This is a genomic window from Streptomyces sp. CA-294286, from assembly GCF_050947155.1.
In the GTDB taxonomy this organism is placed as follows: domain Bacteria; phylum Actinomycetota; class Actinomycetes; order Streptomycetales; family Streptomycetaceae; genus Streptomyces.
The window spans coordinates 453,091-510,761 of record NZ_CP192004.1 but is presented as its reverse complement, the minus strand read 5'-3'; the positions used below and the strand labels follow the sequence as shown (position 1 = coordinate 510,761).

Genomic DNA, 57,671 nt, shown 5'->3' with positions numbered 1-57,671 from the left:
GTTGCTGTGCGGGTCGACCGAGCCGTCGCCCCAGAGATGGCCGTCCCGGGTACGGTTGCCGCCGGGCGGCGCGGGGGGCGGTGCGGGGGCGGTCGGCGCGCGGGTGCCCGCGGGCGGCGCGGTCCCGTTGGTCCCCGAGGTGCGGCCCGGTGTGCGCTCCGGGGTACGGGAGGGCTTCGCCGGAGTCGTCCGCACCGGGTCCGGGAGGGTGGGCGCACCGGTGGGCGCGGTCCCGTCGGCGTCGGTGCTGGTGGGCGTGGGGTCGGGGGTGGAGGCCGTACGCACCCGGGTGTCCTCGTGCAGGGCGCCGGCCACCCCGTACCCGCCGGCGATCAGTACGGCCGCCACGGCGGCGGTGGCCCCGGCGACGCGCGGCCAGGACATCGCACGGCGCGGGTCCCGGGCCGCTGCGGACCGTGCCGAAGAGGGCGTGCGGACGTCCTTGCGGGCCCGGACGGGCGGCTGCGCCGCCTGCGCCATGCCGCGCTCGACGCGGGCCAGGATGCGGGCGCGGTCGGGACGGTGGGAGGCGGCGGCCCGTTGCAGCTCCTCGCGCAGGCGGTGCTCGGCGCGCAGGCGGTGCTCGTCGCGCAGGCGGTGCTCGTCGCGCAGGCGGTGGTCGGCGCCCGGCTCCTCGGGCTCGGTGCCCGCGGGCCGGGCGTCCCGGGCGCGGAGTTCCTCCGGCTGGAGGTCCTCCTGGGGGTGGCCGTCGGCCGGGCGCCCCTCGTGCGGCGGCCGGATCTCGCGCGGTCGGCCTCGGCGCGGATGTCCCTTGCGCACTTCGTCCTCGTCCATGGCGGCTACTTCTTCCTTCCGGCCAGTGCCGCCACGGTCCGGTTGCCGTCGCTGCTGCCGAGCAGTTGCTCCAGTTGGGCCATTCCCTTGGAGGTCTGGCTCTTCACCGTACCGACGGACACACCGAGGGCGAGGGCGGTGTCCCGTTCGGAGAGGTCGAAGGCGTGGCGCAGGACGACGCAGGCGCGTTTACGGAAGGGCAGGCGGCGCAGGGCCTCCTGTACGTCGACGACGCCCGCGACGTCCGGGGCGTCGACGCTCTCGGGGCGCTGCGCCCAGAAGAGCGCGACCCTGCGCCGTTCGCGCACGGCGCTGCGGATGCGGCCCCGTACGAGATTGGCGAGGACGCCGCGCGCGTAGGCGGCCGGGTGGTCGGCGGCGCGCACCCTGTCCCAGCGGTGCCACACCGCGAGCAGCGCGTCGGCGGCGAGGTCGTCGGCGGCGTCCGGCTCGCCCGTCAACAGGTGGGCGAGACGGGCCAGTTCGGCGTAGTGGCGCTCGAAGAACTCGTGGAACTCCGTGGCGGCGTCACCGTCCGATGTCACCACGGGCTGCCTCTCTCTGCCACGTTCGCGCGTCACGGATGTGCGGTTGCGAAGGGCCTTGTGCGGCCCGGAAGCAGGGTACGCGAACGCGCCGGGTGGTCCGCTCACCCCCCGAACGCCGGGGTCGCCAGGCCCTGTCCGGCGTCCGGCACGACCAGAAGCGAGCCCGCGTACGGGTGTGCGTTCTCGCCCAGGCCGGTGCGGGCGGTGGTGATGTACAGGTCGCGCAGGCCGGGTCCGCCGAAGGCGCAGGCGGTGGGACGGGAGGTGGGCAGCGTGATCGTACGGTCCAGGGTGCCGTCGGGAGTGTAGCGGCGGACCTGGCCGCCGTCCCAGAGGGCCACCCAGACGCATCCGTCGGCGTCGACGGCGAGCCCGTCGGGGAAGCCCGCGCCGTCCTCGATCCGTACCAGTCCGCGGCGTTCCGCGGGGAGTTGGCCGTCCATGCGGCAGACGTCCACGCGGCGGGTGGGGCTGTCGATGTAGTAGACGAGGCGGCCGTCCGGGCTCCAGCCCGTTCCGTTGCTCACGGTCACAGAAGGGAAGATCTCCGTGACGGCGCGGGCACCTGCCGCGGTGGCCGTTTCGGGTGCGAGACGGACGAGTGTGCCGCCGCCCGGTGCCTCGTCGTAGCGCATGGTGCCGGCCCAGAGCGATCCGTCCGGGGCGACGGCCGCGTCGTTTCCGCGCCGCCCGGGTACCGGATCGTGCAGCAGCCAGCGGAAGCCGGCGCCCTCGGCGTCGTAACTGGCGACCCCGTCACGGAGGTTGACGACCAGACCGCCCCCCGCCCGGGGCTTCGCCGCCCCCACGTGCTGTTCGGTGGCCATGACGGTGCGCCGACCGGTGGCCGGGTCGTACGTGTGGACGCGGGAGCCGAGGATGTCCACCCAGATCAGCCGACCGGTGGCGTCGTCCCAGGTGGGGCCCTCGCCGAGCTGGGCCCGTTCCCGTACGGCAGGCTCGGCGGTCTTCGCGGGGCTCATCGCGGCATCCCCCGGTACCCGAGCCGCAGGGACAGGTCGGCGGCGCCCTTGGCCGCCAACTCGCCGAGTTCACGCTCGCGTTCCTCGGTCCACCGGATCATCGGCACCGACACCGACAACGCCGCGACGACCCGGCCCGAGCTGTCGCGCACCGGGGCGGCGACACAGCTGACGTCGGGGTTGGACTCGCGGTGCTCCACGGCCAGTCCGCGGGCGCGGACGTCCGCGAGGGCGGCGCTCAGGGCACCCGGTTCGGTGATGCTGTTGGGGGTCATCGCGGCGAGTTCGCGGCCGTCGATACGGGCGCGCAGTTCGCTCTCGGGGAGGGAGGCCAGCAGCATCTTGCCGACGGAGGTGCAGTGCGCGGGGAGCCTGCGGCCGGCGGCGGAGACCATGCGGACCGCGTGGGTGGAGTCGACCTTGGCGATGTAGATGACGTCGGCGCCCTCCAGGACGGCGACGTGCACGGTCTCGTCGCAGGTCTCGGCGACCTCGCGGGCGACGTTCTGGCCCTCGGCCGCCAGGTCGAGCTGCTCGGCGTAGCGGCTGCCCAACTGGTAGGTGCGGACGCCCAGCCGGTAACGGCCGGGCTGCTCGGGCACGGGCACCAGGTAGCTGCGGGCGGCGAGGGTGGTGACGAGTTCGTGCACGGTGGTGCGGGGCAGCCCGAGCTTGCGGGTGATGTCCGGTGCGGAGAGCGTTCCGTCGCCCTCCAGAAACAGTTCGAGTATGTCCAGTGCCCTGGTCACTGCGGGGACATGGCGTCCCATGGCGTCCACCCACCTTCTGCGCTCGTTGGTTCCGGTGTGTTCGAGATTCCGGCGGTCGACCGGTATGACGAACGAAGATTAGCCCCGCCGGGCCCGACCGGCAACGGTCGGGCCGGGACACGGGGACGCCCGGCGTCCGAGTGGGAGCGGAGCGGCGGGTCGACAGGGCGGCGGAGCGTGACCGTCGCGCCGGGCTCGAAAGCGGTCTCGGTCGTACCCATTGACACCCCCCGGGCGTGCTGACTACGGTCACGCCAACATTTCGAACGTGTGACGAAATATCGAACGAGCACAGAGAGCACAACCGTACAACTGAGGAGCAACTGCCGTGCGCATCACGGGAATTACCACCCACGTCGTCGGGACACCCTGGCGGAATCTCACCTATGTCCTCGTCCGGACCGATGAGGGGCTGACCGGGGTCGGCGAGACGCGCATGCTCGGCCACACCGACGCGCTGATCGGTTACCTGGGCGAGGCCGCGGCCCACCACATCGTCGGTTCCGACCCGTTCGACACCGAAGATCTCGTACGTCGTATGAAGTACGGCGACTACGGCCGGGCCGGCGAGATCGTCATGTCGGGCATCGCCTGCATCGAGATGGCCTGCTGGGACATCAAGGGCAAGGCGCTCGGCGTCCCGGTCTGGCAGCTGCTCGGCGGCAAGGTCACCGACAAGGTCAAGGCGTACGCCAACGGTTGGTACACCACCGAGCGGACACCGGAGGCGTACCACAAGGCGGCCCGCACCGTCATGGAGCGCGGCTACCGTGCTCTGAAGATCGACCCGTTCGGCACCGGCCACTTCGAGCTCGACGCCGAGCAGAGCCGTTACGCCGTCTCCCTGATCGAAGCGGTGCGCGACGCCATCGGTCCGGACGCCGAGCTGATGCTGGAGATGCACGGCCGCTTCAGCCCGTCCACGGCGGTCCGGCTCGCCAGGGAACTGGCCCCCTTCAAGCCCGCGTGGCTCGAAGAGCCGGTGCCGCCGGAGAACCTGAAGGCCCTGCAGAAGGTGGCCGACAAGGTCGACATGCCGGTCGCCACGGGCGAACGCATCCACGACCGCATCGAGTTCCGCGAGCTCTTCGAATCGCAGGCCGTCGACATCATCCAGCCGGACCTCGGTCACATCGGCGGCATCTCGGAGACCCGCAAGCTCGCCGCGACCGCCGAGACGCACTACATGCTCGTCGCCCCGCACAACGTCGGCGGCTCGGTCCTGACCGCCGCCTCCCTCCAGGTCGGCTTCTCCACGCCGAACTTCAAGATCCTGGAACACTTCAACGACTTCGCCGACGCGGAGATCAAGAAGGTCGTCAAGGGCGCCCCGCAGGTGGACCCGGAGACGGGCTGCTTCGAGATCTCGCACGCGCCGGGCCTCGGCGTGGAGCTGGACGTGGACGCCGCCGCCGAGTTCCCGCAGCAGCAGGCGCGGTTCGACCTGTGGGCCGAGGGCTGGGAGAAGAGGGCACCCAAGTGAGCCCTGACGCACGGCCCGGTCGTGCGCTCGTCGTCGACGGACCGGGCCGGCACCGGCTGACCGAGGCCGGCCCGGCCCGTCCGGGCCCCGGCGAGGCGCTGGTGGAGGTCGCCGCCGCGGGCATCTGCATGAGCGACCGCGAGGTGTACGAGGGCCGACGCGACCCTGGCTTCGTGCGCTACCCGGTGGTGCCGGGGCACGAGTGGTCAGGAACAGTCGTCGCGGTGGGCACGGCCGTGGACCCGTCCCTGGTCGGGCGCCGGACGGTGGCCGAGGGGTTCCGGGCGTGCGGGACGTGCGAACGGTGCCGGTGCGGCGAGACGAGTCTGTGCTCCGGCGGGTACGCGGAGACGGGGTTCACCGAGCCCGGCGCCTTCGCGGACCACGTCACCGTCCCCGCACGGCTGTTGCACCTGCTGGACGACGACGCGGACCTGCGCGCCGCAGCCCTCCTTGAGCCCGCTGCGGTGATCGCCGCCGCCGTGCGGGCGGGCCGGCCGCGGCCCGGAGAGCGGATCGCGGTGGTCGGCGCGGGCACCCTCGGGATGCTCGCCGTACAGCTCCTGAGGGCGTCCTCGCCGGCCGCGCTGACGGTGGTCGACCCACGGTCGGCGCGCGGCGAACAGGCGCGGCGCTTCGGCGCGACCGAGGCGGTGACTCCCGAGGAGGCGCAGACGGCGTACGGCAGCTACGACCTGGTGATCGAGACGGCGGGTGCGCCGACCACGGCGGCCTCGTCCTGTCTGCTGGCCAGGCGGGGCGGCCGGGTCGTGCTGACCGGCATGTTCACCCCGGGCGCGGTGGGCATCGACCCGGTGCACCTGTCGCTCAGCCAGTTGGAGGTGCGCAGTGTCTTCGGGGCTCCGTCATGGGCCTGGACGGACGCGGTGCGGGCGTTCGGTCTCGGACTGCTCGACCCGGCGCCGCTGATCACCCACGAGTTCCCGCTGGAACGGTTCGCCGACGCCATCGCCCTGGTCGGTGGCGGCGATCCGAAGACGGGGAAGGTGCTGCTGCGCCCCTAGAACTGTGCGGCGGTACGGAGTTGCGCGCGCCGCCTCCGTGCCGCTGCACGCATTCGTCCCGCCGCACGCCCTTCCACCCGACCACTGTCCGACATATCGAACATGAAATACGGAGCACCATGTCTCATACACCAGACACGCCGCGTGATGCATCGGATGCCGCACACCCTGCATCAGGCGCCCCTCGCCGCCCCGGTGCCGACGCACTCGCCCGGCTCGGTCACGCCTTCCCCGCCGTCGACCCCGCCGACGCCTCCGCGCACACCTTTCCCGACGGCGGCACCTGGCGCACCGAGATTCCCTCCGTCGAGGGACCCGAGGCGCTGGCCGTCGTCCTGAAGGAGACCGCGCACCTCGACCTCCCCGTGCACCGGATCAGCCAGGGCAGCGGCGTCTGGATGCTGACGGACGACGACATCACCGAGATGGTGGACGGCTGTGCCTCCCGGGACATCGAGCTGTGTCTGTTCACCGGGCCCCGCGGGACGTGGGACATCGGCGGCTCCACCCGTACCGACTCCGGCGGCGGCGGACTGCGCGCACGCGGGCACGACGCACTCGCCGGCTGCGTCGAGGACGCGGTGCGGGCCACCGAGTTGGGCGTGCGCTGCCTGCTCGTCGCGGACGAGGGCGTGCTCTGGACGCTGCACCGGATGCGGGTGGCGGGCCTGCTGCCGGCCGACACCACCTTCAAACTGTCCGCCCTCACCGGGCCGGTGAACCCCGCGTCGTACGCGGTGTACGAGCAGCTCGGCGCGGACTCCCTCAACGTTCCCTCCGACCTGACACTCGACCACCTCACCGAGATCCGCCGGGTCAGCGGCGCCCCCATGGACATGTACGTGGAGGCCCCGGACGACCTCGGCGGGTACATCCGGATGTACGAGGCGGCCGAGCTGATCCGGCGCGGCGCTCCGCTGTACCTGAAGTTCGGGCTGAGCCGCTCCCCCGGCATCTACCCTTACGGCGCGCAGCTGCGCGAGACCGCTCTCGCCACCGCCCGCGAGAGGGTACGGCGCGGACGCCTCGTACTGGACCTGCTCGCGCGGCACGGGGCCGATGGCGGAATGTCGCCGCTCGGTTCCCGCAACCCCGGTGAGCTGCGCCGTTTCCCCGTGTCGCCCGCCACACCCGTACCGGAAGGAGACTGACCCGATGCGCACCCGCATGCACGCGGCGACGTTCGCCGCCGCCCTGCTCCTCGTCTCGCTGACCGCCTGCGGTCAGGAGGCCAGGGGCGGCAGCCGCTACAAGGCCGACACCGGCAAGGGCGGCACGATCGGGCTCGCGATGCCGACCAAGGCGTCCGAGCGCTGGATCGCCGACGGCCAGAACATGGCCGAGCAGTTCGAGAAGGCCGGTTACCAGACCGACCTTCAGTACGGCGACGACAAGGTCGAGAATCAGATCGCCCAGATCGAGAACATGATCACCAAGGGCCGCAAGCTGCTGGTGATCGCCGCGATCGACGGCTCCGCCCTCACCGAGGTCCTTCAGCGCGCCCACGACGCGGGCATCCCGGTGATCAGTTACGACCGGCTGATCCTGGGCACGCCGTACGTCGACTACTACGCGTCCTTCGACAACGAGCGGGTCGGCGAGCTCGAAGGCAAGTACATCGTCGAGAAGCTGAAGCTCGGCGAGCCGTCCGCGGCAGCGGCCGAGCGCGAGTCGCACTCCATCGAGCTGTTCGCGGGTTCCCCCGACGACAACAACACCAAGTACTTCTGGAACGGCGCTCTCAAGGTTCTCCAGCCCTACCTGAAGACCGGTCAGCTCGTCGTCCGCAGCGGGCAGACGAAGATGAACCAGGCGACCACCCTGCGCTGGGACGGCGGCACCGCCCAGAAGCGGATGGACGACCTGATCAGCAAGAACTACGGCGAGCGGCGCGTCGACGCGGTGCTCTCCCCGTACGACGGCATCTCGATCGGCATCATCTCCGCACTGAAGAGCGCCGGTTACGGCACGCAGAGCCGGCCGCTTCCGGTCGTCACCGGCCAGGACGCGGAGCTGGCGTCGGTGAAGTCCATCATCGGCGGCGAGCAGACGCAGACCGTCTTCAAGGACACCCGCAAGCTGGCGGCTCAGGCGGTGGCGATGGGCGACGCCGTACTGAACGGCAGGAAGCCGGAGGTCAACAACACGACCGACTACGACAACGGCAAGAAGACCGTGCCGTCGTACCTGCTGAAACCGGTCAGCATCGACAAGTCGAACACACAACTCCTCGTCGACGAGGGGTACTTCACGGCGGGGCAGCTCAAGTGACGGGCCCCTCACCGGCAGCTGCCGTGCTGGAGATGCGGGGCATCACCAAGACGTTCCCCGGCGTGAAGGCGCTCTGCGAGGTCAACCTGACCGTGCGCGCGGGTGAGATCCACGCGATCTGCGGTGAGAACGGGGCTGGCAAGTCGACCCTGATGAAGGTGCTGAGCGGGGTGCACCCGCACGGCAGCTACGACGGCGAGATCCTCTTCGAGGGAGCACCGGTCGCGTTCAAGGACATCCGGGCGAGCGAGCGCCACGGCATCGTCATCATCCATCAGGAGCTGGCCCTCGTGCCGTACCTGTCCATCGCCGAGAACATCTTCCTCGGCAACGAACAGACGGGCCGCAAGCGGGGGTTCGTCGACTGGAACGACTCCCTGCGCAGGGCCGCGGCCCTCCTCAAGCGGGTCGGGCTGCGCGAGAAGCCGCAGACCCCGGTGGCCGACATCGGCGTGGGCAAGCAGCAGCTCGTGGAGATCGCGAAGGCGCTCGCCAAGGAGGTGAAGCTGCTCATCCTCGACGAGCCGACGGCCGCGCTCAACGACGAGGACAGCGCCAAGCTCCTCGACCTCATCGTGGAACTGCGCGAACAGGGCATCGCCTGCATCATCATCTCGCACAAGCTGAACGAGATCCGGCAGATCACGGACGCGGTCACGGTACTGCGCGACGGCCGCACCATCGAAACCCTGACAGTGCGTCAGACCCCGGCCGACGAAGCGGAACTGTCGGAGGACCAGATCATCCGGTCCATGGTCGGCCGCGACCTCGACCACCGCTTCCCCGAGCGCACCCCCTACCCGGGCGAGGACGCGGGCACGACGGCACTGGCCGTGCACGGCTGGACCGTCCGCCACCCCGTCGACCAGCAGCGCAAGGTGGTCGACAACGTTTCCCTCACCGTCCGCCGCGGCGAGATCGTCGGCATCGCGGGCCTGATGGGCGCGGGGCGCACCGAGCTGGCGATGTCGGTCTTCGGCCGCTCGTACGGCCGGTACGAGGCCGGGCGGGTGGAGGTCGGCGGCCGGGAGGTGAGCACGAGGACCGTACCGGCGGCGATCGGGGCGGGCCTCGCGTACGTCACGGAGGACCGCAAACAGTACGGCCTCAACCTCATCGACAACATCAACCGCAACATCTCCCTCGCCTCCCTGCCCGGGATGCGGCGGCGCGGCGTGGTCGACGAGCACCACGAGCGGCAGGTGGCGGAGCGGTACCGCACCTCCATGAACATCAAGACCCCCACGGTCTTCGAGGAGGTCGGACGCCTCTCCGGCGGCAACCAGCAGAAGGTCGTCCTCAGCCGGTGGATCCACGCCGACCCCGACGTCCTGATCCTCGACGAGCCGACGCGCGGTATCGACGTCGGCGCGAAGTTCGAGATCTACACGGTGATCGACAAGCTTGCCGCCGAGGGCAAGGCGGTCCTGTTCATCTCCTCCGAACTGCCCGAACTGCTCGGCATGTGCGACCGGATCTACACGATGGCGGAGGGCCGGCTGACCGGTGAGGTCGCCAGGGCGGACGCCACCCAGGAGGCGCTGATGCGCCACATGACGAAAACCCGTACCTGACGTCCCCCGCGTGCCCGACCACGTCCTGACCCGAAGCTGAGGCCCCGCCATGACCACCGCCACACCACCACTCCGCAAGGACGCGCCCGAAGAGCCCGCGGACACCCGCCCCTCGGCCGTCGCCGCGCTCGTGAGCAGCATGCGCGCGAACATGCGCCAGTACGGCATGCTCGTCGCCCTCCTGTTCATCGTCGTCCTCTTCCAGATCTGGACCGACGGCACCCTCCTGCTGCCCAACAACGTCTCCAACCTGATACAGCAGAACGGCTACATCCTCATCCTGGCGATCGGCATGATGATCGTCATCATCGCCGGGCACATCGACCTGTCGGTGGGCTCGCTGGTCGCCTTCGTCGGTGCGATGTCCGCCGTGATGATGGTCAAGCACGACATGCCGTGGGTCCTGGCCCTGGTCCTGTCGCTGCTCATCGGTGCGGTCGCCGGCGCCTGGCAGGGGTACTTCATCGCGTACCTCGGCATCCCGTCGTTCATCGTGACGCTGGCCGGGATGCTGCTCTTCCGCGGTCTGACGCAGATCGTGCTGGAGGGGCAGTCGCTGGCCCCGTTCCCCGAGGGCTTCCAGAACATCGCCAAGGGATTCATCCCCGAGATGGGCCCGTACACCCAGTACCACAACCCGACGTTGCTGCTCGGCGCGGTCGCGCTCGTCGTCCTGATCCTGCGCGAAGTGCGCGACCGGAAACGGCAGTTGGCCTACGACCTGGAGGCGGTACCGAAGGGCCTGTGGATCACCAAGTGCGTGGCGATCGCCGCCGCCGTGATCGCGTTCACGCTCACCCTGGCCAGCTTCCACGGCGTCCCCGTCGTCATGCTCATCATGTGCGCGCTGCTGATCGGCCTCGGTTACGTCATGCGCAACGCGGTCGTCGGCCGTCACGTCTACGCCCTCGGCGGCAACAAGGCGGCGGCGAAGCTGTCCGGCGTCAAGGACAAGCGCGTCATCTTCCTGGTCTTCGTCAACATGGGCGTCCTGGCGGCGCTCGCGGGCTGTGTGTACGCGGCGCGACTCAACGCGGGCACCCCCCAGGCCGGCCTCAACTTCGAACTCGAAGCGATCGCGGCCGCGTTCATCGGCGGAGCGTCCATGAGCGGCGGCGTCGGCACCGTGATGGGCGCCGTCATCGGTGGCCTCGTGCTGGGCGTACTCAACAACGGCATGTCGCTGGTCGGCATCGGCACCGACTACCAGCAGGTCATCAAGGGCCTGGTGCTGCTCGCCGCGGTCGGCTTCGACGTGTGGAACAAGCGCAAGGCCGGGCGCTGACCCCCTCGCGCGCCCACTCACCCCTCTCTCCGGAAGGGCACATGCACATGGACATGAGCACAAGCAGGAGAACGGTACTCGCCGCGGCGGCGGCAGCGGGCCTGACCACCGCCACCGCCGGCACCGCGTACGCGAAGCCCTACGCCCAGCAGAACAGGCATCCCGTGAAGCCCACCCGCGAATCCTTCGGCGCCCTCCCCGACGGCACCCGCGTCGACCGCTGGACCCTGGAGAACGGCGGCACCCGCCTCAAGGTCCTCTCCTACGGCGGCATCGTCCAGTCCCTCGAACTCCCGGACCGCCGCGGGAAACTCGCCAACGTCTCCCTCGGCTTCGACCACCTCGACGGCTACCTGACCGCCACCACCTTCTTCGGCGCGCTGATAGGCCGTTACGGCAACCGCATAGCCAACGGCCGCTTCACCCTCGACGGCCGCACCCACCAACTCTCCGTGAACGACGGCGAGAACAGCCTGCACGGCGGAGCGCAGGGCTTCGACAAGCGCATGTGGGACGTGCAGCCGTTCGCCGACTCCCGCGCCGTGGGCCTGCACCTTCACCGGGTCAGCCCGGACGGCGAGATGGGCTACCCGGGAACACTGCGCGTGAAGGTCACCTACACCCTCACCGAGCACGGCGACTGGCGCATCGACTACACGGCGACCACCGACAGGGCCACCGTCGTCAACCTCACCCATCACGCCTACTACAACCTCGCGGGTGAGGGCAGCGGGGACATCCTCGGTCACGAACTCACGCTGAAGGCCGCAAGGTTCACGCCCACCGACGCCGGGCTGATACCCACGGGCGAGCTGGCCCGAGTGGCCGGTACGCCCTTCGACTTCCGTACGGCGAAGACCATCGGCAAGGACATCCGCACCTCGCACCCCCAGCTCGTCACGGCGAAGGGCTTCGACCACAACTGGGTCCTGGACAAGGGCATCACCGCCCGCCCGGAGCACTTCGCCGCCCTGCGCGACCCCGGCTCCGGGCGCACGATGCGCCTTGCGACGACCGAGCCCGGCGTCCAGTTCTACTCGGGCAACTTCCTGGACGGCACGCTGACCGGGCCCTCCGGGCGCACCTACCGCCAGGGCGACGGCCTGTGCCTGGAGACCCAGCACTTCCCGGACTCCCCGAACCAGCCGAAGTTCCCGTCGACCGTGCTGCGCCCGGGACGCACGTACCGCTCGTCGACGGTGCACAGCTTCTCGGCACGCTGACCACCGTCACGCCCTGAGCCGGGCTGCGGGGCGGCCGTCCGTCCCGCGCGTCGCTCGTCGGACACCTCGCGCGTGATGGCGGGCGTACTCCGCCGGGTCGGGGGCACAGGCGGGGGGGTACGGAACGGCGCGGTCGCACGCGTCTCCGACGCCCGAAGACCGGGCCCCGCACCTGTCGTGGGGGCGGGAGCGGTGGCCCCCGGTGGCCGGGGGGCGGCTTGGTGGTCACAGATCACGAAGGCGCCCCCGGCCACGACGGCCGGCCCGACGGCGTGCGCGAAGTCGCTCGCCCGAAGCGGCCGTATCTCGTACGCGTCGCACATGGTGTACGACACATCGCGTACCGGATGCCGTGCACCAGATCTCGTGCACGACCGCAGGAAGGCCCGGCACCGTGTCGCGTGACGGTGCCGGGCCTCCTGCCTCTCCGGACCCTCAGCCGGAGAAGCCGATGTGCGCGAGCCTGAGCGGTCCGCGCATTTGCACCCGCAGGTCACGGACGCCCTCGGCGTCCACACGGGCACGAAGGGTGGTGTAGTCGTAGGGTCCTGCCGTCGGCGGGACGTCCACGGCGACGGGGACCGCCCCCGGGCCGGGCGCCCAGAGGGTGATGCTTCCGCTCCCGGCCACGGTGAGAGAGGCGTTCAGCACGGAGTGCCGGCCGAAGTCGCAGTCTCGGTAAAGGAGTTCGCCGGGCGCCGCGTCGTCTGCCGGGTCCGCGGGCGAGACGCAGTCGCCGCGCGTCTTCGTGCGGTCCAGGATGACGGTGGCGGCGCTCTCGTCGTAGTCCACGGCCTCGATGCCACGCTCCAGCACCGGACGCGGCCCCTCGTGCGTTCCTTCGATGCCCAGCGGCACGGACTGGCGCAGGTCGGTGCAGGACGCTCCGGCCAGGAACTCGTACACGCCCGGTGCACGTGTCCAGCGGTGGTGCGCCACGCTCCAGAATTCCAGGACGGACAGCGGGAGCTCGAACGTCAGGCGGCGTGAGTCACCGGGTGCCAGGCGCAGTCTGCGGTGTCCGGCCAGTTCGCGCAGGGGACGCACGGTGGCGGATGCGGCGGCCCGTACGTACAACTGGGCCACCTCGTCGGACTCCCTGGCTCCGGTGTTGGTGACCGTGAACGCCACCCGCAGCGGGCCACTCGCGTCCTGGCTTCGCTCGACGGTCATGTCCGAGTAGTCGAACATGGTGTACGACAGGCCGTGGCCGAACGGGTAGAGCGGCGCGCCGTCGAAGTAGAGGTAGGTCTGCCGGCTGCCGATGATGTCGTAGTCGTACAGGTCGGCGAGGTCGCCGTCGGAGGCGTACCAGGTCTGGGGCAGCCGTCCCGCCGGGGAGACGTCGCCGGCGAGGATGCGGGCGAGTGCCGTGCCCGCGGCCTGGCCGCCGTGCGCGGTCCACAGGATCGCGGGAAGCTCGGCGGCCGCTTCGGGCAGGGCGTACGGGTAGGAGGAGACGAGCACGAGAACGGTGCGCGGGTTGGCGGCGTGGGCCGCGCGCCAGATCCGGTGCTGGGAGTCGGGCAGGTGGAGGGTGCTGCGGTCCTCGGTCTCGCGGCCGTTGATGTGCGGGTCGTTGCCGAGGAGGACGACCACCGCGTCGGCGTCGGAGGCCGCACGGGCCACCTCTTCCGCGCCGTGGACGACGGTCTCCAGGGTGAAGACCGTGCCCGCGGCCGGTGCCGCGTCGGATCCGGTGGCCCGTCCACGGACGGAGCCGCAGTCCTGGCCACCGTCCGGCCCGACGGCTTCTTCACGGTCCGGGCCGGTGGCTTCTTCACCGTCCGGGCCGGTGGCCGTGGTCCCGTCCGGTTCACCGTTTCCGCCCGGAAGTTTTTCGTCCGCGGCGGCAACCTTGACGCCGTCGGCGGCGACAACGACGTGACCTCCCGTTCCGAGGTGCCGAAGGAGGTGTCCGTCCACGTGCCCCCCACCCACATCGTCCGTGCCGGCTCCCCGGCCCGTCCGGTGTACGAGACGGAATGTCTCCTGTACGACCCACCCGCCGGGCTGTTCCGCGGAGGCCCGCACAAAGCCGTCGTCGGCGACGGACAGATACCGGCCGTCCGCCGCGCGCAGGGTGAGCACGCCGTCACCCCAGTCGGAGAGGGTGAACACGGTGTTCGGGTCGTCGGCGTCGTCCGTCACGGTCAGCGGCGGCAGATCCGTACGGCCTGCCAGCAGGGCGGGGTCCAGGGAGCCCTCCGACCCGAGCGGTCCGGCCCCTCGCGTGCCGCCGCTGTCGGGCGCCCGCAGCAGCCCGTCGGCACACCGCAGCCGGACCCGGTCCGCACCTTCGGCGTAGGTCACCTGCTCCGCACCGAAGCGTTCCCGCAGTCCGTCGAGCGGGGTGCTCCGGTGCAGCAACGTCCCGCTGTACCAGTCGAGTTTGCACTCGTCGGCGAGCGGGCCCACGACGGCGAGCCGCAGCCGGGGCATGGTCGCCGGATCCAGAGGCAGCACACCGTCGTTCTTGAGGAGGACGGCCGCCTGCTCGGCGGCCTCCAGGGCGAGCGCCCGGTGGTCGTCGGTGTCGTACGCCCCGGCGCGGAAGGGGCCGTCCGCTCCCGCGCCGTTTCCCTCCCGTTCCGGGTCCGGGTCGAACTCGCCCAGTGCGAGGCGGACATGGAGGTGCCTTCGTACCGCCGCGTCGATGTCCTCCTGGTCGATCAGGCCGCGCCGCAGCGCGCCGTTCAGCCGGGCGAGGATCACCGTGGAGTCGGTCCCGTGGTCCGTAAAGCTGTCGACACCGGCACGCAGGGACGCGGCCGTCGCTTCCTCGTGCGTGTCGAAGTAGTGCTCGCAGTCGACGAGGTTGCTCGGTGCGCCCGCGTCGGAGCAGACGAGGAGGGGCTGGTCGGTCCAGGTGCGCAGGTGCTCGCGCAGGTACGGCGAGACGTGGTTGGGACGGCCGTTGACCAGGTTGTACGCGGGCATGACGCCGGCCACCGCGCCCGCTTCCACGGTGCCCCTGAAGGCGCGCAGGTCGTATTCGCGCAGGACGCGCGGGCTCACCGACGCGGACGACGTCGCCCTGTCCGTCTCGTGGTTGTGGGCCAGCCAGTGCTTGAGGACGGGAGCGGTGCGCCAGCGGTGCGGGTGGTCGCCGCGCAGGCCGCGGGTGTAGGCGGCGGCGATGGCGGTGGTGAGCGTGGGGTCCTCGGAGTAGCCCTCCTCGCCACGCCCCCACAGGGGGTTGCGCAGCAGGTTGACCGTGGGGGCCCAGACGTTCAGGCCGACCCGTTCGTCCTTGGCGTGCATGGCGCGGGTCTCGGCGGCGACGGCCCGGCCGACGCGGCGCACGAGGTCGGGGTTCCAGGTGGCGCCGAGACCGACGGCCTGCGGGAAGACGGTGGCGGGACCCATCCAGGCGACGCCGTGCAGGGCTTCCTGTCCGGTGCGGAACGCCGTGACGCCCTCATGTGCCACGGCCGGCGCGAACTGGTGGAGCAGCGCGACCCGTTCGTCGGCCGTCAGCCGCGCGAGGAGGTCTTCGACGCGCTCGGCGTCGGACAGCCGGGGATCACGGAAATCAGGTGTCACGAACGGTTCCCCCTGCGGACGTACGAGCGTCGGGACGTGCCTGGAATCGTGCGTCGGCGCCTAGGTCGGCACCACCCCCGGGCACGAATATTTCGAAGCGCTTCGATGCTGATCGTCCCCCAGGGGCACTGTCAAGTCATCGCACCGCACCAAGTGGATTCGACCGGGCATGCGTTGAGCGTTCTCATGGAATTGCCACCGTCAGGAATCTTGCACACGACCCTTGTGCGGCCGTATACCGTGACCTAGCCTCGCAGCAGATTCGAAGCGCTTCGACGCCCTGGTGCGGCCTTCTTGCGCCGCCGACCGCCGGGCGTCCTGGTGCGCCACGAAGGGTTGACGCAATGACGCCGAACGCCTCCCCCGCCCCGAGAGTCCCGAACGCCCCGACAGCACCGGTGGCCCCGGGTTCACCGAGGAGGAGGACCTTCCTCTCCTCCTCGGCTCTCGCCGCCGTCGCGGTCGCGGGCGGACTTCCGCTCCTCTCCGCCTGCAACAACGCGAAGGACGGGAAGAGGGAGGAGGGCGCCACCACCGGCAAGAACGCCAAGGCCCTGCTCCCCACCTACGTGGCGCTGAACCTGGTGGCCCCGGACATCCCGTCCAAGAACGGCTCGCCGGTCGGTTTCACCCAGTCGATCCCCACCCCGGCCCTGAAGACGGCCGTGCCGGAGAAGCTCGGCAAGGGCAGCACGTTCAAGATCATGGCCCCGTTCTGGGGCTCTCCGCCGGCCCCCGACAACCCGTACTACCGGGCCGTGAACGAGGCCGCCGGAGTACGCGCCGTCTTCCAGAACCAGGACGGCAACGTCTACGCGGACAAGCTCGGCGCCGTCCTGGCCTCCAGCACCATCCCCGACGTCGTGGTGATCCCCGCCTGGAACCTGACCGGCAAGATACCCACCGCGGTCAACGCCAAGTTCGAGGACCTCGGCCCCTACCTCTCCGGCGACAAGGTCAAGAAGTACCCCAACCTCGCGGCGGTTCCGACCGACGCCTGGCAACGGTCGATCTTCGGCGGGGTGTTGCGCGGCATTCCGATGCCCGCGTCGAACGTCATCAATCTCGTGCCGTACTACCGCAAGGACATCTTCGACGCCAAGGGCTACCAACTGCCCGAGACCGCAGACGAGTTCCTGTCCTTCGCCAAGGACATCACCGCCGCCAGGTCCAAGGTGTGGGCCTGCGACGACATGAAGTGGGCGTCGTTCTCCCTCTTCGGCGTCCTGTCGGGCGGCGACAAGGCACTGATGTGGGACATGGTGGACGGCAAGCTGGTCCACCGTGTGGAGACGCCGCAGTTCCTGGAAGCCCTGGAGTGGACGCGCAAGCTGTACGCCTCCGGGGTGGTCCACCCGGACGCGCGGGTGAAGAACCAGGGCGACGCGGGCAACCGGTTCACCGCGGGCCAGTCGCTGATCTACACCCAGGACATCTCGCACTGGTACGCCAAGACCGCGGAACAGCGCCTGCAGAACCCGAAGTTCGCCATGGGCGCCATGGACTACTTCCACCACGACGGCGGGGACCCGAAGCTGTACGCGGTGCAGCCCGCGAGCATCTGGACCTTCATCCGCAAGGGGGCGCCGAAGGAGATGGTCGAGGATTTCCTGGCACTGGCCAACTTCTGCGCCTCGCCCTACGGCAGCAAGGAGCGCAGGCTCACCGAGTACGGCGTCGAGGGCGTCCACTACACGCTCACCAAGGGGGAGGCGGTCAAGACCGAGAAGGGCAACCTGGAGGTCAACGGCGCTTTCGACTACACCGGCGACCCCGCCGTGTTCATCGCCCACCCCGACCTGCCGGAAGTCGCCAAGGGACAGCTCGAATGGCTGCAACGCATGGGTTCCTTCACCAGGAAGAGCGCGTTCTACGGGCTGACCGTCACCGAGCCGAACCGTTGGGCCACCCTGGACGCCGACTTCGAAACCCTTGAGGACGACGTCGTACGCGGCCGTCGGAAAATCGCCGACATGCAGCAGGCCGTCGCCGACTGGAGGAGCAAGGGCGGCGACGAGCTCCGCGACTGGTACCGCAAGCTGCTGGACGACACGGGGGCCGCGAAGGGCTGACCGCACGCCGACCGCCCCGGCCCGCCCGACGTATCCCCGCAAGGCCCCCGCAAGGAGAGACACCCGTGTCACACAGCACGGTGCCGGAGACGCCGCCGGCCACCCCGGGCGCGGATCCGGCGAAGCTTCCCGCCCCGCCCCCGCCGCAGCCCACCGGCGAACCCCCCGCGCCGCCTTTCGCCGTCCGCCGCCCCTCGCTGCGGGAGCGGCTGCGACGCGACCGGGTCATGCTGCTGATGGTGACGCCCGCGGTGCTGCTGGTCGGCGTCTTCCAGTACATCCCCGTCCTCGGTAACGTCGTCGCCTTCCAGGACTACGACCCGTACCTCAGCGACAACGGTTTCGCCGCGATGCTGGAGAGCCCGTGGGTCGGTTTCGAACAGTTCGAGCGGATCTTCGCGGACTCGGCGTTCTGGGACGCGGCGAAGAACACCCTGGTCCTGTTCTTCCTCCAACTGGTGCTGTTCTTCCCCATCCCGATCCTGCTCGCGCTGCTCATCAACAGCGTGGTGCGCCCCCGGGTGCGCGCGGTCGCCCAAGCCGTCCTGTACCTGCCGCACTTCTTCTCCTGGGTGCTGGTCATCAGCGTCTTCCAGCAGATATTCGGTGGTGCGGGCATCATCGCGCAGACCCTGCGCCAGCACGGCGTCGAGGGCTTCGACCTGATGACCGACCCCGGGATCTTCAAGTTCCTGGTGACCGCCGAGGGCGTATGGAAGGACGCGGGCTGGGGAATCATCGTCTTCCTCGCCGCGCTCGCCTCCGTCCCTCCCGACCTGTACGAGGCCTCCGCGATGGACGGGGCGAACCGCTGGCGGCGCATGTGGCACGTCACCCTGCCCGCGCTGCGTCCCGTGATCGCGCTGCTCCTCGTCCTGCGGGTGGGCGACGCGCTCAGCGTCGGATTCGAGCAACTGCTGCTCCAGCGGGACGCGGTGGGGCCCGAGGCCGCCGAAGTCCTCGACACGTACGTCTGGTGGAACGGCGTGCGCAACCAGGACTTCGGCTACGCGGCCGCCGCCGGCCTCATCAAGGGCGTCGTCGGCATCGGACTGGTCCTCACCGCGAACAAGGTGGCCCACCTCATGGGCGAGCAAGGGGTGTACAAGAAGTGAGCACCACGCAACGCACCACCGCGACGGACTCCGTGGGTACGGCTCCTGCGGTCTCCGTGCGCACCGCACGCCGCCCCTGGTCGGCGCCGCCGCGCCCCGTCTGGGAAGAGCCTCCCGCCAGGGCCGGGCTCGCGGCGAAGGCCGTCGTCCTGACGGCGGCCTGCCTCGCGGTCCTGTTCCCGCTGTGGATCGTGGTCGTCACCAGCCTGTCCTCGATGAAGACCATCACCGAGGCGGGCGGGCTGGTGGTGGTTCCGCGCGACCTCACCTTCATCGCGTACCAGGAGCTGCTGAGCGGCGGCCAGGTCCAGCGCGCCGCCCTGGTGAGCCTGGGGATCACGGTCGTGGGCACGCTGTTCTCGATGACGGTGTCCGTGCTGTGCGCGTACGGCCTCTCGCGGCCCGGGTCACTCGCCCACCGGTGGATACTGGCGATGCTGCTGGCCACGATGTTCTTCGGAGCCGGGCTGATCCCGACGTACCTGCTCGTGCAGGCGCTCGGCCTGACCGATTCGTACCTCGCGCTGATCCTTCCCAGCGCGGTCAGCATCTTCAACATCCTGGTACTGCGGGCCTTCTTCATGAACATCTCGACGGAACTCATCGACAGCGCCCGCATCGACGGCGCGGGCGACCTGAGGATCCTCTGGAGGATCGTGATGCCGTTGTCCCGGGCGGTGATCGCGGTGATCGCCCTGTTCTACGCGGTGGGGTACTGGAGCGCCTGGTTCAACGCGTCGCTCTATCTGTCCGACCAGTCGATGATGCCGCTCCAGAACGTCATGATCCAGATCGTTCAGAAGCAGGAACCGCCCACCGGGCTCGGTCAGGCGATCAAGACCAATCAGCTCTCGCCGCTGTCCGTGCAGATGGCCGTCATGATGCTGGCCCTGGTGCCGGTGGCGGTGATCTCACCCTTCGTGCAGAAGCATTTCAAGAAGGGCATGCTCACCGGCGCGGTCAAGGGCTGAGAGGGCGATACGCCGAGCCCCGGCGGGCCCCGTGTCCCCGGCTCGGATCTCCGCGCCCGCCTCGCACATCCCATATCTCAGATCTGATATCTCACGCCTCGTGCAGCACGTCTTGTACAGCACCACGCCCTCGCGTCCCGTATGGCACGTTTCCTCTTTCGTATCTCGTTCGGAGCCCTCGCTGATGCCCACCCTCCACGACGCGACCCGCGGCCGGATCCTCTTCGGCGGCGACTACAACCCCGAGCAGTGGCCCGAAGAGGTCTGGGCCGAGGATGTCCGGTTGATGAAGAACGCCGGCGTCAACTCGGTCACCGTCGGCGTGTTCTCCTGGGCGCGTATCGAGCCTCGTCCCGGTGTCAGGGACTTCGACTGGCTCGATCGGCTGCTGGAGCTGCTGCACACGAACGGCATCGGCGTCGTCCTGGCCACCCCGACCTCCACCCCGCCTCCGTGGATGGGCTCCCTGCACCCCGAGACCCTTCCACGCGACGAGAACGGCGAGATCGTCTGGTGGGGCTCGCGTCAGCAGTTCTGCCCCAGCTCACCGACGTACCGGCACTACGCGGCAGCAATCACCGAGGACCTGGCCGCCCGGTACGGCGGCCACCCCGCACTCACCATGTGGCACATCAACAACGAGTACTGCACACACTGCTGGTGCGACACCACCGCCCAGCACTTCCGGCTGTGGCTGCACGACCGCCACGGCTCCCTCGACCATCTCAACTCCGCCTGGGGCACCGCCTTCTGGAGCCAGCGCTACGACTCCTGGGACGAGGTGATCCCGCCGCGCCGCGCCCAGTACCTCAGGAACCCGGGCCAGACCCTCGACTTCAAACGGTTCACCTCCGACGCGCTGCTGGAGTGCTACACCGCCGAACGCGACATCGTCGCCCGCCACTCCCCCCACCTGCCGGTCACCACGAACTTCATGTCACTGTGGACCGGCCAGGACGGCTGGAAGTGGGCCGCTCACGAGGACGTCGTGTCCGTGGACATCTACCCCGACCCCAAGGACCCGCTGGGCGGTCAGTACAACGCGATGATCGGTGACCTGACCCGTTCCCAGGCGCGCGGTGGCCCCTGGATGGTCATGGAGCAGGCGGCGGGCGCGGTCAAGAGCGGGGGCGTGAGCCGACCCAAGCCCCGTGGTCTGAACCGGCTGTGGTCCCTCCAGTCCGTCGCCCACGGCGCGGACGCCGTCTGCTACTTCCAGTGGCGGCAGTCCCGCCAGGGGGCGGAGAAGTTCCACTCCGGGATGCTCGGCCACGCCGGGGAGGCAGGTCGTTCGTACCACGAGATACTGCACATCGGGGCCGACCTCGCGGTACTGGCACCCCAGGTAACGGGCACTCAGGTGCGTTCGCAGATCGCCGTCCTGCACGATTGGAACTCCTGGTGGGCCGACCAGCAGGACGGCCGCCTTTCCGACCACCTCGACTACACCGACGTGCTGCGGGCCTGGCACCGGGCCCTGTGGGAGGCCGGGCACACCCCGTCCTTCGCCCACCCCGAGCACGACCTCGGGGGCTACCGCCTCGTCGTCGTCCCCCACCTCTACCTGCTCACGGACCCCGCGGTCGAGAACCTCCTGGCTTATGTGCAGGGTGGCGGAACGTTGGTCTGCGGCTTCATGACCGGCGTCGCCGACGAGGTGGACCGGGTGCGCGAGGGCGGCATGGACGCACGTCTGCGCGAACTGTTCGGCCTGGCCACCGTCCACGAGTGGTGGCCGCTGGAGGTAGGCGAGAGTGTCGGCTGCGACGGGTTCCTGGGCACGGTGTGGTCCGAGGAGGTCGAGCTCGCGCTGACCGCGGGCCGCCCCGGCGCCGAAACCATCGCCTCCTACCGCGGTGGCGAACTCGACGGCCTGCCCGCCGTCACCCGCAACGGCCACGCCTGGTACCTCTCCACGCTCCCGGAACCAGCGGCGCTGCGACCGCTGTTGGCCCGCATCGCCGACACCGCCGGCGTCGTGCCGGCCCTGGAAGGACTGCCGCCGGGAGTCGAGGCGGTACGCCGCGGCGATCTCCTCTTCCTGCTCAACCACGGGCTGCTCCCGGTCACCGTCACCGTCCCGGGGACCCATCACGATTTGTTGCTCGCGGGTGCGGAGGTGCAGGGCACGCTCACGCTGGAGCGGCACGGCGTGGCGGTGCTGCGGGAGGCGGCGTAGCAGGGACGCGGACAGTGCCCGTCCGGCTGAGCGGAGTCCGTCCGGGCCGCTGGCCGTAGCGCCTCGTCGCCCGCCACGACTCCTCTGCCTGGTATGCGGATGGCGGGACCGCCGAAGGCGTAGGCCGGGCTCCGGTGCCGTGCCTCCTAGGACCGGGGTCCGGTGCTGGACCGTACCGTCAACTCCGGTTCGACGAGAGTGACTTACGCCCCGGCGGTCCGCCTACTCATCGAGCTCTTGTCCGGTATGTGCGTCGCGCACCGACCCTAAGCGGAACACCGAATACTGTCCGGACACGGACAGAAACGCTTCGAAACGAGACGGGTGATCCTCCTCCGGGCCCCGGTTCGTGGGCGCGGTGTGTCGGGGCCTGGCGTCGAGCCTCGGGGGCAGAGGGCGACGGGGACGGAGAGGGTCGGGGCCGTGGGGGCGGCGGGCCTCAGGAGGGTGTGGGGGCCGAAAGGGTCGGGGGCTGCGGCCCCCCACGTCACTCGGCCTTTCCAGGCGGGGCGAGCGTGGAACGGCGTACCACCAGCTCGGGCTGAAGCACCACACTCTGGTGCGCGTGTCCGGGCTCTCGGAGTTCGTCGAGGAGCAGCCCCGCCGCCATCGCACCCATCCGCTCGGCGGGCTGACGTACCGACGTGAGAGGCACGGCGGCCGCAGCGGCGAACTCGATGTCGTCGTACCCGACGATCGCCACTTCCTCAGGCACGCGAACCCCGGCGGCGAACATGGCCTGGAGCAGGCCCAGGGCGAGCAGGTCGTTGGCGCAGAACACGGCGGTCGGCCGGTCCGCGAGCCCGAGCAGCCGGGCGCCCGCGTCACGGCCGGCGGCGACGTCGAGGCGTTCGGTGGGGATCTCGCGCAGCGTGTCCGGCGACAGGCCGGCGGCGGCCAGGGCGCGGTGCGCGCCGTCTCGGCGGTCCTGCACCTGGCGGATCCTGGCGGGTCCGCCGACGTACGCGAGGTCGCGGTGCCCGGAGTCGAGGAGGTGACGGATGGCGAGACCCCCACCGACCACGTCGTCAACGGAGACCGAACAGTCCGCGCTGTCCTCCGCGACCCGGTCGACGAGGACGAAGGGGATGTGGTGGCGGCGGAACGCGTCGATGTTGCGTCCGGTGGCGTCGGCCGGGGTGAGGAGTACACCCCGTACCCGCTGCTCGGCGAAGAGGGAGAGGTAGGTGGCTTCCTCGGCGGGGTCCTGCCCGCTGTTGCAGACCATGACGCCGAGGCCCGCGTCGCGGATGGTCCGCTCGGCGCCACGGGCCACGTCCACGAAGAAGGGATTGCCCATGTCGAGGACGAGCAGCGAGATCATCCGGCTGCTGCCGGCGCGCAGCTGGCGTGCCGATTCGCTGCGTACGTAACCGAGCCGGTCGATGGCCGAGAGCACCCGGGCCCGGGTGCTCTCGGCGACGGAGTCGGGGCGGTTGATGACGTTGGAGACCGTGCCGACGGACACTCCCGCGGCACGGGCCACGTCCTTGATGCCGACCGTGCCTGCGGGGCCTGCCGTGTGGGATGCCATCGGGTCCGAACTCCTGGGGCGGTGTGGTGCCGGTGACCCCTCCGGGTGTGGGGAGGGGTCACCGGCATCGTACTGGTGGGGTCGTGAGGAGACGGCGGGCAGCGCATCGTGCGTGATATCCGGTATCTGGTACGCGCGATCCGGTATCCAATATCTGGTATCCAATATCTGGTGTCCGGTACGGGATATTCGTCAGGTCATGCTCGATGCGCGGCACGCCGGGCGCTGCTCACGGCATGCGGTCCCCCACCAGCGCCAGGTTCTCGATGGCGGCGAGCCCGTAGAGGGAGGTGTCGTTGGTGTAGACCCAGTTCGCCTCGCTGCCCGGCACGAGCGCGGTCGGCCCTTCGACCTTCTCCGTCTTCCAGGGCGCGGACTCCTTGTACCCGTCGCTGTTGTAGAACTTCTGCCACGCCCGCACCGCGAGCTTCTCCTCTCCGGTCTGCGCGGCGGCGTACGCGTCCAGGCGCGAGTGGCCCTGGAAGAGGATCAGCGAGCCGAAGTCCTTTCCGTAGCGTTCCCGCTGTTCCGCCTTGCTCGCGTTGAAGTACCGGCAGTAGTCCAGGTACGCCTCCTTGAACTTCGGCATGTCGATCAGGTGGATCAGTTCGGCGCACAACTCGTTGAGCCCGAAGACCGCCGACAGATGGGAGACGTTGACTTTGGCTTCCTTCTCGATGGCGAACCGCCCGGTGTCGAGGTCGTACAGTCCTGTTCCCTGCACGAAGCCGTTGGGCTGGGCGGCGATCGTCTCCATCGTGGACAGCACCCGCGCCTTCGCCTTCTCGGCCTTGGGACCGCCCCGTTCCCACTCCGTCAGCCATGCCGACACCAGCCCGCTCCAGTCCGTGCCGAAGCCGATGGAAAGGGCGTGCCGGTCGGGGGTGTAGGGCTCGGTGCGGATCTTGCGTATCGGGTCCAGGACGAGGAAGGTCTCATCCGAGTCGACGTTGGCGTGCATGAGGTCGCCGGTGCGTTCGTCGGCGGTGAGGAAGTAGTAGATGCGGCGGTACGTGGTGTTCGCGATGCGCTGTTGCTTGGCACTGTCCGCGTAGTGCTGGATGCCGTGCCGGGTGCCGAGGCCCGCCCATTTTCCCAGGTGGTAGACGTCGACCTCGCCGGTGTGGCGGGTCATGGCCGCGGCGAAGCGGAAGATGTCGGCGCGGCCGGAGCGCAGGTAGGCGTACCAGAGCCACAGGTCCGGAGAGAGCTCGGAGTTGTCCCAGGCGTAGCCGCCGACGTCGTATCGCCACTGGTGGCGCACCGGGTCGTAGCTGTGCATGATGTCGCCGTAGTCCCAGAACCCGTACCAGCGACGCATGTCGACCTGGTCGCGGTAGTAGGTGAAGAGGAAGTCGAGGTGGTCCTCGATCCTCGCCTTCGCGGGCACCGACCTGTCGGGCTCGGAGAAGAGCCCGCCGAAGACCTTGGCCTTGATCAGCTGGGTCGGGGCGGCGGCGAGTTGGGGAAGCGTGCGGACGGCCTGGGTCTCACGCGCGTGAGTGGCCGCGCTCGGGGTGGACTCGTGGGCCCAGAAGAGGAGTTCGCTGGTACGGGCGATGCCGTACGGGGTGCCGAAGCCGGGCTCGTAGTCCTCGTAGGTGATGTTGAGGCCTTCGAGCTGCTTGGCGTGGGTGTCCTGGCCGAGTCCGTCGTGGTAGAAGCGCAGGTCCATGGGCTGGGCCTCCGGCGACCACAGCCACAGGGTGACCTGTGCCTCGTCGGTGTGCGCGTCGCGGACGTCGAGCCCGGCGGGGTGCTTCTCCCAGAAGTCCCGCAGCCCGAAGGACAATCCGCCGCTCGGGCCGCCGACGTAACCGTATCCCGAGGCACGCCGCCCGCCACCGGCCGCGATCCACCCGTGGCCCTTCTTCGTCCGCTTGCGCAGCGCGAAGCCGTCGGCGGAGAGCTGGCTGAGGGTGTAGTCGCCCCACTCGGGAATCAGGTGCAGGCGAGTGGTGACGCGCTGGTCCCAGGTGGCCGGGTCGGCGAGCTTCTGCCCCTCGAACTGGGCGTTCTGGACGGAGATTCCGGGGTCCCTGCGCAGTCCGGTGACGCCCTTGACGGCCTCGCGCAGCAGTCCGGTGCCGTCGCCGCCGATACGGACGTGCCGGTCGTACGAGGCGTCGCGCATCGGCACGGTGAAGCGCACCCCGAGTCCGCGCACGAAGTCACCGCTCGCCTTGCCGGGCTCCTGCGTTCCGTCATACGTGATGGTGTGCACCATACGGAAGGACTCGCCGCCGGCGTAGAAGTAGAGCCGTACGGAGAACGGCATCCAACTGCGGTTGCCCTTTCGGTGCTTCCCGTCGATGCGCACGACCGCGCGGACCGGACCGCTCTGCTCGACCTCGGTCTTGGCGATGGCGCTCTCGAAGCGCTCGTAGGAGGTGCGGCCCTGGTCACCGTCCTCGATCTCCCCTTGGCGCAGAAGGACGAGACGCCCGTTCTTGGCGATCTCGGTACGGCCGCGGACGACGGACTTCACGAGGGCGGAACCGGAGGTGCCGATGCGGGCGGTGATGACGCCGGTCGACACCTCGATGCCACCGCCCTTCGCGGCGACGGTGATCCGCTGCTGAGGCGTGGTGGGGGCACCGGCTGTGAGGGTGTACTTTTCGCTGTTCGTTCCGGGGCCGACGGCGTGCGCGCTCCACTTGAGGGAGCCGTCGGGCCACTGGGCGATCGGCCAGGTCTGCACGGGGACCTGCCTGCCGTCGGCGGTCGCGAGGGCGAAGGTCTGGTCCTTGGGGTACGCCCCCTTGGGCCACGGCACGCCGACGGTCGATCCGGGGGCGGCCCCCAGCCCTCCGGGCTCCAGCCACCTGAGGTCCACGGGGCCGGGCTCGACTACCGGGGCTCCTGGGGCCTCAGCGGCCTGGGCGGTGGCTCCGCCCAGTATCGGTCCGACCTGGGCTGCCGCGCCCGCGATGGCGGCGGCTTTGAGGAGGGTTCTGCGAGGGACGGTGGACATGGGTATTCCTCTCGTCGATCAGGAACATGACAGAGCACTTCCAACGCCCCGGCGCCAGGAGCGAGGCCGCCGGGGAGAAGATGACGGAAGGGGGACGATGTCGGGGTGCGGAGGCGCCGGGGAGCAAGGGCCGGCGGGCGCGCACGCCGCGCGCGATGTCGCACGTCGATCACCAGCGGAGGGGACGCCACGCCACCGGGGGCCGGTGGGGGACGTCACGCCCCGGGAAGCCGGTAGGGGACGTCTCGCCCCCCTGGGCGCAGGTAGGGGGCATCGTGCAGCAGCTGTGGTGCGTGATGCATGGTGCGTGATGCGTGGTGCATAGCGCATCCTGCGTGATGTATCAGATACCGCACCTCAGATATCCGCATCCGCCTACCGCCCGGTCCCGCCACGCGCCGCCCGCCTCCTCCCTGCCTTCGCGTACCGCGACTCCACGGCGAGCGCCCCCGCGATCACCGCCCCCAGCACCGGCACGGCGAAGGGCAGCACGATCCGCCCGGACACCACGACGACAGCGAAGCCGGCGACCAACAGCAACGAGCCGGCCGGGTCGAGCACGGTACGTCGCGCCGCCGCACCCAGCAGTACCCGCCACGAGGTCCCGGGCTGCCAGCTCACGGCGGCGCGCAACCCAGCGACCAGGGCTGCGAGGAACGCCACCACCCCGACGACGCCGACGAACCCGCCACCAGGAAGCCCCGCCCGCACCGCGGCCACATTCAGCCACAGCAACCACAGGGCGACCCACCCGGCGACGCCCACGGCCCACCCGTGACGTACCGCGGCACGCCAGTCGGCGGCGAACTCCCTGACTCCGCCCACCTCTTGCTGAAGGTGCCGTCGCAGGTGCCGGCCCCCCGCGGCGACCGCCGCGGGATAGGTGATCAGCGGGAGCGAGGCGAGTGCCACCCACACCCCCACGAGCAGGCATTCCGCGAACACCGCGAACCGCGCGGCGAAACCGGGGAAACGGGAGGATCTCTGGCGGGTGCTGCGGGCCGCGGCCACGTGGTTCATCTCTCAGCCCTTCAGCCCGGACGTCGCCATGCCGTCGATCAGGTAGCGCTGGAAGGCGAGGAAGAACGCCAGCACGGGAAGCAGTGCCACGAGCGACATGGCGATCATGCCGCCGTAGTCGGCGAGGGCGTCCTGGTCGACGAACATCTTGAGGCCGAGGGAGACGGTGTACTTCTCCGGCTCGTTCAGATACAGCAGCGGGCCCATGAAGTCGTTCCACGCATGGATGAACGTGAAGATCGCGCTGGTGATGAGCGCCGGCCGGCACAGCGGCAGCACGATCGACCAATAGATGCGCAGGTGACCGCAGCCGTCGAGGCGGGCCGCCTCGTCCAGTTCCTTCGGCAGTCCGCGCATGAACTGCACCATCAGGAAGACGAAGAACGCATCGACCGCCAGGTACTTGCCGAGCAGCAACGGGACCATGGTGTTGATGAGTTCGAGCTTCTGGAACAGCACGTACTGCGGAATCATCAGCACGTGGAACGGCAGCAGCAGCGTGCCGATCATCAGGGCGAAGAGCAGGTTCCGTCCGGCGAAGCGGACCTTGGAGAAGGCGTACGCGGCCATCGAGCACGAGATGACGACGCCCACCACCGAACCGACGGCGAGAACGGTGGAGTTGAGGAAGAACGTGGACACCGGGATGTCGGCGATTCCCTCGCTCAGCCCGGTGTAGTTGGTGAAGATCGGGTCGGTCGGGAAGAGCTGGAGGCTGCCGACGATCTCCTCGCTCGGCTTGAGCGACCCGCCGATCACCCAGGCCACGGGATACAGGACGACCACAAGGACGGCGAGCGCCCCCAGGTGCCAGAGGAGGGAGCCGGTGCGCTTGCGCGGCGACCGGGTTTCGGCGGCTGCCGGCGTGCCGGGGCCGTCCGGGCCGGAAGTGGTCTCGACGGGGGCGTGGGTCATGGTCACCGGGCGTTCTCCTCGTAGTGCACCCAGCGCTTCTGCGACCAGAACAGCACCGCCGTCACCAGGCCGACCGCGATGAGCAGCATCCAGGCCATGGCGGAGGCGAAGCCCATCCGGCTGTTCTCGAAGCCCTGTTGGTAGAGGTAGCAGGTGTAGACGAGCGTGGCGTCGGCGGGACCGCAGGGATTGCCCTGCCCGCCGAGGATGTACGCGGAGCCGAACACCTGGAAGGAGTGGATGGTTTCGAGCAGTACGTTGAAGAAGAGGACGGGCGAAATCATCGGCAACGTGATGTTCCAGAACCGGCGCAGCGGCCCGGCCCCGTCGACCGCGGCGGCCTCGTACAACTCGCGGGGCACCTGCTTGAGCCCGGCCAGGAAGATGACCATGGGCGCCCCGAACTGCCAGACGGTGAGGGCGACCAGGGAGTAGAGGATCCAGTCCGGATCGCCGACCCAGCCGCCGACGTTCAGGCCGAAGAACTGCGTCTGTGCGCGGTCGACGATCGCGCCGTCCGTGAACAGCGCCCGCCAGACGATGGCGATGGACACGCTCGCGCCGATCAGGGAAGGAGCGTAGAACGCGGCACGGTAGAAGGCCTGACCCCGGCGGCTCTGCGCGAGCAGGAGCGCGACGCCGAGGGCGGCGGCCAGCTTCAGCGGGGTACCGATGACGACGTATTTGGTCGTCACCTCCACCGATTTCTGCCAGCGGGGGTCGGAGAACATCTCCTGGAAGTTGCTCAGGCCGATCCACTGCGGGGCGTCGAACAGGTTGTAGTCGGTGAAGGCGAAGTAGAGCGAGACCGCCATGGGGCCTGCCGTCAGCAGCAGGAACCCGGCCAGCCAGGGCGACATGAACAGGTAGCCGGCCAGGTTCTCCCGGCGGCGGCCGGACCGTTGCGATGCCGAACCGGGCCGCGGTGCGCGGTCGCCGGGCGGGGAGGGGCGGGGCTGCCGCGTCTCCATGGTGTGCGTCACTGCCGTACCTCTCGGGCGTTTGTGCTGCTCTGCCGTCCCAGATCCCGGATGACCGATGCCTGATGACTCATCGCTCGGAGCTCACACAGGGCTCCTGGCTGATATCCGATGTCTGACGTCTGCCATCCGATGTCTGAGATCTCGGACGTCGTATCTCAAGCGGTCTGCGCCGTGCGTCACGCGTCATGCGTCATGCGTCACGCGTCACGCGTCACGCGTCACGCGTCGTCCCGCGCACGGGCCGAACGCGGCTCAGTCGCTGGTGGAGAGCGCGGTCTTCGCCTCGGCGAAGAACTTCTGCGCGGCCTCGCCGGGCGATGCCTTGCCGAGACTCAGCTCGGTGGCCAGGCGCAGGAACGCGGTCTCGACGACGTCGGAGCCGGCCGGGTGCGGGGTGATGGGCTCCAGCACCCCGCTCTGGGCGATCTTCGTCTCGTACGCGGCGATCTGCTTGCTGACCTTGTCGGTGGGCTCGAAGGCGTCGAACTGCTTCTGCGTGGCGAGCACGCCCCGGTCGTACCCCATGATCCGGCCGACCTCCGGATCGTGGACCATGAAGTCGATGAAGGTCGCGACCTCCTTGGGGTGCTTGGTGCGTCGCGTGCCGCTGAGCATGAGCGAGCCCAGGTACTGGCCCGTCTTCTTGCCGTCGGTGGTGGGGATGGGCGCGATGCCGTACGAGCTCTTGCCTTCGGCGGCGTACCGGACGGAGAAGTTGTCCCAGGTGAACTCGCCCGCCGAGATCCCGCCCGCCGTGGCCGACTTGGGCTTGAGCTGCTCGACCCGCTTGGGGTTGGCGTAGAGGCCGGAGCGGGTGCGCTTCATCGCCTCCGTCCACTCGGTGACGAGGTCGCTCTCCTCGAATCCCAGGCCCTTGTCCGTGAAGAAGGCCTTGCCCTTCTGCCGCAGGACCAGGTCGTAGTAGTACATGATCCCGGAGGGGCCGGCGTCGCCCGCGACGCCCGTCTTCTCCTTGATCTTCTCCAGGCCGGCGACCCAGTCGTTCCAGGTCCAGCCGAATTCGGGGGTGACGCCCGCCTTCTCGTACAGCTTCTCGTCGATGATGTAGCCCATCGAGTTGGAGCCGACGGGGACTCCGAGCAGTTTGCCGTCGATCTCGGCGAACTTCTCCAGGCCGGCCCGGAAGCCCTGCGTGTTGAGGTTTCCCTCCTTGACCTGCGGGTTCAGGTCGAGCAGTACGTTGCGGGCGGCGTACTTGCGCAGGAAGGTGACGGCGTTCTGGATGACGTCCGGCGGGTTGCCGCCCGCCGCCTGGGTGTTGAACTTCTTCCAGAAGTCCGCGTACGGCTGGAAGTCGGTCTTGACCTTGATCTTCGGGTGCTTCTTCTCGAAGAGCGCGATCGCCTGGTTGATCTTCTTCGCCCGGTCGTCAGCACCCCACCACGCGTACCGGATGGTGACGTCGCCTCCGCCGCCGCCCGAACCGCCGGTCCCACCGCCGCAGCCGACGGCCGTCGCGCCGAGGGATGCCACGGTGACACCGGCCGCCTTGAGGAAGGTGCGCCGCTCAACTTGCCCACGTATGCCCATGGTTCGAACCCCTCGCCACATGATTGAATCGTTTTAGAAAGCGCTTGCCGACGAAATGTACGAGCGCCCACTTGGACCGTCAACGGTTTGAGCAACCTCGACTATGAAACGTTTCGATCAACACCTGTGCGAGATATCGAACAACGAACCGCACTCCGAACGGACTTTACCCAACCCCCTTGCCGAAGTCTCCGCCCGAGACGGAGGGTGAGAAGCCATCACGATCACCGATCAGCGACCTCACAGGGCGCTTCACCGAGGAGAGACGAGCCGATGACCGCGATGCCCGCCCCACTGCCCCTGTCGTACGTCGAAGATCCCGCGCCCGGTCACGGCGTGCTGCCTCCACGCACCTGGTACGCCATGTCCGACGCGGCCCGCCTCCCCCTGAACGGAACCTGGCGCTTCCGGCTGTCCGCCACCGCCGACGCGCACGACGACGCGTTCGCGACCCCGGCCTACGACCCGGTCGGCTGGGACCGGATCCAGGTTCCCGGGCACTGGGTGCTCCAGGGCGACGGCGCCTTCGGGGCCCCGGCGTACACCAACGTCCTCTACCCGTTCCCCGTCGACCCGCCCCACGTGCCCACCGCGAACCCGACCGGCGACCATCTGCACACCTTCGACCTGCCGGACGACTGGCCCGCCGACGGGGACACGGTCGTACGCTTCGACGGCGTCGAATCCTGCGCCCGGGTCTGGCTGAACGGCACGGAGCTGGGCCACTTCAAGGGCAGCCGACTGGCCCACGAGTTCGCGGTCGGTCACCTCCTCCAGCCCTCCGGAAACGTCCTCGCGGTACGGGTCCACCAGTGGTCGTCCGGGTCCTACCTGGAGGACCAGGACCAGTGGTGGCTGCCCGGCATCTTCCGCGATGTCACCCTGTTGCACCGCCCCGCAGGGTGTACATCGGACTTCTTCGTACACGCCTCGTACCACCACCTCGACCACACGGGCACCCTGCTCGTCGACTCCGCCGTGCCGGGCCGCGTCAGCGTTCCCGAGCTCGGCATCGACACCACCACCGGCATTCCGGTGACCGTGCCCGTCGACCCGTGGACCGCGGAGACACCCCGCCTGTACGACGCCGAACTGATCACGCCCGGCGAACGCGTCCCGCTGCGCATCGGCTTTCGCACCGTCGCCCTCGACGACGGCCTGATCAAGGTCAACGGACGACCGCTGCTCTTCCGCGGCGTCAACCGGCACGAGTTCCACCCGAGGACCGGTCGCACCGTCGATTCGGCCACGATGCGCCACGACATCGAGCTGATGAAACGGCACAACATCAACGCCGTCCGCACCGCGCACTACCCCCCGCACCCCGAATTTTTCGCTCTGTGCGACGAGTTGGGTCTGTGGGTCATTGACGAGTGCGACCTCGAAACACACGGCTTCGAGGAGCAGGCCTGGCGTGACAACCCCACCGACGACGACCGGTGGACGCCCGCCCTCCTCGACCGCGCACAACGCATGGTCGAGCGCGACAAGAACCACCCCTCCGTGATCATCTGGTCCCTCGGCAACGAATCGGGGCGCGGTCGCGGCCTGACCGCGATGGCCGCATGGATACGTGGCCGCGACTCCGGCCGTCTGATCCACTACGAGGGCGACCAGGAGTGCCGCGACACCGACATGTACTCGCGGATGTACCCGCCGCACGCGGAGGTGGAGAGCATCGGCCGCGGACTGGACGGCGGCCCGGCCCGCCGACGTCAACTCCCGCTCATCCTGTGCGAGTACGCCCACGCCATGGGCAACGGTCCCGGCGGCCTCGCCGACTACCAGCGGCTCTTCGAGTCCCACGAACGTCTCCAGGGCGGCTTCGTCTGGGAGTGGATCGACCACGGCTTCGCCCATCCCGCCCTCGGCCACGCCTACGGCGGCGATTTCGGCGAGGAACTCCACGACGGCAACTTCGTCTGCGACGGCCTCCTCTTCCCCGACCGCACCCCCTCCCCCGGCCTCGTCGAGTACAAGAAGGTCATCGAGCCGGTACGCATCGAACCCGCCGACGCCGACGGCGGTCCGTCCGGCACGGTCCGGATCACCAACCGCTACGATTTCTCCGGCCTCGACCACCTTGCCTTCGAGTGGTCCTACCAGGTCGAGGGAGAAACCGTGGACACCGGACCGCTGACCGTGCCCCGGCTCCAGCCCGGCGAACGCGCGGAGGTGAAGCTGCCCGCCGCCCCCGTGACGGACCGTCAGCACGATGAGGCGCAGTGGACGGTCCGCGCTCTGCTCGCCGAGAACACCCCGTGGGCCGACCGCGGACACCCGGTCGCCTGGGGACAGGTTGCGCCCCATGCCCCACGTTCCACACCGCCCGCCACCGGTGCCCGGCCGCATCCGCAGAACAGGCGGATCGCTCTGGGACCGGCGACCTTCGACGCCCGCACCGGCGAGCTGCTGACGGTGGGGTGCACCCCGATCACCGGGCTGCGTCTTGACGCCTGGAGGGCGCCCACCGACAACGACAACGGAGCGCCCTGGCAGCCGGATGTGCGCTACGGCCCGCTCTGGCGCCAGATCGGCATTCATCGCCTCCAACACCGCACGCACGCCGTAGAGTTGTCGGGCGAGACAGTCACGGTCCGGACCCGGGTCGCACCGGCGGGACGCGACATCGGACTGCGCGTGGTCTACCGCTGGACGTCGGACGGCACCCGGCTGACCCTCGCCGTTGCGGTGACCCCGGAGGGTCGATGGACGGTGCCGCTGCCCCGTCTCGGCCTGCGCCTGGGGCTGCCCGCGTCGTACGGGACCGCGCAATGGTTCGGGGGCGGGCCCGGCGAGGCGTATCCGGACACCCGGGCCGCCTCGATGCTGGGAAGATGGCGCGCCGAGGTCGACGACTTGCAGACGCCGTACGTCTTCCCGCAGGAGAACGGCGCCCGCCCCGACGTCCGCTGGGCCCAACTGAGCGGCCCGGAAGCGGGACTGCGGATCGAGGGCGGGAACCCCTTCTGGTTCACCGCCCGTCGCTGGACCACCGAACAGCTCGACGCGGCCACGCACCGCACCGACCTGGAGCCCGGCGACACTGTCTGGGTCAACCTCGACCACCGCCAGCATGGCATCGGCTCCCAGTCCTGCGGCCCCGGCGTCCTCCCCCAGTACCAACTGCACGCCGAGCCGACGGAGTTCACCTTCACCTTCTCGTCCCTGGAGGACGCGTGAGCAGTACCCCGGCACCGAAGCCCCCGACCCTCTCCGATCCCCGGCCCCAGTCCCACACCGGGGCTCACTCCGAGGACGCCTCCCTCCCCCTTCCCGTGGTGCTCGCCGGAGCCCGCGGTCACGGACGCTGGCACTTGGAGAACATCCGTCGTCTGGAAGCGCTGGGCGTGGTGCGCCTGGCAGGAATCTGCGAGCTGAAGCCGCTGGACGAAGCAGAGCTGGAGGGCGTGAGCGATCCTTCCCGGCCTCCCGCCCAGTCGGCGGACTTCGGGGAACTGCTCGACATCACGGGCGCGCGCGTCGCGGTCCTGTGCACCCCGCTCCACACCCACACGGACCTGGCGCTGACCGCTGCCGGGCGCGGGGTCCACGTACTCCTTGAGAAGCCGCCGGCACCGTCGTACGCGGAGTTCGCGCGGATGGCGGACGGTGTACGAGCGGCCGGGGTGGTGTGCCAGATCGGCTTCCAGTCGCTGGGCTCGCACGCACTCGCGGCGGTACGGCAGCTGGTCGCGGACGGGGCGATCGGTGAACTGCGCGGCGTCGGCGCGGCCGGGGCGTGGGCCCGGGACACGGCGTACTTCAGCCGGGCCGCATGGTCGGGCCGGCGCAGGCTCCACGGGACGGACGTGGTGGACGGCGCCCTGACCAATCCCCTCGCGCACGCGGTGGCGACGTCGCTCGCGCTGGCCGGCAGTTCCCGCGCGGAGGACGTGGCGTCCATCCAGACGGAGCTGTTCCGGGCGCACGACATCGAGTCGGACGACACCTCGTGCGTACGGATCTCCACGGTTCGCGGCGTTCCCGTCACCGTCGCGGCGACCCTGTGCGCCGGTGAGCCCTCCGCCCCGTACGTGGTCGTGCACGGCAGCACAGGCCGGATCACCTTCTGGTACACGGAGGACCGGGTGCGGGTCGAGCAGACGCCTCACTCGCCGAACGCGACGGAGGCGACGGGCGGGACGGGCGCGACCGGCAGGGCGGACGTGAGGGACGTGCGCGACGTGACAGCAGGGACGGACACGCCGCCCTCCGCCGATGCGGCGGACACCGCGTCAGAGATCCCGGACACCGTCCGGACCCGCCCGGACACCCCGCAGCAGATCTCCTGTGCCATGCACGATGCGTCATATACGGCGCACGAGACCTCGTACGGCAGATCCGATCTTCTGGAGAATCTCGCCGCACACCTCACCCGCGGCGAGCCGCTGCTCGTGCCCCCGGAGAGCACGGGAGCGTTCATGCGGGTCGTGGAGGCGGTTCGGCTGGCACCCGACCCGGTGGCGTTGCCCAGCTCGGTGTGGCGGACCGGCCAGGGCGAGTCCGCCCCGCGTCGAATAGTCGACGGAGTGGAGGCTCTGGTGGCGGCGAGCGCGGAGACACTGTCTCTGTACTCCGAGTTGGGCGCTTCGTGGGCCCGGCCCGACGACCGAATCGACCGAGACGAGCACTCCGTGAAGTCTTCCGACTCCTCTCTCATACTGCGCAGCTCGGGACGTGCGGTGGCACGCTACGTCTACCGGCCGGACGTGGCTTCGGGACTCTCCCCGCGCCCGTACCTCCACCCGGTGTGCACCCTCTCCGGTATGCGCGTGACGGAGGAGCTGCCCGAGGACCACCCGCACCACCTCGGGGTGGGCGTGGCCGTGCCCGACGTGAACGGCATCAGTTTCTGGGGCGGCAGCACGTACGTCCGCGACCTGGGCCCGCGCTACCTGGACAACCACGGGGTGCAGGCGCACCGGGGGTGGCAGCGCCGTGACGCGCGGGGTTTCGTGGAGGAGCTGAGCTGGCGGGCCGACGGTGAGCCGGGCGCGGAAGAGCTGCTCCGCGAGCTCCGCACCGTCACCTCCCACGAACTCGACTCCCATGCTTGGGCGTTGGACTTCGCCTTCGCGCTCTCCAACTCCACCGACCGGCCCCTGTCGATCGGCAGTCCGGCCACCAACGGGCGTCCGGGCGCCGGTTACGGCGGGTTCTTCTGGCGGGCTCCGAAGGGGACGGCGGCCCCCGAGGCGTTCACCGCCGACGGGACGGGCGAGGAGGCGGTGCACGGCGGTACGGCGGACTGGGTGGCGGTCGCGGGCGGGGACGAAAGTGCCGGGCAGGGGTGGACGTTGGCCTTCGCGGGCGCGACGGACGCCACCCGGCGCGACCCGTGGTTCGTACGGACGTCGGAGTATCCCGGGGTCGGCTCGTCGCTGGCCTGGTCGGAACGGCTTTCGCTGGAGCCCGGGGAGACGTTGGTGCGGCGGCTCGTCACGGTGGTGGCGGACGGTCGACCGGACCGCGACGCGGTCGCCGCGTACGTGCACAAGGCGGTCGCCGCGGCGACCGCGGCCACCCCGCTGCCCTCCCACAGCACTGACACGAAGGGCGACTGAGATGACGCGTCGCCCCACTCTCTTTCTCGCCGGGGACTCGACCGCCGCGCAGAAGGACATGTCCGCTGCCCCCGAAACCGGCTGGGGAATGGCGCTTCCCTTCTTCCTCTCGGCGGAGGTGGAGGTCGTCAACCATGCGATGAACGGGCGCAGTTCGCGCTCCTTCATCGAGGAAGGCCGACTGGACGTCGTGCTCGGAGCGATCCGCCCCGGGGACCGCCTGCTCATCCAGTACGGTCACAACGACCAGAGCGACCGGCCCGAGCGGCACACCGAGCCCTGGGCCGGCTATCAGGAGTGCCTGTCGCGCCATGTGAAGGGCGCCCGCGACAGGGGGGCCCACCCCGTTCTCCTCACTCCGGTGGAGCGCCGCGCCTTCGACGCCGGGGGACGTGCGGTGTCGACGCACGGCGAGTACCCGGACGCGATGCGGGCCGTGGCCGCGCAGGAGAACGTACCCCTGGTGGAGGTGTCCGCCCTGTCCCTGGCCCGATGGCAGCAGCTCGGCCCGGAGGCCACCAAGGAGTGCTTCCTGTGGGTCGGGGAGACCCGGGACAACACCCATTTCCGGCCTCGCGGAGCCATCGAGGTGGCCCGGCTGGTGGCGCGTGGCCTCGCGGACGCGGGCGCGCTGCCCGGGGCGTGGCTCGGCGACCCGGATGCGTCGGTTGCGGACGACCGGATCGTCTGGCCCCGGGTGGCACCGGATCCCCTGGGTGCTGCGGCGCTGTAACCCTGCCGGAGGGCGACGCGCATACGAGAGGGGGCCGCCCCCGGGGCTCCCCCCGGGGGCGGCCCCTGGTTCCTGCGGTCCATGCCATGGAGAGCAGCGGGACGGCGTGCTTGCGGGGGCGCCCCGAGAAGGCGCGCCCCCGTGACCTCACGCGAGCCGGATAACGTTCCAGGACAGCGGTTCCAGTGCCGCGCTCAGCACACCGTTGTGCAGGGTGGTGGCCGCGACGGTGTGCGGGGCGACGCGCTCGGGCTCGTCCAGGGTGTTGCGCGCCTCGGGGTCTTCGTCGGAGAGGGCACTGTGCTCGACGACCTCCCGCAACTCCATCCCGTGCAGGGCGACTTCCAGCGGGAGGGCATCGTTCTGGCTGCGGTTGACGGCGAAGACGGTGACGGAGCCGTCGTCCCCCCGTACCGCTGTCGCGTGCAGCAGCGGCACTTCGCCGTATGCCTGGGTCCCGTACGTGGGCGAGTCGATCCGTACGTCGAGGACCTGGCCGCGCCCGTACTGTGCGGCCTGTGCGAACGGGAAGAAGGTGGTCTGTCGCCAGGCCGGGCCGCCGGGTTCGGTCATGATCGGCGCGATGACGTTGACGAGCTGTGCCAGGCAGGCGACGGTGACCCGGTCGGCGTGCCGGAGCAGGGCGATCATCAGGGAGCCGAAGACGACGGCGTCGGTGACGGAGTAGCTGTCCTCCAGCAGGCGGGGGGCCTCGGGCCAGTCGAGCGGGGCTGCGGCGCTCTCGGCGGCGAACCGGCGCTGGTACCAGACGTTCCACTCGTCGAACGACAGGTTGATCTTCTTCGTCGACTTCAGCCGAGCGCCCACGTGGTCGCAGGTCGCCACGACGGCTTCGATGAAGGTCTCCATGTCGACGGCGGAGGCGAGGAAGGAGTCGCGGTCGCCGTCGATCTCCTCGTAGTAGGCGTGCAGGGAGACGTAGTCGACGAGGTCGTACGTCTCGGCGAGCACGGTCGCCTCCCAGGAGGCGAAGGTCTCCATGGCCCGGCTGGAGCTGCCGCATGCCACCAGTTCGACGCCGGGGTCCATCTGGCGCATGGCGCGGGCGGTTTCGGCGGCGAGGCGGCCGTACTCCTCGGCGGTCTTGTGACCGGTCTGCCACGGGCCGTCCATCTCGTTGCCCAGGCACCACAGGCGTATCCCGAAGGGTTCCTTGTCGCCGTGGGCGATGCGGCGCTCGGACAGTTCGGTGCCGGCGGGGTGGTTGGCGTACTCCTGGAGTTCCAGGGCTTCCGCGACGCCCCGGGTGCCGAGGTTGACGGCCATCATGGGTTCGGCCTGCGGGCCGACCTTCTTGAGGAAGGCGATGTACTCGCTGAGCCCGAATTCGTTGGTCTCGGTGGACCGCCAGGCGAGGTCCAGGCGGCGCGGGCGCTCGTCGGCGGGGCCGACGCCGTCCTCCCACTTGTAGCCGGAGACGAAGTTGCCGCCGGGGTAGCGCAGGGTGGTCGCGCCGAGCTCGCGCACGAGGTCGAGCACGTCGCCGCGCAGCCCGGCCTCGTCTGCGGTGGGGTGGCCTGGCTCGTAGATGCCGGTGTAGACGCAGCGGCCGAGGTGCTCGACGAAGGAGCCGAAAAGGCGGGGGTCGACGGTGCCGACGGTGAAGGCGGGGTCGAGGGTGAAGCGTGCGGGGCGGGACATGGCAGTGCCTTTCACATATCGCAAGGTGCAGGGGAGTTACTGTCCGGCGAGGCCGGTGTGGGCGACGCCGCGCACGATCTGGCGTTGGAAGGCCGCGAAGACCACCAGCAGCGGCAGGCCCGCGATGACGACGGAGGCCATCATCTGGGCGTAGCGCACTCCGTAGCTGGACTGGACGTTGACGAGGCCGACGGGCAGCGTCATGCCGTTCGGGTCGGTGGTCACCAGGAACGGCCAGAGGAAGTTGTTCCAGGTGGAGATGAAGGTGAAGATCGCGACTGCGGCGAGGATGGGCCGCGACAGCGGCATGACGATGGTCCAGAAGACCCGCCACCGCCCCGCGCCGTCGACGAACGCCGCCTCCTCCAGTTCGCGCGGCACCCCTTCGAAGAACTTGACCAGAATGAACACCATGGCAGGGACGGCGACTTGGGGCAGGATCACACCCCAGTACGTGTCGACGAGGCCGAGCGTGACCATCTCGGCGAACAGCGGCGCGATGAGTACCTGCGGCGGCACCATGATCCCGGCGAGCACCAGCCCGTACAGGACCTTCCGGCCGCGGAAGTCGGTGCGGGCGAACCCGTACGCGGCCATGGCGCACAGCACGACCGTGAGCAGGGTCGTCATCACCGAGATGTAGGCGGAGTTGAACATCCACTGCCCGAGGTCCCCGGACTTCCACACCTGCTGGTAGGCGTCGAAGGTGATCGTGGACCCGATCCACTCCAGGGGTGTCTTCGTCGTCTCTCCCTCCGGCTTGAGGGAGGTGGCCACCGCCCAGGCGATCGGCAGCACCCACACCACGACGAGTGCGAGGGCCACAACCAGCATGACGACGCGGCCCGGGGTCCAGCGGGGCCGACGGCCGGTGGCGGCCGCCTCGCCCTTGACGGTCCCCCGCGCTTTCGCCCTCACCTGCTCGTCCTTCTCCCACACGGTTGCGCTCATCGGGCGTTCTCCTCGCGGTTGCGCCGGGACAGCCAGAGCTGCGCCAGGGAGACGATCAGGATCAGGGCGAAGAAGATGTACGAGACGGCGGAGGCGTATCCGATGCGGTATCCGGTGAATCCCGCGTCGTACACGTACTGGAGTACCGGCCGGGTCGACTCGTCGGGCCCGCCGCCGGTCATGATGTAGATCTGGTCGAAGACCTTCAGCGAGGCGAGCACCTGGAGGACGACCACCACTCCGGTGGTGCGGGCGAGCATGGGCAGCGTGATGTGGCGCAGCCGTTGCCACGACCCGGCGCCGTCCAGTTCCGCGGCCTCGTAGAGGTGTGCGGGGATGGCCTGCAGAGCCGCCAGGTACAGCAGGAAGTTGAACCCGACGGTCCACCACACGGTCGTCAGGACGACCGACAGCATGGCGTACCGCTCGTCCGTCAGCCACCCGATCCCGGGTTCGAGCCCGACGGCGGCCAGCGCCTGGTCGGCGAAGCCGAAGTCCGACGGGAAGATGATCCACAGGAACAGCAGACCCACCACGCCCGACGGCAGCAGGAACGGCGCGAACCAGCTCAGCCGCCACAGCCATTGCACGAACCTCAAGTGGTGCGCGAGCAGCGCCAGTACCAGCCCGACCAGCACCAACGGCACGGTCGACAGCACGGTGAACCACACCGTGTTCCACAGCGACGCCCACACGTCGGGGTCACCTATCGCCTCGGCGTAGTTGTCGAACCCGACGAACTCCGCTTCCGTGCCGGCGATGTTCTCGCTCCGTACGCTCATCCCGAGCCCGGATACCAGCGGCCACACCAGGAACATCGCGTACACGAGCAGGAACGGGGCGACGAAGACCAGCCCGTGCTCGGTCCAGTGCCGTTTCACTCGTACCGCGGGCGCGCCCGCGGCCGACGGTGCGGGCCGCGGCCCGGCTGCGGGCTGCGCCGCGTGCGTGTCGACGACGGTCATGCGGACGCACCTCCCGCCGCGTTGCGGCTGTCTCCGAAGGGGTTACGGGTGTCGAGCAGCGTCCGCAGCCGCTTCTTGGCCTCGGCGAGTGCGTTCTGCGGTGTACGCGAACCGGTGAGCACGCCGGAGAACACGGCTCCGAGTTCGAGCCACATCGGCGACGCGGAGCCGGCGAACCACGCGGGCTCGTCCAGTACGACGTCGTCCACCACCGTCCGGTACTCCGACTGCGGTGTGAGCTTGAGGTAGGCGGGGTCCTTGAGCGCGGGCAGGTACGCCGGCACGTGGCCGCCCTTGGCCCACTCCACGCTGTGCTGGAGCATCCACGCGACGAAGGCGTGCGCGGCCCGGTTGCTCTCGCCGCCCCGGTCGTCCTGGTGCGGCAGTACGAACGCGTGGCAGTCGGCCTGCGTGGTCGCCCGCCCGAAGAGGTTCGGCACACGGGTCATCGAGAAGGGCAGCCCGGTCGCGAGGAACGAGCTGATCTCCCATTCTCCGTTGAGGTAGAACCCGGTCTTCCCGTTGTTGAACACCCCGACCGCGCCCGGGTAGTCGACCCGCTTCACGGCAAGCCCGTCGGCGACGAGCATGCGCATGTACTCCAGCGCGACGAGCGCCTTCGCGTCGTCGAGGGCGAGCGTCTTGCCGTCCTCCGACAGCACGCGCCCGCCCGTCTGCGAGTACAGCGTCGAGAAGAGCCGCCAGGGCCCGATGACTCCGGGTCCGAGGGTCTCGGTCACCAGGGCCGGCTGTCCCGTCACCTTCTTGACGGCCCGCAGCGCGTCCACGAACGCCTGTGCGCCTTCGAGGGGCCGGAGCTTGCCCCCGTCCCCCAGCAGCCCGGCCTTCTCGCACACTTCGGTGTGGTAGAAGAGCACCATCGGGTGGGTGTCCAGCGGCACCGCGTACTGCTTGCCCCCGATCGCTCCGCGCTTCCAGATCCCCTCGGGGAACTCCTCGGGCCGTACCCCGAACTCCCTGAGCAGCTCCAGGTCGAACGGGTCCAGCAGCCGCCCCGGCGCGAACCCGGCCAGCCGCGCCAGGTGCAGCGCGGCCACCTCGGGCGCCCGCCCGCCGGCCCCGGCCAGCCCCAGCTTCGTGTAGTACGGAGCGCCCCACTGCAACGTCGCGGCCTCAAGCCCGATCTGCGGGTGCTCGGCGCGGAAGGCGTCCAGCATGCCCTGCATGTTGATGCCGTCGCCGCCGCCGAAGAGGTGCCAGTACCGCAGCCTGGTCTTCCCCTCTCCCACGCTCAGTGCCTGCGGCGCGGCACACCCGGCCACCCCGCCCGCGAGCGCTCCCGCGGCGGCGAGCCCGCCGATTCCGGCGAGCACGTTCCTGCGGCTCGGCGCGCCTGGCGCCCTGCGGCTCAGGGAGGAAGGTCGTCCCATGCCCCACCCCTCATGTTCGGTATTACGAATGGTGCTCGTGACTTCGAACGGGACCGTAGATTCGAACACGGGTGACCGTCAATGAGTTGGACAGATATTCGTTGAAATACCGATCATCGTTCGGGATGACGAACACATGGGAGCGGTGCGGAGACCGGACGGATCCGTCAGGCTCGGTGTGGCACACCCGGGCAGGCGTGCCCCATGCAGGTGCGCCGAGCCCACCACGCGAACATGACGGAGCGAGGGGCGGCCCCCGCGGCACGGGAGTGGCCACCCCTCGCCGCGCGCGTGCACGCGCGCGAGCCGACGGTTCAGCGCAGCTTGCCCGCGCCCGCGTATGCCCAGGTCAGGGCGGGGACGGCGAGCGGGTGGTCCACGCGGGTGCGGAGGGTGGGGGTCCAGCCCGCATCGGAGCGCAGGGGGTCGGTGGGATGGGCGGTGTTGTGGGCGGCGATGAGGTCGGTGGGGCGTCCGTTGACGTAGTTGGACTTGTCGGTGAGAGGCGCGTCCTTCCACTTCTTGAGGACGGTGGCGGGGCTGACGGAGGGCGGGAGGGTGAACGCGTTCTTCTCCGCGTACAGGCGCGACTCATGGCCGATACCGAAGCTGTAGACGTACGGCTGGGCGCGGGTGACGTCGAAGTGGTTGTTGTACGCGTCGACCTGGCCGAACCGGACACGGGGGGCGCGCTCGACGACGCCGGTGAAGCGGTTGTGGTGGAGGGTGACCTTGAGCTTGCCGGCGTCCGTGGCGGCAGCACTGTCGCTGTTGCCGATCATGAGGGTCTTGTCGTGGTCGGCAAAGGTGTTCCAGGAGGCCGTGACGTGGTTCGCGCCCCGGACGATGTCGAGTTCGCCGTCGTGCTGCTGGTACAGCTCGCCGTAGTGGCGGGGGAGGCTGCTGTCGGGGTGGGCGCCGTCGGTGAAGGTGTTGTGGTCGATCCAGACGTGAGTGGAACCGTGGATCACCATGGCGTCGTACTCGGAGTTCCAGGCACCCTTGGCCCCGTCGGTCGGGTCCCACTGGGGGAAGCAGTCGAGGGGGCTCTCGACGGTGAGGTTGCGGACGATGACGTTGTCGACGCCCTGGATCTGGAGGCTGCCGCCGGTGATGCCCGCGTTGCGGCCGATGCCGATGATGGTGGTGTTGGCGGGAACGTACGCCTTGATGGCCTTGGACTGCCGGGTGGCGGAGGCGGCGCGGGCGTCTTCGAGCGGTCCGCTGACCTCCCTCTCGTACCCCCATACCTCGGGGTCGTAGGCGGCGAGGTAGGCGTCGAAGTCGTAGCCGGGGGCCTCGAAGGCGGAGCAGCCGGAGGCGGTGGCGTTGAGGATGCCGCGCACCTTGATGATCTTCGGCGCGGTGCCACCGGCGGCGAGGGCGGCCCGGAAGTCCTCCCAGGTGCCGACCGTGTAGGTGTGCGCGGCCTCGGCGCGGGCGCCGCCCGTGGTGCCGGGGCCTTCCGACGCCCAGCCGTCGCCGGCGGGGAGGGTCTGGCGGGCGGGGTCGCGGGGGTGGGACGGGTGGGACGGGTGGGCTTGCGCGGTGGCGGTGGTGGCCACGGTGGCGCAGGTGGCCAAGGCCAGCGCGGTGGCGAGGACGCGTATGCGGATACGGGTCTGGGCAGAGGCGGGGCGGGAGTGCATGGGGGCTCCTGGGGTGGGATGGGCGGGGGTTCGGAAGCGGTTCATGCTGTCGGCCAGGTGATCCACTCGTCGGGGACCGGGGCGTGCAGGCGGCGTAGGTCCCGCGGGTGGAGCGCGCCGGTTCTCCGCAGGCCGGTGGCGACCATGCGGGCCACTTCGATGGCCCCGCGCGGGCGGAAGTGGGTGTTGTCCCGTACGCCGTCCGGGTAGTTGGGGTGTTCTCCCGGTTCCAGCCAGTTGAAGTACGACTTGAGCGGCTCGGCACCGACCTCCTGCCACTTTTCGAGGGAGGCGGCCTGTACGTCGACGAGCGGTACACGGGTGTGGGACGCGAGCGCGCGCACCGCCGCCGGATACTCGCCGTAGGTGGCCACGGCGTTCCCCGCCGTGTCGAACCTGCGGCGCTCCACCGAGGTGAGCAGGACCGGTCGGGCGCCGCGCGCCCTCGCACCGTCGATGTACTGGCGGAGGTGCTGCTGGTAGGTGCTCCAGGGTTCGGTGTAGCGGGCGGGATCGGCGGACTTCGAGTCGTTGTGGCCGAACTGGACGAGGAGGAGGTCACCCGGGCGGAGGAGCGGAAGAACTGCCGCGAGTCGCCCCTCGTCGATGAAGCTCTTCGAACTGCGCCCGTTGAGCGCGTGGTTGGCGACGGCGAGGTGCGGGTGCAGGAAGAAGGGGAGTGCCATGCCCCAGCCCGTCTCCGGGGCGGCGGATCCGAGCTTCGACGCGGCGGTCGAGTCACCGGCGAGATGGAGAGTGGGGCGGCGGGTCCTGTCGTGCGGGCTGTGGCCGTGAGCGAGCGCTTCGTGGGCGCTCGCGGGGGACGCCAGGGCCGGGACCAGGGGGACGGCAGCGAGGGCCGCCTTCATCGCGGTTCTGCGGGTTACGGGCATGAGAAGGACGCCTCGCGTTCCGTACAGGGGGAGAGGAAGGGTGAGGGAGCTGGGCCGGGTGGCGGAGCCCGCCACGAAGGGCCCGGCGGATCCTCGTACAGCGGATCTCGTACAGCGGATCTCGCGCAGCAGATCACTACAGCGGAACTCGTGCACCAGGCAGCAGGCGGTATGTATCGCGCCGTGCCTCGTACGGCATACGCGATACGTCATATCTCGTATGCCGTACGCCAGGCGTCCTGCGTCGCGCTGTTCTGCGTCGCGCTACGGCGGCGGCTCTCGCCCGGGACTACTTCTGGCTCTGTTCCTTCCACTCCGCCTGCGCCTCGTTCAGCTGCTCGGCGAGCGTGTCCAGGAAGTCCTTGGAGGTCATGGACCCGAGGAGGACCTTCTGGAAGTTGGGCTCGTTCTCCGCCTTACTGATCTTGTTCCAGTCGGGAAGGTAGTACGGGAGCTGGACCAGCTTGGTGGAGCCGTCGGTGAGGGTCTTCGCGCCGAGACGGGTCGGCTCGGAGGCGTTCACCCACGGGTCCTTGGCCGCCTCGGTGTTGGCGGGCATGGCGCCGGCCGACTTGTTCCACTTGCTGTTGGACTCGTGCGAAGCCGCGAACTCGATGAACTTCCAGGCCGCCGCCTTGTTCTTGCTGCCCTTGAACAGGCCGAGCCCGTCGACCGGATTGGAGACCTGCACCCGTACCCCGTCGTCACCGACGGGTCCCGGGATGCCCGCGAACTTCTCCTCGCCCAGCGCCTTCACGTGGTCCGTGTACGAACCGAGGTTGTGGCTGAGCATTCCGATGGTGCCGGTGTCCCACTGGGAGACCATCTTCTTGAAGTCGTTGTTGACGTCGGCCGCCGGTGTCGTCCGCTTGTAGAGCCCGACGTACTTCTCCAGCGCGGCTACGTTCTTGGGGTCGTTGACGGTCGTCTTGTCGCCGTTCCAGAACTCCGTGATGCCCGACTGCCCGTACGCCGCGTCCAGCGCCTGCGCGATGGAACCCGGCCCACCCCGGATGGTGTACCCGAACTTGTTGTTCTTCGCGTCGGTCAGCTTCTCGGCCGCCTCGTAGAACAACTTCCAGGTCGTCGGGGGCTGCAGATTCGCCGCCTTGAACAGGTCGGTGCGGTAGTACAGGGTGCCGTTGCTCGCGGAGGTGGGGACGGAGTACAGCTCGTCGCCGCGGCCGCCGGCCGTCTTGACGGAGTCGACCATGAGGGGGACGAGTTTGCCGTTGAGCGAGGACGCCTTGAGGCGCTCGCCGACCGGTTCGAGGGCTTCCTGGGCGACCATGTTCGCCAGGTAGGCCGCGCCGATGCCGCCGACGTCCGGCAGGCCGCCGCCCGCGATGGCGGTGTCGTACTTGGACTGGACGTCCTCGCTCGGCACCGGGACGTACTTCACCTTGATGTCCGGGTTCTTGCCTTCGAAGTCCTTGATGATCTCCTGCCAGACGGCCGTGCGCACACCGCCGTTGTTGTCCCAGAAGGTGATCTCGCCCTTGCCCGAGCCCTCGTCGCCGCTGCCGGTGGTGCCGCCGTCGCCGCAGGCGGTGGCGGTGAGGGCGAGCAGGGCGGCCAGGGACACGGCAGCAGCCGAACGGCTCGTGTTTCTCAGCGGGTTGTGGTGCGTCGTCATGGTGTATGCGCTCTCTTCGTGGTGGCTGACGACCGCCATTCGACGGCACGTCAGCTGCGGGTGTGGAAGCTGCGTTCGCGTTGTGCGGTACGGAAGCTGTGTTCGGGCCGAGTGCTCAGGAGCGCTTGTGGGGCGCCCAGCCGTCGTGTCCGGCCAAGTAGTCGCCGACCTCGTGTCGGTCGGCGTCGGCCGCGGACATCTGCGGCCGGTCGTCGGTGACGGATGCGCCCGGCCCGTACGTCCGGTACTCGGCGAAGCGGGCGTCCTTCCAGGAGAAGCCGCTCATGTCCGTCCACGGCGCGTCCTTGACCGCCGCGGGAAGCCGGGTGTCGCGGAACAGCGTCTGACCGATCGCCTGCGGTTCGCCGCCCGGGTGCCAGGGCCGTCCGAGGTGGTAGGACTGCGGCGGGGCGTCGCTGACGACACGGCTGCGGTTGATCAGGAACCCGTACGGGTTGCCCGACCAGGTCGAAGGGGCGGTGACGTAACCGTTGTTGGTGGCGGACCCCCGGCTGAGCGCCTTGATCAGCGAGCGGTCGATCACCGTGGTGGCGCGACCGTAGATGAAGTCGACATCACCCTCGATGTACGAGTCGCGGATGTAGACGCGGCTGACGACGTTCAGCTTCGGGCTGTCGGTCATCAGAGTGTCCTGGTTGCCCTTGAAGGAGGTGTCGGTGAAGGTGATGCGGTCACCGGTGGTCTTCATCGCGAGGGCCTGCTCCCCCTTCAGTTCGACGGCCGCCTCGTCGAAGTCGTTGACGAAGGTGAGGTTGCGCACACTGACGTCGGAGGCAGCGATCAGGACGGTGGCACTGCCGCTCGAACCCCCGTATTCGGCCGGCGTGTTGTGTACGATGACCGACTTCGTACGGTCGCGGCCGGTCCCGAGCAGCGCGAGCTGCGGCTTGGTCGCAGGGATGCGGACCTGTTCTCGGTACGTCCCTGGCGCGATCCGCAGCGAGATCGGGCCGTCGTTCCCGACCGGGACCGCGTCCACGGCAGCCTGCACGGTCGGGTAGTCGGCCGGCACGTTCAGGGGAACGTCGATGCCGAGGGTGCGCTGCGGTCCGGAGAGGCGGGTGACCAGGGCCGGTACGGCAGCGGCCGGGTCGAGTCGGTAGGAGTAGAAGGACCTGGGCTCGAACGCCTCGCCCCAGGCGTCGTGACGGCCCGTCGTGTTCCTTAGGATCGATCCGCGCTGCACCAACTCCGCGCTCGGGTCGGCTTGGTGGGGGTGTTGGACGTCGCGGTAGTAGCTGTTCTCGATGACCATTCTGGTCTTGCCGCGCGCCCAGCTGCCGTAGCTCCAGACCGGGTCGCCGTCGACGACCTGGGCGGAGAAATAGTTGTTGTAGAGGTGCGCGTAGGCGCAGTTGTCGGCGGAGGGGTTGCGCTGCTTGGTGCCGCGGAACCAGTTGTGGTCGATGGTGACCTTGGTGACGACGTTCGGTGTCCAACCGATGCCGAACGCCTTGTTGTGGTCGGCGAACTGGTTGTAGGAGACGGTGATGTAATCGCTGTCCTTGCGCAGGTCCACCAGGCCGTCGCCGAGGTGCGTGAAGCGGTTGTGGTCGATCCAGACATGGTGGACGGAGTCCATCTGGATGCCGTCGAAGTCGTTGGTCTTGCCGTCCCAGTCGCCCTCGACGTAGCTGTCGCGGATGGTGAGGTTGCGGATGATGACGTTGTGGGTGCCGGACTTCAGCTGAAGTCCTCCCTGCACGAGTTCGCCGCTCGCACCGACCCCGATGAGGGTCTTGTTCGAGGTCACTTCTATCTCGGTGCCGAACGGCTCCATCGTGATGGCGCCGGCGATCCGAATGATGTACGGCTCGGCGGCACCCGCGTACTTGGCCAGGTCGGCCTGCGTACGGACGGAGACGACCTTGCCGCCACGCCCGCCGGTCGTACCGCCCGCGAGAGACGCAAAGCCGTGGGCGGCCTCGGACCACTGGGGGGAGGGTGCCTCCGTGGCTGCCGGCGCGGGGGCGAGGGCGGCTGCGGGGGCGGCCTCGGCCGTCCCCGCAGCGAGGGCGAAGGTGGTGGCGAAGGCGGTCACGGCGGCCAGGATTCTTGGCAGCAAGCGCTTACTCGGCCGACCGGAAGGGGTCCTTCTCATTGCAGCTCCCAACTGGTTACGTGGGCGTGGAGGTGGCCTGTAGGTGGTGCGTACGTACACGGAAGTCCGTGAAGGTGGCGCTGCCCGCTTCGCCACCGGCCCCGTCAGGTGCGGCGGCGAACAGGCCGAGCAGCGCGCCGACCCATCGCCAGGGCGTGGCGGCGAAGACCGGCCCGGACGCCCGCCACCCGTCGCCCGTGTCCGCGTGGAATCGGCATCGCGCCCCGGCGGACACCTCGATGCGCAGCCGCACACGTACCACGTCGGGGCCGTCGGCTCCGGGGCGGTTGCCCGCGGTGACCGCCGGCCGTGGGTGAGCGGCGTCCCGTTCGTGGTCCGCTACCGGTTCGGCGAAGCGGTGAACGAGCCCGACCGTGCCGTCCGCACCTCGCTCCAGCCCGATCCAGGAGTAGGCGTCGCCGAGCACCGCGAAGCCGGCGCGGGCACCCGGTACGTCCGAGGCCAGCGCGACGGTGACTTCGGCGGTGAACGTCTCCCCCGGCAGCCGCTGGGTCAGGACGTGCGGCAGCAGCCGCACGTCGTGGGCGTCCGCGGTGGGCACGCAGGCGAGCCGCAGCCCTTCCCCGCCGTGCGCGAGGGTCCATCCGTCGGCAGGGTTGGCGGCCCACTGCCACTGCGGCCCGAAGCATCCGCCGGGGAAGGCGTCGTCGGTGACGGGCGAGGCGAGGGGCTGCGGCGGGGCGGCCGGCTTGCGGTGCATGCGTACGGGCTCCCCCTCGTCGCCGAGCACGGGCCAGCCGTCGTCCGGGTCCCATCGCATCGGCTGGAGGTGGACGAGCCGCCCGTACGCGCCGTGCTCCTGAAAGTGCAGGAACCAGTCCTCCCCCGCCGGGGTGCGCACCCAGCCGCCCTGGTGGGGGCCGTTGATGTCGGTACGGCCCTGGGCGAGGACGAGGCGCTCCTCGTACGGACCGAAGAAGTCGCGGGAACGGAACGCGCCCTGCCACCCCGTCGTGACGCCCCCGGCCGGAGCGAAGATCCAGAACCAGCCGTCGTGGCGGTAGAGCTTCGGTCCTTCCAGGGTGAACCAGCCCGGTATGCGGTCGCCGTCGACGAGCAGGACGCCTTCGTCGAGCAGGGTGCGACCGTCGCGGCTCATGCGGTGACCGGTGAGCCGGTTCTTCACCCCGGAACGAGACTTGGCCCAGGCGTGCACGAGGTAGGTTTCGCCGGTCTCCTCGTCCCAGACGGGGCAGGCGTCGATGAGCCCTTTGCCTGCCTTGAGGAGGTGTGGCGCAGTCCAAGGGCCGGTGATGTCAGGGGCGTTGATCTGGTAGACACCGTGGTCGGGATCGCCCCAGAAGATCCAGAAGCGGCCGTCGGCACGGCGAAGGGAGGGCGCCCAGACACCTCGGTCGTGACGGGGAGCGGCGAACTCGTCGGCCGGTTCCAGTCGCTCCAGCGCGTGGCCGATCAGGCTCCAGTTGACGAGGTCGCGGGAGTGGAGGAGCGGGAGGCCGGGGGCACGGCCGAAACTGGAGGCGGTGAGGTAGAAGTCGTCGCCGACGGCGATCACGTCGGGGTCGGAGTAGTCGGCGTACAGGATCGGGTTGCGGTAGGTGCCGTCGCCGAGGTCTCCGTACCGTACGGGGTCTGGCGTATGGAGTATGAGATCTGATGTGTCGTGCATGAGGTCTGATGCGAGCTGTACGGGACCTGTCATCGGATCCTCCCGGCACCCGCGTCGCGCTGTACATCACGGGCCGCCTTCGCGGTCGGGTCGATCGGCCCGTGCAGGGCGGGGGTCCAGCCGACATCGGCGGTCAGGTCGCGTTCGCTGCCCGAGTTGTAGGCGTTGTGGATCGCGAGGAGGTCGACCGGGAAGCCGTTGAACTCCGTGCCCTTTTGCTGGAGTGCGGTGCCGTTCCAGCTCTTCACCAGGTCGGCGACCTCGACATGGCCGGGGGCGGTGAAGGAGTTGTTCTCCGCGTGCATGCGGGACTCGGTGGAGACGCCGAGGGAGTAGCGGTAGTCGACGTGGCCTTCGGGGATGTCGTACCGGTTGTTGTAGAGGTGCACCTGGCCGTAGCGGACGCGGGGCGCGCGCTGGACGAGGGAGGCGAAGTGGTTGTGGTGGAGGGTGACGCGGAGCTTTCCCCGGTCGGTGGGGACGTTGTCACCGTTGCCGATGAGCATCGCCTTGTCGTGGTCGGCGAACCTGCTCCAGGAGACGGTGATCAGGTCGGAGCCGTTGGTGATGTCCAGCAGTCCGTCGTGGCGCAGATAGTTGCGGCCGAAGTGGATGGGCTCGCGGTCGTCGGGACGCCCCTTGTCGCTGGCGGTGATGTGGTCGATCCAGACGTGGGTGGCACCGCGCAGCCAGATGTTGTCGTAGGCGGTCTTCCAGTCGCCGAGTCCGCCGGTGTTGGGCTGCCAGAGGGGGAAGCAGTCGTAGGCGTCGCGGAGTTCGAGGTTGCGGATGATGACGTTGTCCGCGTTCTTGACCTGGAGGCTGGCGCCCTTGAGGACGGCGTGCTTGCCGACGCCGACCAGGGTGGTGCGGGAACCGACGGCGAGTTCGACGCGTTCGGCCTGCCGTGCAGCGGACTTCTTGCGGGCTTCCTCCTGTGGGCCGGCGGGTTTGGCACCGCCCCAGGTACGGGGGTCGTACGCGGCGAGGTAGGCGGACAGGTCGTAGCCGTCGGTGGCGTAGTCGGCGCACGTCAGACGGCGACCTCGGTCGTCGGTGTTGGCGTCGATCGTGCCCACGACCTTGATGATCTTGGGCGTGTCGCTGCCGCCGTCCAGGGCCCGGACCAGTTCGGCCCGGTTGCGTACAGTGAAGACGTGGGCGTCGTCGGCGGCGGAGCCACCGGTGGTGCCACCGTCGGCACTCGCCCAGCCGTCGTGCGGGGCGAGGACTTGCCGGCCGAGGTCGGGGGCGGTAGCGGGGGTCGTTCGTCGCACTCCCGTCGCTTCGTACACCGTGTCCGACGCCTGGTGTCTCGCATCTGGTATCTGATGCACCCTGTCGTGTGCCTGAGACGTGGCACTTCTTGTCCCGTGCGCCGTCGTCCCGTGCGCCGTCGTCCCGTGCGCCGCCGCCCCGTGCGCCGCCGCCCCGTCCGTCGAGGTGACGAGCGCCGAGGTGTCGTCGGCATGTGCCGTGACGGGCACCAGGAGCGTGGCGGCCAGGGCGGCGGCGTACGCGGTGCGCGTTGCGGGCCTTCTGCGGGGTGTCGCTGTCATGCCTCGTACTCCTCAAGGCGTCCGATGTACTGTCCGGGTCCGCGGTTGTCCGTGCAGGGGAGGCGGGGTCAGCCCTTGACCGCACCCGCGCTGAAGCCGGTGATGAGCCACTTCTGGATGAAGGCGAAGACGATGACGACCGGGACGGCCGCGATGACGCCGCCCGCCGCAAGCGCTCCCAGGTCGACGCTGTCCGAACCCATGAGGGTGTTCAGGCCCACCGGGATCGTCTGCTTGTCCTGTTCGCTGAGGAACATCAGGGCGAACAGGAAGTGGTTCCAGCTGTGCACGAAGGCGAAGGAGCCGACCGCGATCAGACCCGGGCGGAGCAGCGGGAGAACCACCGCGCAGAAGGCCCGGAAGCGTGAGCAGCCGTCGACCCAGGCGGCCTCCTCCAGAGACACCGGCACGTTCTTGATGAAGCCGCTGATCAGGATGATGGAGAGGGGGAGCTGGAAGACGGTCTCGGCGATGATGACGCTGCCGAGCGAGTTGATCATCTGGAGGTTGCGGAAGATCTCGAAGAGCGGAACGAGCATCAGTGCGCCCGGGATGAACTGCGAGCACAGCAGCGCCAGCATGAAGGCGTTCTTGATGCGGAAGTTGAAGCGGGCGAGGGCATAGCCGCCCGCGAGGGCGACTCCGGTCGTGGCGACGAGGGTGCACACGCCGACGATCATGCTGTTCTCGAAGAACATCCCGAAGTTGCGCTCGGTCCACACCTTCTCGAAGTGTTCGAAGGTCATGGGCCACGGCACGAGCGACGTCGAGCCGGCCGGCCGTACGGCGAACAGCAGCATCCAGTAGAAGGGGATGAGCGTGAACAGGAGGTACAGGCCGAGCGGGAGGTAGATCTGCCAGCGCGGCACGTCGTCGAATGCGCGCTCGCGCTTCGGGGTGCGCGGGGTCTTCGGCGGCAGGGGGCTGCCGGCGGGCGGGGCATCGGTGCGGGTCTGGTTCTCCGCGAGTGCGGCGGTCATGTGCGGTCGCCTCCGAACTTGCTCAGGCGCAGGTAGACGATCGAACAGAAGAGGAGGATCACGAACGCGACGGTGGTCAGTGCCGACGCGTAACCGAAGTCGTGGCCCTCGATGCCGGTGTTGGCGATCATCAGCGGGAGTGTGGTGGTGGTACCGGCTGGGCCGCCGCCGGTGAGCGTGTACAGCAGGTCGACGTTGTTGAACTCCCAGACGCCGCGCAACAGCGTGGAGAGGATGATCGCGTCCTTGAGGTGCGGCAGTGTGATGTGCAGGAACTGCCGCGTCCGGCCGGCGCCGTCGACCGAGGCCGCCTCGTACAGGTCCTTCGGAATGGACTGGAGGTCGGCGAGGATCAGGATGGCGAAGAAGGGGACACCGCGCCAGAGTTCGGCGAGGACCGCTGCCCAGAAGACGGTGCCGGTGTCCGAGAGGACGGAGGTGCCGTACGAGCCGATGCCGAGGTCGGCGAGGTAGCGGCTCATACCGGTGGACGGGTTGTAGAGGAGCATCCAGATGGTGGTTGTCAGGACACCCGAGACGGCCCAGGGCGAGAACACCAGGGCGCGTGCGACCGCACGGCCGACGAAGGTCTGGTTGACGAGCAGCGCCAGGACCAGGCCGAGGGCGAGCTGGAGGCTGACCTGGACGATGACCCACTTGGCGCTGAAGCCGAGGGTGGACCAGAACAGGGGGTCCTCGGTGAAGATGCGAGTGAAGTTCTCGAAGCCCGCGAAGCCGTTCTTCCAGGGCTTGGTGACGTTGTAGTCCTGCAGGCTGTAGTAGAAGACGCTGAGCACCGGGTAGGCGATGAAGCCCACCATGAGCAGTCCGGCCGGTGCGATCAGCAGGTACGGGAGCCGGCGCGGGGTGGAGCTCGTACGGCGGCGGGGCGGCGGGACTGCCGGCGGCGATTTGGCCACGGCTGCTGTCTGGGCCATGACGGTTCTCCGTTCCGTGGGGACGTGGACGAGGGCATGACTGATCACGAACGCTGTTCGGGATGGCGGACACGAGAGTCCGTGAGTGTGCGGGGGCGCGCGGGCGGGCCTGGAAGGAAGCGCGGGTCTGTAAGAAAGCGGGGGATACGTGGTGCGAGATGCGATGTATGACGTACGACGTACGGTGTCTGATGTATCGAGCGGGATGCCGGGTCCGGGCTGCCGTCAGCCTGCGTACGGGTCCGGCACGTCACCCGCAGCTGCGAGGAACGCGAAGTCGCAGCCCGTGTCGGCCTGGGTGATCTGTTCCTGGTACAGGGCGCCGTATCCGCGGGAGTAACGCTGCGGTGGCGGGACCCAGGCAGCCCGGCGCCTGGCCAACTCCTCCTCTGTAACGCCGAGTTGGAGGGTCCGAGCGGCGACGTCCAGGGTGATCGCGTCACCGGTGCGCACCAGGGCGAGCGGTCCGCCGACGTACGACTCGGGGGCGATGTGCAGTACGCACGCCCCGTAGCTCGTGCCGCTCATCCGGGCGTCGGAGAGGCGCACCATGTCCCGGACCCCCTGCTTGAGGAGGTACTCGGGGATCGGCAGCATCCCGTACTCCGGCATCCCCGGTCCGCCCAGCGGTCCGGCGTTGCGCAGCACCAGCACGTGATCGGCGGTGATGCCCAACTCCGGGTCGTCGATCGTGCGTTGCATTGTGCGGTAGTCGTCGAAGACGACGGCGGGCCCGGTGTGCTTGAGCAGGTGGGGCTCGGCGGCGATGTGCTTGATGACAGCGCCGTCCGGGCACAGGTTGCCGCGCAGAACGGCCACCCCACCCTCGTGGGCGAGGGGATCGGTGCGCGGGCGGATCACGTCCTCGTTGTGGACGCGCACGCCGTCGAGTTGTGCGCGCAGGGTGGAGTGGGCAACGGTCGGGCGGTCCAGGTGGAGCACGTCGGTGAGCCGGGAGAGGAAGGCGGGCAGCCCGCCCGCGAAGTGGAAGTCCTCCATGAGGTGCCGACCACCGGGACGGAGGTTGGCCAGCACGGGAACCGTACGGGCGATTCGGTCGAAGTCGTCGAGAGTGAGGGTCACTCGGGAGCGACCCGCCATGGCGATGAGGTGGATGACCGCGTTGGTGGACCCGCCGAGTGCGAGCACGGCCGCGACCGCGTCCTCGTACGCCTCCCGCGTCAAGAGCCGCGAGAGCCGCATGTCCTGGTGTACGAGGTCTACGATCCGCAGCCCCGACGCCGCGGCCATCCGGTCGTGCCCCGAATCGACGGCGGGTATGGAGGAGGCGCCGGGCATGGTGACGCCCAGGGTCTCGGCGGCCGCGGTGAGAGTCGAGGCCGTGCCCATGGTCATGCAATGACCGGGTGAGCGCGCCAACCCGCTCTCCAGCTCCGCGAGTTCACAGTCACCGATGAGGCCGGCACGCTTCTCGTCCCAGTACTTCCACATGTCGGTGCCCGAGCCGAGCACCTCGTTGCGCCAGTGGCCGGGCAGCATGGGCCCGGCGGGCACGAAGATCGTCGGCAGGTCGACGGAGGCGGCGCCCATGAGCAGAGCGGGCGTCGACTTGTCGCAGCCGCCGAGCAGTACCGCACCGTCGACGGGGTACGAGCGCAGGAGCTCCTCCGTCTCCATGGCGAGGAGGTTGCGGTAGAGCATGGGGGTGGGTTTCTGGAAGGTCTCGGAGAGGGTGGAGACCGGGAATTCGAGGGGAAATCCTCCCGCCTGCCACACTCCGCGCTTGACCGCCTGGGCGCGGTCGCGGAGGTGGACGTGGCAGGGGTTGATGTCGGACCAGGTGTTGAGGACGGCGATGACGGGCTTGCCGAGGTGTTCTTCGGGGAGGTAGCCGAGCTGGCGGGTGCGGGCACGGTGGCTGAAGGAGCGCAGACCGTCCGTTCCGTACCACTGATGGCTGCGGAGCTCCTCCGGCGCCTTGCGCTCACGCCCGTCTCCCGTACCGCGAGTGACGCTCCCGCCAGGTGCGTTCATATCTCCCACCCCTCGATCGCGGCGGCCACCTCGGCGCGTTGCGGCTCGGGGAGCACCTTGCTCGGCGGGCGCACCGCGTTGCGGCACAGACCGAGGACGGAGAGGGCTTCCTTGACCACGGTGACGTTGTTCGCGGACTGATCGGCGGCACGCAGCTCCTCGAAGGGGCGGATGCGCTCCCAGATCTTCTGCGCGGCCTGGTAGTCGCCGGTGCGCAGCGCTTCCAGGAGTGCGAGCGAGAGCGCCGGCGCGACGTTGACCAGGCCGGAGGTGAACCCGGTGGCACCCATCGCCCAGTACGGGACCGCGTACAGCTCGGCCAGCCCCGCCACCCAGACGAACCGGTCGAGTCCGGCGTCCCGGGCGACCGCACCGAAGCGGGTCGCGTCCGGAACGGCGTACTTCACGCCGATCACCTGGGGGCACTGTGCGCCGAGTTCGGCGATCGTACGGCCGTCGAGCAGCGGATTGCGGATGTACGGTACGACACCCAATTGCGGTGCAGCGTCCGCGACTTCGCGGTGGTAGTCGATCCAGCCGCCACGCGAGACGTAGGGGTGGGCAGGCTGGTGAACCATGATCATGTCAGCGCCGGCGTCGCGGGCATGCCGCGCGTCGGCCTTCGCGGTCGGCAGGTCGTGGCCGACTCCGACGATGACGGCGGCCCGGCCCTTCGTCTCCTGAAGGGTGAGTTCGGTGACGAGACGGCGTTCGTCGGGGTCGAGGGTGTAGAACTCGCCGGTGTTGCCGTTGGGGGTGACGGTGCGGACGCCGCCGTCGAGCAAGCGGCGCAGGGCCGCGCGAAACGCGTCGCGGTCGATGCTGCCGTCGGAGGCGAAAGGGGTCACCGGTATCGCGACGACGTCCGCGAGTGCGGCCCGGAGCGCGGGATGTTCCATGCGGGTGCGGCCTTCCGGTCTGTCGGGGGTGTCGGCTGCCACGGGGACGGCAGCCATGCCGGGCACTGCGGGAACTTTCGCCGGGCCGACTGGTTGGGCGTTGGCGGGAAGCGCGGTTGCCACAGCTGGGACGGGAGTGACTGCAGTGACGGTGGTGACCGCCTTGGCAGCGGTGGAGGCCATATCCGGAGGGCCGGTTGTGCCGGAAGGGCCGGTCGTATCGGAAGGAGCGGTCGTCCCGGAAGGAGCGGTCGTCTCGGAAGTGGCGACTGCCTTGGCTGCGAGCGCGTTGTCGGCTCCGGGGGCGGAGCTTCGAAGGGCGTTCACGGTTTGCCCGGGTCCGCCGGGTGCCCCTCGTCCATCTCCTCCATGACCTTGAGGGATTCCAGGTCGGCCTCGGTCACCTTCGTGGCCATGGGGCCCATGGGGTCCGGCGGAATGGGGTCGGCGGGAACCACCGGGACCGGCGGCACCGGAGACCCCTCTGTCGGGAAGGCACGATGCACGAACGACGCGATGTGCTCGCGCAGACGCTCGACCGCCGGTCCGGCCTTTCCTGCGCGCACGAGACGCAGGATGGCGGTGTGTTCGTCGGCCTCCTTCTGCCAGGAAGGGTTGGCGCTCCACGCGACGGTGGACACGAGGGCGGCCTGTTCACGGACGTCGTCCAGCATGCTGATGAGCAGCGGGTTGCCGCAGTGCACGTAGAGCTCGCGGTGGAAGTCCCGGTTGGCGAGCGAGCGTTCGGCTTCGTCGGCGGCGTGTTCGGCCCGTGCCAACGCCTCTTCCGCCCCCGTGATGGGCATCTTTCCTTCGATGCTGCGGCGCAGCGCCTCGGGTTCGAGGAGGAGTCGTACGTCGTACACGTCGTGTGCCATGTCGGCGTCGACGGCACGCACGGTCGCCCCCTTGTACTGGCTCATGACGACGAGTCCTGACCCGGCGAGGGTCTTGAGTGCTTCCCGTACGGGGGTCTTGGAGACCCCGAACTGGGCGGCGAGCTCGGCTTCGACCAGGGGGTGGCCCGGCCGGAGGCGGCCGATGAGGATCTCGTGCTTGATCGCCTCCAGGACGTACTGGGTTCGGGAGGGGAAGGGACTCGGGGCAATGGCCATGCGAGCTGCTCTCATATCTCATGTATCGCGTCTCATATATGACGTATGAAGTACGACGCCTGAAGCTAGGGGCGGCACACGAGTTTCGTCAACGGCTGCGACAAAACCCGTGGTTGCGAGTTTCCGGACCCATCAGATCAGGACGCGA

Annotated in this window: 40 protein-coding genes and 2 pseudogenes (2 of these 42 only partly in view); 15 read left to right on the top strand and 27 right to left on the bottom strand. The window is 69.5% G+C overall.

Annotated elements, in window-relative coordinates; translation table 11 throughout:
• From ACQPZG_RS02215 to ACQPZG_RS02200, 4 genes are all read right to left on the bottom strand, one after another.
• Window positions 1–795 carry the 5' portion of a hypothetical protein gene (locus ACQPZG_RS02215; RefSeq protein WP_433544039.1) on the bottom strand. It extends 357 nt beyond the left edge of the window, so 795 of the gene's 1,152 nt are visible here — the first part of the coding sequence; it begins with the start codon at window positions 793–795; its stop codon lies beyond the left edge, outside the window.
• A 5-nt stretch (window positions 796–800) separates the two neighbouring features.
• A complete protein-coding gene (locus ACQPZG_RS02210) occupies window positions 801–1,343 on the bottom strand; it encodes a SigE family RNA polymerase sigma factor (RefSeq protein ID WP_433544038.1) in 543 nt (180 codons plus the stop codon).
• A gap of 101 nt (window positions 1,344–1,444) precedes the next feature.
• Entirely contained in the window at window positions 1,445–2,326 is an 882-nt protein-coding gene (locus ACQPZG_RS02205; protein ID WP_433544037.1) for an SMP-30/gluconolactonase/LRE family protein, read from the bottom strand.
• Window positions 2,323–3,096, bottom strand: a complete 774-nt coding sequence (locus ACQPZG_RS02200; RefSeq protein WP_433544036.1) for an IclR family transcriptional regulator — start codon at window positions 3,094–3,096, stop codon at window positions 2,323–2,325. Before ACQPZG_RS02200 ends, ACQPZG_RS02205 begins: the two co-directional genes overlap by 4 nt.
• 328 nt (window positions 3,097–3,424) lie before the next feature.
• On the opposite strand from ACQPZG_RS02200, the gene ACQPZG_RS02195 reads away from it, so the two are divergent.
• From ACQPZG_RS02195 to ACQPZG_RS02165, 7 genes are all read left to right on the top strand, one after another.
• The gene (locus ACQPZG_RS02195) at window positions 3,425–4,579 is read left to right on the top strand and encodes a mandelate racemase/muconate lactonizing enzyme family protein (RefSeq protein WP_433544035.1); all 1,155 of its coding nucleotides are present in this window, start codon (window positions 3,425–3,427) and stop codon (window positions 4,577–4,579) included.
• On the top strand, window positions 4,576–5,604 hold the full coding sequence (locus ACQPZG_RS02190; protein WP_433544034.1) for a zinc-dependent alcohol dehydrogenase: 1,029 nt from the start codon (window positions 4,576–4,578) through the stop codon (window positions 5,602–5,604). Before ACQPZG_RS02195 ends, ACQPZG_RS02190 begins: the two co-directional genes overlap by 4 nt.
• Window positions 5,605–5,723: 119 nt before the next feature.
• Window positions 5,724–6,755 carry a hypothetical protein gene (locus tag ACQPZG_RS02185; RefSeq protein WP_433544033.1) on the top strand — a complete coding sequence of 344 codons (1,032 nt, stop codon included), beginning with the start codon at window positions 5,724–5,726 and terminating at the stop codon, window positions 6,753–6,755.
• A gap of 4 nt (window positions 6,756–6,759) precedes the next feature.
• Window positions 6,760–7,875, top strand: coding sequence for a multiple monosaccharide ABC transporter substrate-binding protein (gene chvE / locus ACQPZG_RS02180; RefSeq protein WP_433544032.1), 1,116 nt, complete (start codon window positions 6,760–6,762; stop codon window positions 7,873–7,875).
• Between the two features lie 32 nt (window positions 7,876–7,907).
• Entirely contained in the window at window positions 7,908–9,449 is a 1,542-nt protein-coding gene (gene mmsA / locus ACQPZG_RS02175; RefSeq protein WP_433544605.1) for a multiple monosaccharide ABC transporter ATP-binding protein, read from the top strand.
• A gap of 49 nt (window positions 9,450–9,498) precedes the next feature.
• Complete coding sequence (mmsB, locus tag ACQPZG_RS02170) at window positions 9,499–10,734, top strand: multiple monosaccharide ABC transporter permease (protein WP_433544031.1); 1,236 nt, start codon at window positions 9,499–9,501, stop codon at window positions 10,732–10,734.
• A 53-nt stretch (window positions 10,735–10,787) separates the two neighbouring features.
• Window positions 10,788–11,957 carry an aldose epimerase family protein gene (locus ACQPZG_RS02165; RefSeq protein WP_433544030.1) on the top strand — a complete coding sequence of 390 codons (1,170 nt, stop codon included), beginning with the start codon at window positions 10,788–10,790 and terminating at the stop codon, window positions 11,955–11,957.
• 435 nt (window positions 11,958–12,392) lie between these two features.
• On the opposite strand, the gene ACQPZG_RS02160 is transcribed toward ACQPZG_RS02165, so the two are convergent.
• The gene (locus ACQPZG_RS02160; protein ID WP_433544029.1) at window positions 12,393–15,503 is read right to left on the bottom strand and encodes a glycoside hydrolase family 3 C-terminal domain-containing protein; all 3,111 of its coding nucleotides are present in this window, start codon (window positions 15,501–15,503) and stop codon (window positions 12,393–12,395) included.
• A gap of 344 nt (window positions 15,504–15,847) precedes the next feature.
• Between ACQPZG_RS02160 and ACQPZG_RS02155 the strand changes: the two genes are divergently transcribed.
• From ACQPZG_RS02155 to ACQPZG_RS02140, 4 genes are all read left to right on the top strand, one after another.
• Window positions 15,848–17,575 carry an extracellular solute-binding protein gene (locus tag ACQPZG_RS02155; RefSeq protein WP_433544028.1) on the top strand — a complete coding sequence of 576 codons (1,728 nt, stop codon included), beginning with the start codon at window positions 15,848–15,850 and terminating at the stop codon, window positions 17,573–17,575.
• A gap of 65 nt (window positions 17,576–17,640) precedes the next feature.
• A complete protein-coding gene (locus ACQPZG_RS02150; RefSeq protein WP_433544027.1) occupies window positions 17,641–18,690 on the top strand; it encodes an ABC transporter permease in 1,050 nt (349 codons plus the stop codon).
• A 32-nt stretch (window positions 18,691–18,722) separates the two neighbouring features.
• Entirely contained in the window at window positions 18,723–19,661 is a 939-nt protein-coding gene (locus ACQPZG_RS02145) for a carbohydrate ABC transporter permease (protein WP_433544604.1), read from the top strand.
• Window positions 19,662–19,845: 184 nt separating this feature from the next.
• Complete coding sequence (locus ACQPZG_RS02140) at window positions 19,846–21,840, top strand: beta-galactosidase (protein ID WP_433544026.1); 1,995 nt, start codon at window positions 19,846–19,848, stop codon at window positions 21,838–21,840.
• Window positions 21,841–22,327: 487 nt separating this feature from the next.
• Here the strand turns inward: ACQPZG_RS02140 and ACQPZG_RS02135 are convergent, their stop codons facing one another.
• The 6 genes from ACQPZG_RS02135 to ACQPZG_RS02110 all read right to left on the bottom strand — a co-directional run bounded on the left by ACQPZG_RS02135 (window position 22,328) and on the right by ACQPZG_RS02110 (window position 30,817).
• Window positions 22,328–23,374: a LacI family DNA-binding transcriptional regulator gene (locus tag ACQPZG_RS02135; RefSeq protein WP_433544025.1), complete on the bottom strand. Its 1,047-nt coding sequence runs from the start codon at window positions 23,372–23,374 to the stop codon at window positions 22,328–22,330.
• A 229-nt stretch (window positions 23,375–23,603) separates the two neighbouring features.
• On the bottom strand, window positions 23,604–26,348 hold the full coding sequence (locus ACQPZG_RS02130; RefSeq protein ID WP_433544024.1) for a Tat pathway signal sequence domain protein: 2,745 nt from the start codon (window positions 26,346–26,348) through the stop codon (window positions 23,604–23,606).
• A gap of 375 nt (window positions 26,349–26,723) precedes the next feature.
• Window positions 26,724–27,368, bottom strand: coding sequence for a hypothetical protein (locus ACQPZG_RS02125; RefSeq protein WP_433544023.1), 645 nt, complete (start codon window positions 27,366–27,368; stop codon window positions 26,724–26,726).
• Window positions 27,369–27,371: 3 nt separating this feature from the next.
• Window positions 27,372–28,283, bottom strand: coding sequence for a carbohydrate ABC transporter permease (locus tag ACQPZG_RS02120; protein WP_433544603.1), 912 nt, complete (start codon window positions 28,281–28,283; stop codon window positions 27,372–27,374).
• 2 nt (window positions 28,284–28,285) lie between these two features.
• Window positions 28,286–29,254 carry a carbohydrate ABC transporter permease gene (locus ACQPZG_RS02115; RefSeq protein ID WP_433544602.1) on the bottom strand — a complete coding sequence of 323 codons (969 nt, stop codon included), beginning with the start codon at window positions 29,252–29,254 and terminating at the stop codon, window positions 28,286–28,288.
• A 264-nt stretch (window positions 29,255–29,518) separates the two neighbouring features.
• Entirely contained in the window at window positions 29,519–30,817 is a 1,299-nt protein-coding gene (locus ACQPZG_RS02110) for an ABC transporter substrate-binding protein (protein ID WP_433544022.1), read from the bottom strand.
• A gap of 273 nt (window positions 30,818–31,090) precedes the next feature.
• Here ACQPZG_RS02110 and ACQPZG_RS02105 point away from each other — a divergent pair, with 273 nt between their 5' ends.
• The 4 genes and pseudogenes from ACQPZG_RS02105 to ACQPZG_RS02090 all read left to right on the top strand — a co-directional run bounded on the left by ACQPZG_RS02105 (window position 31,091) and on the right by ACQPZG_RS02090 (window position 37,117).
• Entirely contained in the window at window positions 31,091–34,000 is a 2,910-nt protein-coding gene (locus tag ACQPZG_RS02105) for a glycoside hydrolase family 2 TIM barrel-domain containing protein (RefSeq protein ID WP_433544021.1), read from the top strand.
• Between the two features lie 95 nt (window positions 34,001–34,095).
• Window positions 34,096–34,938, top strand: a pseudogene (locus tag ACQPZG_RS02100) (Gfo/Idh/MocA family protein); the annotation flags it as partial.
• Between the two features lie 177 nt (window positions 34,939–35,115).
• Window positions 35,116–36,384: a PmoA family protein gene (locus tag ACQPZG_RS02095; RefSeq protein ID WP_433544601.1), complete on the top strand. Its 1,269-nt coding sequence runs from the start codon at window positions 35,116–35,118 to the stop codon at window positions 36,382–36,384.
• A 1-nt stretch (window position 36,385) separates the two neighbouring features.
• Window positions 36,386–37,117 (top strand): rhamnogalacturonan acetylesterase, encoded by a 732-nt coding sequence (locus tag ACQPZG_RS02090; RefSeq protein ID WP_433544020.1) that lies wholly within the window; start codon window positions 36,386–36,388, stop codon window positions 37,115–37,117.
• Window positions 37,118–37,264: 147 nt separating this feature from the next.
• Here the strand turns inward: ACQPZG_RS02090 and ACQPZG_RS02085 are convergent, their stop codons facing one another.
• From ACQPZG_RS02085 to ACQPZG_RS02010, 16 genes and pseudogenes are all read right to left on the bottom strand, one after another.
• On the bottom strand, window positions 37,265–38,779 hold the full coding sequence (locus ACQPZG_RS02085; protein ID WP_433544019.1) for an alpha-N-arabinofuranosidase: 1,515 nt from the start codon (window positions 38,777–38,779) through the stop codon (window positions 37,265–37,267).
• Between the two features lie 36 nt (window positions 38,780–38,815).
• Window positions 38,816–39,613, bottom strand: a complete 798-nt coding sequence (locus tag ACQPZG_RS02080; protein ID WP_433544600.1) for a carbohydrate ABC transporter permease — start codon at window positions 39,611–39,613, stop codon at window positions 38,816–38,818.
• 113 nt (window positions 39,614–39,726) lie between these two features.
• Complete coding sequence (locus ACQPZG_RS02075) at window positions 39,727–40,695, bottom strand: carbohydrate ABC transporter permease (protein WP_433544018.1); 969 nt, start codon at window positions 40,693–40,695, stop codon at window positions 39,727–39,729.
• On the bottom strand, window positions 40,692–42,086 hold the full coding sequence (locus ACQPZG_RS02070; protein ID WP_433544017.1) for an extracellular solute-binding protein: 1,395 nt from the start codon (window positions 42,084–42,086) through the stop codon (window positions 40,692–40,694). The genes ACQPZG_RS02075 and ACQPZG_RS02070 overlap by 4 nt, the downstream gene beginning before the upstream one ends.
• Before the next feature lie 314 nt (window positions 42,087–42,400).
• Window positions 42,401–43,735, bottom strand: a complete 1,335-nt coding sequence (locus ACQPZG_RS02065) for a pectate lyase family protein (protein ID WP_433544016.1) — start codon at window positions 43,733–43,735, stop codon at window positions 42,401–42,403.
• 41 nt (window positions 43,736–43,776) lie between these two features.
• Window positions 43,777–44,628, bottom strand: coding sequence for a rhamnogalacturonan acetylesterase (locus ACQPZG_RS02060; protein WP_433544015.1), 852 nt, complete (start codon window positions 44,626–44,628; stop codon window positions 43,777–43,779).
• Between the two features lie 289 nt (window positions 44,629–44,917).
• Window positions 44,918–46,264: an ABC transporter substrate-binding protein gene (locus ACQPZG_RS02055; RefSeq protein ID WP_433544014.1), complete on the bottom strand. Its 1,347-nt coding sequence runs from the start codon at window positions 46,262–46,264 to the stop codon at window positions 44,918–44,920.
• Window positions 46,265–46,379: 115 nt separating this feature from the next.
• Window positions 46,380–48,386, bottom strand: coding sequence for a pectinesterase family protein (locus ACQPZG_RS02050; protein ID WP_433544013.1), 2,007 nt, complete (start codon window positions 48,384–48,386; stop codon window positions 46,380–46,382).
• A 16-nt stretch (window positions 48,387–48,402) separates the two neighbouring features.
• Window positions 48,403–50,037 carry a family 43 glycosylhydrolase gene (locus ACQPZG_RS02045; RefSeq protein WP_433544599.1) on the bottom strand — a complete coding sequence of 545 codons (1,635 nt, stop codon included), beginning with the start codon at window positions 50,035–50,037 and terminating at the stop codon, window positions 48,403–48,405.
• A 29-nt stretch (window positions 50,038–50,066) separates the two neighbouring features.
• A complete protein-coding gene (locus ACQPZG_RS02040) occupies window positions 50,067–51,596 on the bottom strand; it encodes a pectate lyase family protein (RefSeq protein WP_433544012.1) in 1,530 nt (509 codons plus the stop codon).
• Window positions 51,597–51,664: 68 nt separating this feature from the next.
• Window positions 51,665–52,576, bottom strand: a complete 912-nt coding sequence (locus ACQPZG_RS02035) for a carbohydrate ABC transporter permease (protein ID WP_433544011.1) — start codon at window positions 52,574–52,576, stop codon at window positions 51,665–51,667.
• Window positions 52,573–53,514 carry a carbohydrate ABC transporter permease gene (locus ACQPZG_RS02030; protein WP_433544010.1) on the bottom strand — a complete coding sequence of 314 codons (942 nt, stop codon included), beginning with the start codon at window positions 53,512–53,514 and terminating at the stop codon, window positions 52,573–52,575. The genes ACQPZG_RS02035 and ACQPZG_RS02030 overlap by 4 nt, the downstream gene beginning before the upstream one ends.
• Window positions 53,515–53,739: 225 nt before the next feature.
• Complete coding sequence (araD, locus tag ACQPZG_RS02025; protein ID WP_433544009.1) at window positions 53,740–55,509, bottom strand: L-arabinonate dehydratase; 1,770 nt, start codon at window positions 55,507–55,509, stop codon at window positions 53,740–53,742.
• Complete coding sequence (locus tag ACQPZG_RS02020; RefSeq protein ID WP_433544598.1) at window positions 55,506–56,408, bottom strand: dihydrodipicolinate synthase family protein; 903 nt, start codon at window positions 56,406–56,408, stop codon at window positions 55,506–55,508. The genes araD and ACQPZG_RS02020 overlap by 4 nt, the downstream gene beginning before the upstream one ends.
• Window positions 56,409–56,890: 482 nt before the next feature.
• A pseudogene (locus ACQPZG_RS02015) lies at window positions 56,891–57,523 on the bottom strand (GntR family transcriptional regulator); the annotation flags it as partial.
• A 132-nt stretch (window positions 57,524–57,655) separates the two neighbouring features.
• Window positions 57,656–57,671: the 3' end of a hypothetical protein gene (locus tag ACQPZG_RS02010; RefSeq protein ID WP_433544008.1), read on the bottom strand. 1,163 nt of this gene lie beyond the right edge of the window; 16 of the gene's 1,179 nt are visible here — the last part of the coding sequence; its start codon lies off the right edge, out of view — the gene reads right to left on this strand; its stop codon occupies window positions 57,656–57,658.

Bases quoted from the DNA above. Each gene is read 5' to 3' on its own strand.
- ACQPZG_RS02140 (WP_433544026.1), top strand. From the start codon at position 19,846: ATGCCCACCCTCCACGACGCGACCCGCGGCCGGATCCTCTTCGGCGGC.
- mmsB (WP_433544031.1), top strand. From the start codon at position 9,499: ATGACCACCGCCACACCACCACTCCGCAAGGACGCGCCCGAAGAGCCC.
- ACQPZG_RS02110 (WP_433544022.1), bottom strand. From the start codon at position 30,817: ATGGGCATACGTGGGCAAGTTGAGCGGCGCACCTTCCTCAAGGCGGCC.
- ACQPZG_RS02125 (WP_433544023.1), bottom strand. From the start codon at position 27,368: ATGAACCACGTGGCCGCGGCCCGCAGCACCCGCCAGAGATCCTCCCGT.
- ACQPZG_RS02155 (WP_433544028.1), top strand. From the start codon at position 15,848: ATGACGCCGAACGCCTCCCCCGCCCCGAGAGTCCCGAACGCCCCGACA.
- mmsA (WP_433544605.1), top strand. From the start codon at position 7,908: ATGCGGGGCATCACCAAGACGTTCCCCGGCGTGAAGGCGCTCTGCGAG.
- ACQPZG_RS02085 (WP_433544019.1), bottom strand. From the start codon at position 38,779: ATGTCCCGCCCCGCACGCTTCACCCTCGACCCCGCCTTCACCGTCGGC.
- ACQPZG_RS02020 (WP_433544598.1), bottom strand. From the start codon at position 56,408: ATGGAACATCCCGCGCTCCGGGCCGCACTCGCGGACGTCGTCGCGATA.
- ACQPZG_RS02035 (WP_433544011.1), bottom strand. From the start codon at position 52,576: ATGACCGCCGCACTCGCGGAGAACCAGACCCGCACCGATGCCCCGCCC.
- ACQPZG_RS02030 (WP_433544010.1), bottom strand. From the start codon at position 53,514: ATGGCCCAGACAGCAGCCGTGGCCAAATCGCCGCCGGCAGTCCCGCCG.
- ACQPZG_RS02185 (WP_433544033.1), top strand. From the start codon at position 5,724: ATGTCTCATACACCAGACACGCCGCGTGATGCATCGGATGCCGCACAC.
- chvE (WP_433544032.1), top strand. From the start codon at position 6,760: ATGCGCACCCGCATGCACGCGGCGACGTTCGCCGCCGCCCTGCTCCTC.
- ACQPZG_RS02165 (WP_433544030.1), top strand. From the start codon at position 10,788: ATGAGCACAAGCAGGAGAACGGTACTCGCCGCGGCGGCGGCAGCGGGC.
- ACQPZG_RS02055 (WP_433544014.1), bottom strand. From the start codon at position 46,264: ATGACGACGCACCACAACCCGCTGAGAAACACGAGCCGTTCGGCTGCT.
- ACQPZG_RS02075 (WP_433544018.1), bottom strand. From the start codon at position 40,695: ATGACCGTCGTCGACACGCACGCGGCGCAGCCCGCAGCCGGGCCGCGG.
- ACQPZG_RS02090 (WP_433544020.1), top strand. From the start codon at position 36,386: ATGACGCGTCGCCCCACTCTCTTTCTCGCCGGGGACTCGACCGCCGCG.
- ACQPZG_RS02120 (WP_433544603.1), bottom strand. From the start codon at position 28,283: ATGACCCACGCCCCCGTCGAGACCACTTCCGGCCCGGACGGCCCCGGC.
- ACQPZG_RS02050 (WP_433544013.1), bottom strand. From the start codon at position 48,386: ATGAGAAGGACCCCTTCCGGTCGGCCGAGTAAGCGCTTGCTGCCAAGA.
- ACQPZG_RS02095 (WP_433544601.1), top strand. From the start codon at position 35,116: ATGCACGATGCGTCATATACGGCGCACGAGACCTCGTACGGCAGATCC.
- ACQPZG_RS02070 (WP_433544017.1), bottom strand. From the start codon at position 42,086: ATGGGACGACCTTCCTCCCTGAGCCGCAGGGCGCCAGGCGCGCCGAGC.
- ACQPZG_RS02200 (WP_433544036.1), bottom strand. From the start codon at position 3,096: ATGGGACGCCATGTCCCCGCAGTGACCAGGGCACTGGACATACTCGAA.
- ACQPZG_RS02060 (WP_433544015.1), bottom strand. From the start codon at position 44,628: ATGCCCGTAACCCGCAGAACCGCGATGAAGGCGGCCCTCGCTGCCGTC.
- ACQPZG_RS02205 (WP_433544037.1), bottom strand. From the start codon at position 2,326: ATGAGCCCCGCGAAGACCGCCGAGCCTGCCGTACGGGAACGGGCCCAG.
- ACQPZG_RS02115 (WP_433544602.1), bottom strand. From the start codon at position 29,254: ATGGAGACGCGGCAGCCCCGCCCCTCCCCGCCCGGCGACCGCGCACCG.
- ACQPZG_RS02045 (WP_433544599.1), bottom strand. From the start codon at position 50,037: ATGCACGACACATCAGATCTCATACTCCATACGCCAGACCCCGTACGG.
- ACQPZG_RS02040 (WP_433544012.1), bottom strand. From the start codon at position 51,596: ATGACAGCGACACCCCGCAGAAGGCCCGCAACGCGCACCGCGTACGCC.
- ACQPZG_RS02080 (WP_433544600.1), bottom strand. From the start codon at position 39,613: ATGCTGGTTGTGGCCCTCGCACTCGTCGTGGTGTGGGTGCTGCCGATC.
- ACQPZG_RS02105 (WP_433544021.1), top strand. From the start codon at position 31,091: ATGACCGCGATGCCCGCCCCACTGCCCCTGTCGTACGTCGAAGATCCC.
- ACQPZG_RS02130 (WP_433544024.1), bottom strand. From the start codon at position 26,348: ATGTCCACCGTCCCTCGCAGAACCCTCCTCAAAGCCGCCGCCATCGCG.
- ACQPZG_RS02135 (WP_433544025.1), bottom strand. From the start codon at position 23,374: ATGGCATCCCACACGGCAGGCCCCGCAGGCACGGTCGGCATCAAGGAC.
- araD (WP_433544009.1), bottom strand. From the start codon at position 55,509: ATGAACGCACCTGGCGGGAGCGTCACTCGCGGTACGGGAGACGGGCGT.
- ACQPZG_RS02065 (WP_433544016.1), bottom strand. From the start codon at position 43,735: ATGCACTCCCGCCCCGCCTCTGCCCAGACCCGTATCCGCATACGCGTC.